The organism is Streptomyces meridianus, assembly GCF_023703325.1.
In the GTDB taxonomy this organism is placed as follows: Bacteria; Actinomycetota; Actinomycetes; order Streptomycetales; family Streptomycetaceae; genus Streptomyces; species Streptomyces meridianus.
Map to the genome: position 1 here is coordinate 1 of NZ_JAMQGM010000051.1, position 55,212 is coordinate 55,212.

Consider the following 55,212-nt stretch of genomic DNA (forward strand, 5'->3'; position numbering starts at 1 on the left):
CCGGAAGAGCACGAGCACCAGCACCACGGCGATCGCCAGGAGCAGCGGCCACTTCAGGGTGTTCCACGCGGTGACGGCAACCGCGTCGGCGCCCAGGAACTGGCCCGTGGCCCGGGCCAGCTCCCCGGTCACGAGCAGGGCCAGCGCGCTGCAGGCGAGCAGTGCCAGCAGGACCGAGGCGGTGAGCACGATGCGCGGGAAGGCGCGCCAGGCGGGCCGGTTGTCCTTCACCCCGTACATGGTGTGCAGCGCGCGGCGGAACACCGCGAGGTAGCTGGAGGAGGACCAGAGCGCAGCGACGAGGCCGCTGAAGACGAGCAGCCAGGCGGCGGAGTGCCGGGCTGACATGTCGGAGAGGGTGTGCCGCATCAGGGGCTGCGAGTCGGTGGGTACGACGGCGCTGAACTCGCTGATCAGTTCCTGGGGCGGGGAGACCCCGGCGATGCCGATCAGCGAGACGGTGACCAGGAGCGTGGGGAAGAACGCCAGCACGGTGTAGTAGGTCAGGGCCGCCGCCCGCTCGGTGGCGTCCTCGTCCCAGGCGGCGAGCGGAACGCGGCGCAGAGCGGTGAGTGAGTCCCGCCAGCGGCTGGGCCGCGGCGGCCCGAGGGCCCGGCCGGGACGCCGGGTGTCTGCGGGCGGTTCAGTGTGCACGGTGCGTCCGGTCCTCGGCGTCGTCGAATCGGCTCGTCTGCGGGGGCTCTGCGGATCCCGGAGGCGGACCCGGGCGGGGTGCCGGCCTCGGACACCCATCCTCACATCGTGTGCCCGCGCTACGGCGTCCTCAGCACGGCACGGACCTGTTCGGCCAGCGTGTCGGTGCTCTGGAAGGTGAGCCCGGCGAGCGCCACGTGCCGCCAGCGGACGGTACCGCGGTCGTCGAGGACGAACACCGAGCGGCGCAGGCCGAGTCCGGGCACGGCTATGCCGTAGGCACGAGCGGCGGCCCGGTCGGTGTCGGCGAGCAGCGGCATGGCGAGTCCGTGCTGCCGGGCGAAGCTCTCATGACTGCCGGTGTCCTGCGGGCTGACGCCCCAGACCGCGGCGCCCAGGTCGCGGAAACGGTCGAGGTCGGTGGTGTACGAGCACAGCTGCCGGGTGCACACGGGCGTGTTGTCGCCGGGGTAGAACACCAGGACCAGCGGATTGCCCCGGGCCCGGTCGAGGGAGAAGTCGCCGTACTGCGACCCGTCCGGGCCGACCGTCACCCCCGGGAGCGAGAAGGGAGGCGCTGGGGAGCCGGCTGCGGGTGGCTTGGCCATGTTTCGTCCCTTCTCGGCCGGGACCCGAGGTCCACGGAGGTGCGGAACCGGATGCTACTCGCGGGTCGTCCCGCCGCTGAGCAGGGGGTGGTTGAGGAGCCGTGCGGTGGCCGGGTGGCTGGTATGCGTCGAGACTGGGCGGTGCGCACCGCCCACCGCACGTCGTCGCAGCGAACAGGAGGCACCCCATGGCCACGGTCCGCACCGCTCGCACCGACTGGACGGGCGATCTCGCCTCGGGCCAGGGCACGATCGCCTTCGAGTCCTCGCACCTGCCGTCCACCGACGTCACCTGGGCGTCGCGGTCCCAGGAGGCGAACGGCAGGACGAGCCCCGAGGAGCTCATCGCGGCGGCCCACTCCTCGTGCTTCTCCATGGCCCTGTCGGCCGACCTCGCGAAGAACGGCACGCCGCCGGAGAGCATCGAGACCCGGGCGGACGTCACGTTCGACGCCGCCGCCGGGGCCGTGTCCGGCATCAGGCTGACGGTCCGCGCGGTCGTCCCGGGCCTGTCCGAGGCGGACTTCGTCTCGGCGGCCGAGGGGGCCAGGACGAACTGCCCGGTGAGCAAGGCCCTGGCCGGGACGGACATCACTTTGGACGCTCGTCTGGGCTGAGGCCCGCGGCACGCTCGGACGGATCCGGGGCTCCGGGACTACATGCACCCGGACGACTGTTGGCACTGAGAGGGGAACGGAACCGACAGCCGTCCGGCCGGAGGAGGACTCCATGCCCGCTGTGACCGTGGAGAGCACCGTGACGCTCCCCCGCCTCGGAGAACCGGATCCTGTGAACGGCGTCCAGCGACCGGTGCGCTCCGTCACCACCGCACCGTCCGGCTTCGAAGGCGAGGGGTTCCCGGTACACCGGGCGTTCGCGGGAGTGGCGCTGCGCGACCTGGACCCGTTCGTGCACATGGACCAGATGGGCGAGGTCGACTACGCGCCCGGTGAGCCGAAGGGCACGCCGTGGCATCCGCACCGGGGTTTCGAGACCGTCACGTACATGATCGACGGGATGATCCGGCATCAGGACTCCAACGGCGGCGGCGGGTTGATCACCGACGGCGGAACCCAGTGGATGACCGCCGGAAGCGGGATCCTGCACATCGAGACGCCGCCGGAGCACCTGGTGCTGTCGGGCGGGGTGTTCCACGGCATCCAGCTGTGGGTGAACCTGCCGAGTGCGAACAAGTGGAACCCTCCGCGCTATCAGGGCATCGAGGGCCGGGAGGCCACGCTGCTGTCCACCCCGGACGGCGGGGCGCTGGTCCGGGTCATCGCGGGCGAAGTGGGAGGCCGGCGCGGGCCGGGCAGCACCTTCACCCCGATCACGCTGATCCACGCAACCCTCAGTCCGGGCGCGCGCATGGTGCTGCCCTGGCGTTCCGATTTCAACGCCCTGGTCTACGCACTGTCCGGGCGCGGTTCCGTGGGGGCCGAGGGGCGGCCGCTGCACGCCGCCCAGCTGGCGCTGTTCGGTCCGGGCGACGCTCTGACGGTGACGGCCGCCGAACACGGCGACAGCCGCTCGGGGGCGTTCGACGTCCTGGTCCTCGGTGGACGCCCGATCGGTGAACCGGTCGCCCACTACGGACCGTTCGTGATGAACACGCAGGACGAGCTGATGCAGGCCGTGGAGGATTTCCGGAGCGGCCGGATGGGCACGGTTCCGGCGACGTCCCTGCCGCACACCGCCCCCCGGGAGAAGCCGCCGCCGCGACCCGAGTAGCCCACCGTGGGCCGGCGCCCCGCTCCGGTGCCGGTCGCGGGAGGCTCTTTACGGCCCGTGACGTGCGTGGAACGATCCGGATCGGCGTCGTCGGCCGGCCCGGCCGGCGGACACCGCTTTCCGGATTCCACCGGGCGACGACGAGGAGTTCGCGCATGCCGCACGGCGCATCGACGACCGCAGCCGAGATCGCCTCGCAGCCCGGGGTGTGGCGCCGGGCGGCCGGCCTCGCCGGCGCAGCCGGGGACGTTCTGCCCCGCCCCGGTGAGCGGGCGGCCGTCGTCGGTTGCGGGACGTCGTGGTTCATTGCCCAGGCCTTCGCCGCCTTGCGTGAGGAGGCCGGGCAGGGCGAGACCGACGCCTTCCCCGCCTCGGAGTTCCCCGCCGGCCGCCGCTACGACCGGGTTCTGGCGATCACCCGGTCCGGCACCACGACCGAGGTCCTCGACCTTCTCGCCCGGCAGCGGGAACGCACCACGACGGTCGCGGTCACGGCCGATCCGCGGACGCCCGTCGCCGACCGGGCCCACCACCTCGTGCCGCTCGAGCACGCCGACGAGCAGTCCGTCGTGCAGACGCGTTTCGCGACCGCCGTGCTCGCTCTGTTGCGCGCCCACCTCGGGGAGGACACCGGCCCGGCAACCGGGGACGCCGAACGGGCCGTCACGGAGGACCTGCCCGGTCGCCTGCTGTCCGCCGACCAGTTCACCTTCCTCGGAACGGGCTGGACGTACGGTCTCGCGCAGGAGGCCGCGCTGAAGATGCGTGAGGCAGCGGGCGCCTGGACGGAGGCGTATCCCGCGATGGAGTACCGGCACGGGCCGGTCAGCATCACCGGCCCGGGCCGCGTCGTCTGGGTGTTCGGTGCGGTGCCCGAGGGGCTCGACGCGGACGTGGCACGGGCCGGGGGCACGCTCGTCGCCGGGTCTCGTCCCGGCGAGGGGCCGGCGCTCGACCCGATGGCGGATCTGATCCGGGCCCAGCGGCTGGCCGTCGCGGTCGCCGAGGCGAAGGGCCTCGACCCGGACCGTCCCCGCCATCTGACCCGTTCCGTCGTCCTCGGCTGACGTCGGCCGCCGCCCGCTGCCGCTCCCCTGCCGCCGTCGATCCGAACGCCGAAGGAGAACCGTGCCGCTCACGGAGACCGCCGCTCTCGTCGACGGTGCACGTGCGTGCGGGCGAGGCCTCGCCGCGCTGAACGTCATCACCCTGGAGCACGCGGAGGCGATCGTGCGGGCCGCGGAGAGCACCGGGCTGCCCGTCGTACTCCAGGTCAGCGAGAACGCGGTGAAGTACCACGGCGGGTCGGCGACGCCGCTGCTGTCCGCCGCGCTGGCACTCGCCCGGACGGCGGGCGTGCCCGTCGGAGTGCATCTGGACCACGTGCGGGACCGCGCCCTGCTGAGCGAGGGCGTGACGGCGGGGGTGTCGTCCGCGATGTTCGACGCCTCCGGCCTGGCGTACGCGTCCAACGTCCGGACCACGGCCGAGGCCGTGCGCTGGGCACATGGCAGGGGTGTGTGGCTGGAGGCCGAGCTGGGCGAGATCGGCGGCAAGGACGGGGCGCACGCGCCGGGGGCGAGGACCGATCCGGCCGAGGCGGCACGGTTCGTCGCGGACACCGGCGTGGACGCGCTCGCCGTGGCCGTGGGTACGTCGCACGCGATGACGGAGCGGACCGCCCGGCTCGATCACGAACTGATCGGGCGGCTGCGCGAGGCCGTGCCGGTGCCCCTCGTGCTGCACGGCTCCTCGGGAGTGCCGGATGCCGAGCTGCGACTGGCCGTGCGGGCCGGGATGGTGAAGATCAACGTGGGGACGGCGCTGAACGTCGCCTTCACCACGGAGCTGCGGCGCTGCCTGACGGAGAACCCGTCCGTGGTGGATCCGCGGACCTTTCTGGCGCCTGCCCGGGCGGCGATGGCCGCGGCGGCTGAGCACGTGCTGCGCGTGGTGGCCGGATCGGACGACGGGGCGGCGCGGGGCGCGGCGGCCCGCGAACGGCAGGAGCGTACGGCCGGAGGGGCTACCCGGATCTGACCGGGGGGCCGGGCAGGTCCGCGGGGCGGATCCGGTAGACCTCGAGTCGCATGTCGTAGTACTTGCCGGTCTCCCCGACCCACTCCATTCCCAACCGGCGGGCCATGGCCGCTGCCCGTTCGTTGCGCGGCCGGGCGACCGCGAAGAGTTCGTCGATCCCCTGCTCGAACGCCCAGCGGATCAGGGCCGCGCCGGCCTCGGTCGCATACCCGTGGCCCCAGGCATCGGGCCGGAGCTGCCAGCCGATCTCGAGGTCCTCCTCGTAGGGCGGCAGCAGGCGGATCACCAGGCCGCCGACGACCTCGGCGTCCGAGCGCCGTTCGATCGCCCAACGGCCGCTGGGTCTGACCAGGTTGGGCTGCGCCTCGTGCCAGGCCTGGAGGACGCCGCGCATCGCCGGTACGTCCGCGACCCGGTTCATGGCGGGCGTCAGCCAGTGCGCCACTTCCTGCGCGCCGTAGATCTGCAGCGCGGCCTCGGCGTCGGTGACTCGCCAGTCCCGCACCTCGAGGCGAGGGGTGTGCAGGGGCATCTGCATGTCTCTCACGCTACCGAGGGGTGCGGCAGGCGGCCTCCCGGCCGGGGCGGGAGGCGTCGTCTCCGTCCCGGCGGCCCGGTGCGGGGTGGGAGCACCGGCCATCGGTACCGCACAGGCCGGGGTGCGGCGGGGCGGCCGGGGTGAGCGCTCCCGGCGGCCCCGGCCGTACGCCCGGCGGTCTCAGATCCGGCTGGTCCCGGCGGTGTCCGAGGACAGCCGCTGGGCCAGGTAGATCGGGAGGACGGACAGCAGGACCAGGACCGCGGCGACCACGTTGACGACCGGGGCCTGCGCCGGCCGCGTCATGTTGGAGAACACCCAGATGGGGAGCGTCTGCACGCCGGGACCGGCGGTGAAGGTGGTCACCACGATCTCGTCGAACGACAGCGCGAACGACAGGAGCGCTCCGGCCACCAGGGCCGACCGCACCAGCGGGAAAGTGATGTCGCGGAAGATCTGGAACGTGTCCGCACCCAGGTCGGCCGCCGCCTCCTCGAACGAGAGGGCCGTCCTGCGGAGCCGGGCGATCACGTTGTTGAAGACCACGACGACACAGAACGTCGCGTGGCCCACCACGACGGTGAACATTCCGAGGCCGACGCCGAACGGCTCCAGCACGGCCCGGAACGCGGTGTTGAGGGCGACGCCGGTGACGATGCCGGGCAGGGCGATGGGCAGCACGACGAGGAACGAGATGCTCTCCCGGCCGAAGAAGCGGTAGCGCTGGACGGCGAAGGCGAGCAGCGTTCCGAGCACGAGGGAGATGCCCGTCGCTCCCAGTGCCGCCTTGACCGAGGTCCACAGGGCAGCTCGTGCGCCGTTGCTGTGCCAGGCCTGCTCCCACCAGTTCAGCGTCAGCCCGGCCGGTGGCCAGCCCGAACTGCGGTCGATGTTGAAGGAGTTGACCAGGACAAGCGTCAGCGGCACGTAGATGACCGCGAAGCCGAGCCCGGCGGCGATGCGCAGGGCGATCCGCGCGGGACGCGAGAGATTCATCGATCGCCTTCCGGTCAGAGGCTGTTGAGGGCCCCACTGCGGCGCACTGCGAGCAGGTAGAGCACGATGACGGCCACGGGAACGGTGCCGAGCGCTGCCGCCAGCGGCAGGTCGAGCGTGATGTTGGAGTACACGAGATTGCCGATGAGCTGCGTCTTCCCGCCCACGATCTGGACGGCGATGTAGTCGCCGAGGCTGAGCGAGAAGGTGAACACCGATCCGGCGGCGATGGAGGGGAAGACCATCGGCATCACGACGGAGGTGAAGGTGCGCCAGGTGCGGGCGCCGAGGTCCGCCGAGGCGTCCAGGAGGTTGCCGGGGAGCTGCTCGAGTCCGGCGTGGATCGGCAGGATCATGTACGGCAGCCACAGGTACGACAGCACCGTGATCACGGCGGCGAGACCGTAGCCCGGTCCTTCGGTCCCGAACGGCCCGAACACCCAGTCGGCGAGGCCGCCTTCGGAGAGGATGAGCCGCCAGGCGTAGGCCTTGACGAGGTAGCTCGCCCAGAGCGGGGTCAGCACCGCGACGACCAGCAGGGGCCGGTGGCGCGGGCGGGCGACCCTCGCGGTGTAGAACGCGATCGGGAAGGCCAGGCAGATGTCTATGAGGGTGACGGCGACGGCCACCCCGACGCTGCGCAGTGCCACGTCGCGGTAGACGGACTCGCTGAGGACGGTGACGAAGTTGTCCAGGTTCCAGGACTTCACCACGTTCGAGGTGAACGCGTCCGTGGTCCAGAAGGCCGACAGGAAGAGCGCGGCCAGGGATCCCAGGTAGGCGACGATCAGCCAGAACAGCGGTGCGGACAGCAGCAGGGACAGCCGCAGCCGCGGGCGGCGGTGCAGGGTCCCGGCGAGCCGCCGGCCGAGGCCGGCGGCAGGCGCGGTGTCGGTCATGTGTGCTCAGCCCTTGATCGAAGTCCAGGCCTGCACCCACTTGGCGTAGGGCACGCACTTCGCGTTCTTGCGGCCGTCGACGCACTGCGGGATCGGGGTGGTCCAGAAGTGGACGCGCTTCCAGTAGTCCTCGTCGGCTGCGTGGTAGGTCGTGCAGTGGCTCTTCTCGGCCGTCTCCTTGCAGGACAGCTCGTTGGCCGGCGCCTCACCGAAGTACTCGGCGACCTGGGCGTTCGTCTTCGGCGAGACGATCCAGTCCAGCCACTTGTAGGCGCAGTTGGGGTTCTTCGCCTTCGAGGAGACCATCCAGGTGTCGGACCAGCCGGTGCTGCCCTCCTTGGGGAGGACGGCCTCGACCGGGGCCTTCTCCGCCTGTGCGGTGTTGGCGATGACCTGCCAGGTGGTGCCGAGCACGGAGTCGCCGCTCTTGAAGGCGGAGATCTCCTTGAGGTAGTCGCTCCAGTACTCGCCGACGTTGGCGTTCTGCTGCTTGAGCAGCGCCACCGCGGCGTCGAACTGTTTCTGGTCGAGCGCGTACGGGTCCTTGATGCCGAGTTCCGGCTTGGTCTTCATCAGGTACAGCGCGGCGTCCGCAATGTAGATCGGGGAGTCGTAGGCGGTGATCTTCCCCTTGTACTTCGAGTCCTTCTCGAAGACCGAGCCCCACGAGTCGGGAGCCGGCTTGACCTTGTCCTTGCGGTACATGAGGAGGTTGGCGCCGCGACCGTGCGGGATGCCGTAGGAGACACCCCCGACGGAGTTCCACTTGCGCTGCTTGAGGCTGTCGAAGATGTTCTTGTAGTTGGGCACCAGGTCGGTGTTGACCGGGGCTGCGTCACCGGAGGCGATGAGGCGCAGCGAGGCGTCGCCCGAGGCCGAGACCGCGTCGTACTCGCCGGTCTTCATCAGGTTGACCATCTCGTCGGACGTGCCGGCCGTCTTGGTGTTCACCTGGCACCCCGTCTTCTTCTCGAACGGGGTGACCCAGTCGGTCTTGGGATCGTTGGAGCCGTCCTCGGCGTAGCCGGCCCAGGCGATCAGGTTGACCTTGCCCTCGGTCTTGCCGAGCTTCTTGGGCGCACTCTGCTTCGGTGGGGTGAAGGTTCCGTCGGAGTTCTTGCCGCCGCTGGAGCCGGTGGAACCGCAGGCCGTGGTCACGGCGAGTGCGGCCACCGCGGCCAGCGCGGTGAGGGAACGGGTCGGGCGCACGAGTTCTCCGTTCGGTGGTGGGGGGACATCATCGGGAGCGGACCGGGGGCCAGGGCGGGGTGCGTCCTGGAGCTCAAGGGGCCTATTCGACAAGGAAGTTGTGGCGCCGGTGCCAGTGGAGGCGGACGCGGGAGCCGCGGAAGGCGTCGACGTCGGCGGACGAGGTGTCGAGGTTCTGCTGGACGGCTGTCAGCCGGCCTCCGGTATCGAGGTCCACCAGGAAGCGGGTGGAGTCGCCGAGGTAGACGACGTCGGCGACAGTGCCCACCGCCGTGGAGTGGTCGCTGCCGACGCCGGCGTCGGCGTCGGCCGGAGCCTGCGCCAGCCGGATCTTCTCGGGCCGGATGCTGTACGTGCCGGGACTGCCGACGACCTTCTCCGCGCTCTCGCCGGTCAGCAGGTTCGAGGTGCCGACGAAACCGGCGACGAAGGGGGTCGCGGGGTGTTCGTACACCTCGGCGGGGGTACCGACCTGTTCGATCCGGCCGCGGTTGAAGACCGCGATCCGGTCGCTCATGGTCAGCGCCTCCTCCTGGTCGTGGGTGACGAACACGAAGGTGATGCCGACATCGCGCTGCAACTCCTTGAGTTCGACCTGCATTTCCTCGCGCAACTTGAGGTCGAGGGCGCCGAGGGGCTCGTCGAGGAGGAGGACCTTGGGACGGTTGACCAGGGCGCGGGCGAGCGCGACGCGCTGCCTCTGCCCGCCGGAGAGCTGGGAGGGGCGCCGGTTTCCGTATCCCTCGAGGCGGACGTCGCGCAGCGCTTCCCGGGCCCGCTCGATCCGCTCCGCCTTGGCCACCTTGCGCACCTTCAGGCCGTAGGCGACGTTCTGCTCGAGGGTCATGTGCGGGAAGAGGGCGTAGTCCTGGAAGACCGTGTTGACGTCTCGCTCGAAGGGAGCGAGACGGGTGACGTCGCGTCCCGCCAGTTCGATCGTTCCGCTCGTCGGGGACTCGAAGCCGGCTATGAGGCGGAGGACGGTCGTCTTGCCCGAGCCGGAGGGCCCCAGCATGGAGAAGAACTCGCCGTCGCGGATCTCCAGGTCGACGCCGGCGACCGCGTCCACCTCGGCGAAGGACTTGCGCAGGCTCTGCAGCCGGATGGCTGTCCCTTCCATGACGGGAACCTTTCTGGTGCTCTGGGCGTTGGCAGAAAACATATGAACCCATAGTTCAAACTGCAATAGCTTCCTGGGGTAAAGTTTCGGTCAAGCGGAAGGTGGTGCACGTGAGTCGAGTGGAGAACGACGCCCGGCATGCGGTTTTCGCTCCCGTGGACACCGTCGCCCGGGTGGACGCCGTGGTGCGGCGCCTCGGTGATGCCATTGAGCTGGGCCTTCTCGCCGACGGTGAGCAACTGCCGGGCGAGAGCGAGCTCTCGACCCGGCTCGGCGTCTCCACCGTGACCCTGCGCGAAGCCCTGATGGCCCTGCGGCAGCAGGGGCTGGTCACCACCCGTCGCGGCCGGGGCGGCGGCAGCTTCGTCGTGAGCCCCGCCAAGCCGCTGAGCGAGCGGCTGTTCCTGCGCCTCGCCGACTGGAGCACCCCTGACCTGCGTGATCTCGCCGACCACTGGGCGGCGATCACCGGGGCCGCCGCGCGCCTGGCCGCGCAGCGCACCGAGCCGGAGGACCTGGCCCCGCTCCACCGCTCCGTGGACGCGCTCGCAGCGGCGACCGAACCCGCGGCCCGCGCCAGGATCCATGCCCGCTTCCACGTCGAACTGGCGGCTGCCGCGCAGTCGGCCCGCCTCACGCGTGAGGAGATCCGTTTTCAGGCGGAGATCGGGACGCTACTCTGTCTCGCACTCACCGAGGAGGAGGACCACACCCGGACCGTGACCCTCCAACGCACCCTCATCGGCGCCGTGCGCGACGGCGCCGGGGACCGGGCAGGAACCCTGGCCGAAGAGTGCGTACAGGACGCAATGGCGCGTCTGATCGGACTGCGCCTCGGCATCGCCGGCTGACCGCCGTCCGCAAGGGCGCACCGAACTCACCGACCCGCGCAGCAAGCCCCGGAGGCAGCACCGTGGTCACCACACACCCGACCGGCTCTCCCGCCCGCACGGGAGCGTCGGACGTGATCGACGAGGTGAGCCGGATCCTCGAAGGTGTTTTCCAGGAGGTCGCGAGAACACGCGACCGGTGCGAGCAACTCGCCGCGCCCGCCGACGCCGAGGACCGGGATCTCACCACGGCCGACTTCGCGGCGCTTCCCGAACTGCTCAGACAACAGCTCGCATCGGGGCGCGACCTGATCTCCGGAGTGGGCTTCATCGCCGAGCCCGGGCTGCTCGGCGACGTACCGGTCTGGCTCGACTGGTGGCAGAACGCCCCGGACGGGTCGTTCCGGCCGTTGCAGCTCGACCTGGACCCGAACACCTCCGCGTACTCGGACTACACGCACTGGGAATGGTTCACCGTGCCCCGCGCCACGGGCGGCCGGGCCGTCTCCGGGCCGTACGTGGACTACCTGTGCTCCGACGAGTACAGCCTCACCCTCGCCCTGCCCGTGTACTCGGCCGGCCGGTTCATCGGGGTCGCCGCGGCCGACGTCTACCTGCGGCACTTCGAGAACGCGGTGATGCCCGCCCTGCAACAGCTGCCCGGACCGGCCTGTCTGGTCAACACCCGGGGCCGGGTGGTGGCCTCCACGGACCCCCGTCACCTGGCCGGGTCGCTGCTGAAGGATCCGCCGCTCGGTGAGACCCGCTCCTCCGCTGCGGCCCCCGCACCCGGCGGTCCCGGCCCCAGCCTGCTGAGCTGCGGGGAGATACCGCTGCACCTGGTCACCGGACACGCCTGACCCGCCGGCAGTCCCCGGTCGCGGGACCGGGGACGGTTCGGCCTGCGGTCCGAGGCGGAGGAGGACGCCTCCGTGCGACAGTGCTCCGGTCCGCTCGCCCCGGGGAAAGGCAACCGCCCATGCCGCCACGACTGTTCGACGACGATGACGTGCGCCGCCTGCTGGACGCACCGACCGCCGTCAGCGCCGTCCGCACGGCGCTGCTGGCCCACGACGCCGGCGAACTGGCCGCCCCGGCACGGGTGCACGCCGCGCTCGGAGGGGGATCCCTGGTCTTCACCGCCGGACGTCTGCGCGAGCGGGGCCTGTTCGGCTTCCGCTCCTACGACACCTTCGCCGGCGCGCAGCAGCTGGTCGCCCTCTGGGACGTACGCAGCGGCGACGTGGTGGCGCTGGTGCACGGACACGAGCTCGGCCCCCGGCGCACCGGGGCCACCGGAGCCGTGGCCGCCGACGTCGCCGCGAACCCCGGGCCGGTGCGCCTGGGCATGGTGGGCGCGGGCGTGCAGGCCTGGGCGCAGCTGTGGGCACTGGCCGCCGTGCGGCCGGTGACGGATGTCGTCGTCACGGCCCGGCGCCGGGAGCGCGCCGTGGCCCTCGCCGAACGTGCACGCCGGGAGCTGGGGTTGCCGGCCGTGGCCGTCGTCCCGGCCGAGGAGGCCGTGCGGGATCGTGACGTGGTGGTCGTGGCGACGAACAGTGCGGCGCCGGTCCTGGATGCCTCCTGGATCTCACCGGGCACCCATGTCACGACGCTCGGCCCGAAGACCGTCTCCCGGCACGAAGTCCCGGCCACCCTGGTCGACGTGGCGGACTGCGTTTTCACCGACTCCGCCGCGCAGAGCTGTGACCTGGGCGAGGAGCACCTCTTCGCCCGCCGCCGCGTTACGGAGCTGGGCGCCGTGGTGGCCGGGTCGGCAACGGCACGCACCGACCGCCGCGCGATCACCGTGTTCAGCTCGGTGGGCCTGGCGGGCACCGAGGTGGCCGTCGCCGCGGCGCTGTACGACGCTGCCGGCGACTGAGGGCCGGTCACCGCCCGCGGACGACCAGCCGCCGCGGCGGAATCCCGTCCGCCGGGACGGGCGGGCGCAGCGGTGCGGCGCCCGGGGTGAGCGAACCGAGGACGCACGCACGGCTCGCGCCGGTGCACGCCGGCACGGTTCCGGGCAGGCCGTGCAGCGTCAGGAACCCGAGCAGCGCGAAGGCCAGGGATTCCTTCGCGGCGGATGGCAGGCCGAGTTCGTCCGAGGTGCGCACCGGCACGCCGGGGAGCTCGGCGGCGAGCATCCGCATGAGCACCGGGTTGGCCACGCCTCCGCCGGAAGCGATGACCTCGGTGCCTCCGTGCGCCCGGACCGCGTCGGCGACGGTGCGGGCGGTCAGTGCGGTGAGCGTGGCGACGACGTCGTCGGCCGGGACGTCCCCGGTCCTTCCGAGGGCCGCCAGCAGGTAGGGCAGGTGGAACAGTTCCTTGCCGGTGGTCTTGGGGGCGGGGCGGGCGTAGTAGGGGTCGGCCAGCAGGTGCCGGAGCAACGGAGCACGGACGGTTCCGCGGGCTGCCATGGCCCCGTCCCGGTCGAACGGCAGCCTGCCGCCGGTGAAGTGCCGGACCGCGGCGTCGATCAGGGCGTTGGCGGGCCCGGTGTCGAACGCCAGGGGCTCCCCGCAGCTGCCGGCGATCGTGATGTTGCCGATGCCGCCCAGGTTGAGCGCGACCGGTGAACCCGGCCGTCCCTGGAGCCACAGGGTGTCGACGATGCTGACCAGCGGGGCGCCCTGGCCGCCCGCGGCGACGTCCCGGGCACGGAAGTCCGAGACCACCGGGAGGCCGGTGGCCTCGGCGATCCAGGCGGGCTGCCCGATCTGAAGGGTGCCGCGGACCGCTCCCCCGTCGACCCAGTGGAAGACCGTCTGGCCGTGCGAGGCGAGCAGGTCCGCGCGGCCGCCGCAGAGCTTCGCGACCGCTTCCCGGGCGGTGGCGGCAAAGGCCCGGCCGATGCCGGTGTCCAGCCGGCACACGGCCTCCATCGTGGTCGGAGCCGGTGGCAGCGCGGCGGCCAACTCGGCTTGCAGATCGGCCGGATAGGGACGGCTGATCATGCCGAGCGGGGTGAGGACAAGTGTGCCGTCCTCCAGGAAGACGTCCGCGGCAGCCGCGTCGATGGCGTCGTAGGACGTGCCCGACATCAGTCCGACGACTCTGAGGGCGCCGGCCGCGGGACGCTCCGGTGGTGCGGTGGTAGTGGCGTCAGTCACGCAGCTCCCGCCGGTGATCGTCGCCGCGCAGGGCGAGCAGCGCGGGCACGCTGATCACGCAGGTCACGACGACGTAGTAGGCGGGAATGTCGACGTTTCCCGTCCGCTTGATGAACTCGGTGATGATCAGGCCCGCGCAGCCGGAGAAGACGGCGTTGGAGAGCGAATAGGCCAGGCCGAGGCCGGTGCAGCGCACGCGGGTGGGGAACATCTCGGCGAGCATGGCGGGACCGGGACCGGCCATCAGCCCGACCACGGCACCGGCGACGAAGACCATGAACGACTTGGCGGCCGTCGAGGACGAGGTGTCCTGGAGCACCGACAGCAGCGGGAAGGCGAGTACGGCGACCAGCGCGGCACCGGCCGCCATGACGGGCCGTCGCCCGATCCGGTCACTGAGCACACCGGCCGGAACGATCGAGCAGGCGAAGCCCAGGTTGGCCAGCACGGTCGCCACCAGAGCCTGCTGGAACGTGGCGTTGAGCGAGTTCTGCAGATATCCGGGCAGGACCACGAGGAAGGTGTATCCGGCGGCGGACCAGCCCATGAGGCGGGCGATGCCCCAGCCGATGGCCCTGGCGACCTCGCCGGCACGCGGCGGGGCGGCCGGTACCGGCTTCGCGTCCGCGGCGGTACCGGTGCCGCCGGCGTGCGCCCGTTGGAAGGAAGGGGTCTCCTCGAGCTTGAGCCGCAGCCACAGGGCGACCAGGCCGAGCGGGAGGGCGACCAGGAACGGTACCCGCCAGCCCCAGTCGTTCATGGCGCTCTCGCTGACGACGCTCGCCAGCCCGGCGGCGAGTCCGGCACCGGCGAGGAGTCCGAGGGCGACGGTGAAGGACTGCCAGGAACCGTAGAGTCCGCGCTTTCCGGTGGGCGCGAACTCGGTCATCACCGAGACGGCGCCGCCGAACTCACCGCCCGCGGAGAGCCCTTGAACGATCCTGAGACCGGTGAGCAGCCAGGGCGCGGCCGCTCCGATCGTGGCGTACGTCGGCAGGAGCCCGATCGCCGTGGTCGCAGCTGTCATCAGCAGCACGACCAGGATGAGGGTGGGGCGCCTGCCGATCCGGTCGGCGGCGCGGCCGAATATCACCGCGCCCAGCGGCCGGAAGAAGAAGGCGAGCGCGAACGACGCATAGGTCTTGACGAGGCTCTCGGTGTCGCTCGCGCCCGCCAGGCTGAAGAAGTTCGCCGCGATGATCGTGGCGAAGTACCCGTAGACGCCGAACTCGTACCACTCGATGAAGTTGCCGACCGAACCGGCGATCAGCGCCCGTCGGGCCCGCGGCCCCTGGACGACATCGGCACGGTCCGTCGTGGATGCAGTCACCGGGCGCTCCTTCTCGGTCGACGACGCGCGGCATGGCGGATGGCAGAGAGGTCTACACCACTTGGCGGGTGGTGTCCACACTTCTGTGCGAGTACGCGCGCGACGACCGGAGCCGGCGGTCTCCGGAGTCGGCGGTCTCCGGAGTCGGCGGACGGCTGTTTCAGGAACCCGGGACGTGGTCCAGCCGTCCGGCCTTCGCCTCGTCGAGCAGGGAACCGAACTGATCCGCACTCATCTGGATCCGCTGGCCGAAGTCGTCTGTGAGCAGAACCCTTTTGTCGGCGCTGGCCCCGGTGTCGACGAACAGTTGCGGGCAGCCGCAGTTGCAGCTGCCGCAGAAGGTGGCGACGGGTTCGAGCGGGGGTTGTCCGGTCATGGCTTTTCGCCTTTCGCCGCAGAGGGGGCAGGAACTGACGCGCGGTCGCACCGGCGCGTCTTGTCCCTACCCTCACCCGATGTCCGGAAAGCGGAGGAAGGGCGGCGAAGTGCAGGCGCGGATGCACGGCGCCCCGGCGGCGTGCGCCGGTATGCGCCCCGGCGGCTCCGTTCAGGCCAGATGCGTGGCGGTCGGGCGGCGCGGGGACTGGTGCCCGCCACTGGCGAGCATCCGCACCTCGCCGCGCGGGCTGATCTCGGCCCGCAGGATGCCGCTGTCGTCGCAGTAGACCGGATTGCCTCCCGGGCCCGTTGCGTCGGTTCGGTGGACGACGACCTCGTCGGTGCCCGCGTCGAGCGCGTGCGCGAAGGTCAGCCGGTACCGGTCTTCGGCAACCATGACCATCTCCCTGACTCGGGCCCCGACACCGGGACCAATGCACCTATGCCGGACTCCCTCCCATGATGCGCACATCAGGCAATATGTCCACCGCGCTCCGAGGAGCTGCCGCATGCCGGGTCAGGGTCCGTACCGCGCGCTCCGGCGGTCACCGGTCACTGCTGCGCACGGCGCAGCACCGGGTCCAGGGCGTCGAGTACCGCTGGGTCCTCGATGGTGGCGGGCACCGGCTCCCGGCGCCCGTCGGCGATGGCGCGCATGGCCTTGCGGAGAATCTTCCCCGACCGGGTCTTGGGCAGCCCGGGAACCACGTCGACCTGCTTGAACGCGGCCACCGGGCCGATCTGCTCCCGGACCGCCGCGACGAGTTCGGCGCTCAGTTTCCCGGGGTCGGGGTCCACCCCGGACTTCAGCACCACCAGACCGCGCGGCACCTGGCCCTTGAGCGGGTCGTGCACGCCGATCACGGCGCACTCGGCGACCGCGGGATGCGCCGCCAGGACGGCCTCCATCGACCCCGTGGAGAGCCGGTGCCCGGCGACGTTGATCACGTCGTCGGTGCGGCCCATGACGAACAGGTAGCCGTCCTCGTCCAGATAGCCGCCGTCGCCGGTCAGGTAGTAGCCCTCGTGGCGCGACAGGTAGGAGTCGATGTACCGCTCGTCGTCACCCCAGAGGGTGGGGAGGGTGCCCGGGGGCAGGGGCAGCCGGATGCAGATGGCGCCCTCGGTGCCGGCCGGGACCTCGGCGCCCGAGCCGTCCAGGATCCGCACGTCGTAGCCGGGCACCGGGACGGTCGGGGACCCGGGCTTGACCGGCATCGGTTCCAGGCCCTGGGGGTTGGCCGCGACCGGCCAACCCGTCTCGGTCTGCCACCAGTGGTCGACGACGGGGACGCCCAGGGTGGCGCTCGCCCACTGGTACGTCTCGGGGTCCAGCCGTTCACCGGCCAGGAAGAGGGTCCGGAAGGCGGACATGTCGTGGCGGGCAAGGTGCTCGGCCTGTGGGTCCGTCTTCTTGATCGCCCGGAGCGCCGTCGGCGCGGTGAACAGTGCCTTCACCCGGTGTTCCGCGGCGACGCGCCAGAAGGCCCCCGCGTCGGGGGTGCCGACCGGCTTGCCCTCGTAGAGCACGGTGGTCGCGCCGACGAGCAGGGGCGCGTAGACGATGTAGGAGTGGCCGACGACCCAGCCGACGTCGGAGGCGGTCCACCAGACGTCCCCGGGCCCGATCCCGTAGATGTTCGCCATGGACCAGGCGAGGGCGACCGCGTGACCGCCGTTGTCCCGGACAACTCCCTTGGGACGTCCGGTGGTTCCCGAGGTGTAGAGCACGTACAGCGGGTCCGTCGCCAGGACCGGGACGCACGCGGCGGGCTCCGCACCGTCGAGGGCGGTGTCCCAGTCGAGTTCGCCCTCGCGCAGCTCGGCGGGCGCCTGCTCGCGCTGCAGGACGATGACGCTCTCCGGCCGGTGCTCGGCCAGGCGCAGTGCCTCGTCGACGATCGGCTTGTACTCCACGACCCGGTTGGGCTCGATGCCGCACGAGGCGGACACCAGCGCTTTCGGCCGCGCGTCGTCGATCCGGGCCGCCAGCTCCCGGGGGGCGAAGCCGCCGAAGACCACCGAGTGCACGGCCCCCAGCCGGGCGCAGGCCAGCATCGCCACGACCGCCTCGGGGACCATGGGCATGTAAACCACCACCCGGTCGCCCGGGCCGACGCCGCGCGCCCGCAGCGCGCCGGCGAACCGGGCCACCCGGTCGCGCAGCCCGGCGTAGCTGTAGGAGGTCCGCTCGCCGGTGTACGCCGAGTCGTGGACGAGCGCGGTCCGCTCACCGTGCCCCGCGGCGATGTGGCGGTCCAGGGCGTTGTGGCAGGTGTTCAGCCTGCCGTCGGGGAACCAGCGGTACAGCGGCGCCCGGGAGGCGTCCAGGGCACGGACAGGAGGCTGCACCCAGTCGACGGCCTCCGCAGCCTCCAGCCAGAACCCCTCCGGGTCCTCGAGGCTCCTGCGGTACTGCTCCTCGTAGCCTGACACGTCGCTTCTCCCGTCCCTGGTGCGTCCGGAAACCCGCGCGGGGCCGCTCGCTCCGCGCGACGGGACGGGCGGCCGACGTTGATCGTAACGAGGGGCCCCTACCCGGCAGAAGGGCGTCACACCGCGGAGTCGATGGCCCGGCGCAGCCGGGCGGCCACGGACTCGGCGTGCTCCGGAGCGGTGTAGTGCGTGCGCGGCCAGAAGAATCCGCGCAGGCCGTCCTTGCGGTGACGCGGGACGACGTGGACGTGGAAGTGCGGTACGGACTGGCTGATCCGGTTGTTGGCGGCGACGAAGGTGCCGTCCGCGTCCAGGCCGCGCTCGACGGCCCGCGCGACCCGCTGGACCTGGGTGAAGAACGGCCCGACCTCGTCCGGCGGGAGGTCGTCCAGCGTCTCGATGTGCCGCGGCGGGACGACCAGGACATGACCGGGGAACAGCGGCCGGGTGTCCAGGAAGGCCACGGCCGCGTGGTCGCGGAGGACGCTGTTCGCCGGGTGCTCGCCGGCGACGATGGCGCAGAAGGGGCAGGTCACCGAACCAGTCAACACCGGCGCGGCCCGTTGTGCGCAACGCACACCCGCCGGGCCGGGCGTCGGGAGCGCGCGCTGCCCGGCGGCGGCGCCTACGATGAATCCGAGTGCCGGAGCCGCCCCGCACGCCTCCCGCACCGCCCGCCCGAACCGTTGGAGTGGGGGCTGCCGTGTCCGTTCTGCGCCATGGCGCGGTCAGGAGGAGGGCGGCGCAGGCCGGGCAGGACCGATGGCTGCTGGGGTGCCTGGTACTGGCCACCGTCATCGCCGCCGTCGACATCGTGTCCGGCGCACGCATCGTCCTGACAGGCCTGCTGGTCGCCGGTCCGCTGCTGGCCTGCGCGCGCATCGGCCCCGGACGCACCGCGTTCGTGGCCGGCTACACGACCGCGCTGGCGTTGGGGCTCGGTTTCCTCAACACCGGATACGGCGAACCGGACAGCATCATCCGTACGCTCGTGGTGCTGGTGGGCGGCGCTTTCGCCGTCTTCATCGCCTGGCAGCGCACGGTGCGCGAGCGGGCCCTTTCCCGGGTCGCGCTGGTGGCCCAGGAAGCGGTACTGGGCCGGGTTCCGCCGGAGATCGGCGGCGTGCACGTGGCGACCCGTTACCGCTGCGCCACCGACGAGGCACTGATCGGCGGTGACCTGTACTGCGTGGCGAACAGCGCCCACGGGGTGCGCGTCCTGCTCGGGGACGTCCGCGGCAAGGGCCTGACCGCCACGCTCACGGCAGCGGCCGCCATCGGGGCCTTCCGGGACGCCGCCTACACCGAACCGGACCTGCCGTGCGTGGTGCGGCGGCTGGACGCCGACCTGTCCGAGCACCTGGGCCCCGAGGACTTCGTCACCGCGGTCCTCGCCGAGTTCACGCCCGGCGAGGTGCGGTTGGCGAACTGCGGGCACCACCCGCCGGCGCTGCTCGGACGGCGGCTGGAACTGATCTCCCCCGGCGAGCCGTCGCTGCCGCTCGGACTCGGCCCGGCCCCGGTACCGCAGACCGTGCGTCTCGCGCCGGGGGACCGGATGCTCTTCTACACCGACGGTCTCGCCGAGGCGCGTGACCCGGCCGGACGGATGTTCCCCCTGGAGGACGATCTGCGCGCACTGCTGGATCTTCCGTCGCTCGAGTCGGTGCTGGACGACCTCCTCAAGCGCCTGGACGCGCACACTCGCGCGACCACGGAGGACGACGTGGCCCTCGTCCTGTGCGAGCCGGCTCCCCCCGGGGCCGGCTCGCAGCGATGACCCGGGGTGACCGGGGGCCGAGGCGGGAGTGGCCGAGCCGGGATTTCCCCCCGTCGTCGCCTGCCGGTCAGCCGTTGTTGTGCGGCGTCATTCCCCGGCCACTACGAAGGGTCCGTATGAGCGATGCGCACCTCACTTCCCGAGCACCTGCCGTACCGACCGCCCCGGTCCGCCCGCCCGGGTCCTTCCACGACGTGCCCGGCTGGTTCTTCCCGACCGACGTGGTCCTCTTCGACCGGATCCTCGGCGCGCAGGCAGGCGAGCAGCGCCGCGGCGACCTGCTGGAGATGGGCGCCTACCTGGGCAAGAGCGCCATCTTCATGGGCGGCCACCTCGCCCCCGGTGAAAGCTTCACCGTCTGCGACCTCTTCGGGTCCGAAGCCCCGGACGGAGACAACGACTCGGAGGTGCGCGGCTCGTACGCGACGCTCAGCCGACGCGCGTTCGAGACGAACTACCTCGCGTTCCGCGACGAGCTGCCCCGGGTGCTCCAGGCCCCGACCTCGGCCGTGCCCGGCACGGTGGCGGACGGCAGCTGCCGCTTCGTCCACATCGATGCCTCCCACCTGTACGAGCACGTGCGTGCGGACATCGCGGCCGCCCGCAGCGCTCTGCAGCCGGACGGCATCGTGGTCCTCGACGACTACCGGTCCGAGCACACGCCGGGGGTCGCCTGCGCGACCTGGCAGGCCGTGCTCGAGGAGGGGCTGCGGCCGGTCTGCGTCAGCCCCAACAAGTTCTACGGGACCTGGGGCGATCCCGAGCCGCTCCGGGAGAAGCTCGTCGCCGCACTCCGGGGCCGGGACGACTGCGGGCTCTCCACGCAGGATGTGGCCGGGCACCGCCTCGTGATCGTCAACGGCCGGAAGGCACAGCCGCCCCGGCTGCCCGCCTCGCGCCACCGCGGGCCGGACCGGCCGGCAGTGGCACGGCCCCGGTCCGGCAACCGGGGCGGGCTGCGGCGTCTGGCGAAGGACTGGCTGCCGCCGGCCGTCCACCGCAGTCTGGGCAGGGGGCTGCGCGCGGCCCGGCGCAGGCGTTCACTCGCCGGGTGAAACCCCGGTCACGACCGCTGCCGCCACGATCACGGCTTGACGGCGATGCGGCCCTCGTCCATCCGCAGCAGGAGCAGGCGCGCGCCGGTCTTCTCCAGGAACTCGTCCACGGCGTCCCGGGACCCCTGCCACCAGCCGTAGTCGTCGATCAGCAGCACGCCGCCGCTGACCAGACGCGGGTAGAGGTGCTCGAGTTCGTGTCGGGTGGAGGCGTACCAGTCGGTGTCGAGGCGCAGGATCGCGATCTGCTCCGGGGCCTGTTCGGGGACGGTGTCCTCGACCCGGCCCCGGACGTAGTGGATGCGCTCCTCGGGGTAGGGGATCCGCCGGAAGCCGTCCTCGACGTCCTCCAGGGAGGCCACCGCCCAGATGGGGCGGTCCTTGGACTGGCGGGCCAGCAGGTCGGCGGCGGATTCGCCGTCGCGGCGGCGGTCCTTCTCGGTGGGCGGAGGCATCCCCTCGAAGGTGTCGAAGAGATAGAGGTCCCGGCTGGGGTCGCCGGCGGCCAGCAGGGTCCGGGCGACGGCCTGCATGCTGCCGCCGCGCCAGACGCCGCATTCGACGACGGCGCCGGGAATGCCGTGCCCGGCGACGTACCGAGTGGCGAGGATGACCGCGTTGAGCCGTTCGGGGGAGGTCATCGTGTAGGGGCGGACCGCGTGGATGCAGGTGCGCGCCTCGTCGTCGTAGTCGGCGGGCAGGGCGGGGGCCGGGCTCGGCGCGGGGGCCGGCTTCGGCTCGCCCTGCGGGGCGGGGCAGGGCGGCACGCGGCGCAGTTCGTAGCCGGTGAGCCGCCGGAACGATACGTGGGCTTTCCGTCTCCAGGCCATGCCTGAAATCTAAGCCGGGTCGCGGTGGGCCGCTCGGCGACCGCTGCGCACCCCGGACGGTGGACGGAACAGCGTTCCCCGGCGCCTCGTGCCCGTCCGGGCAGCCCGGCGGCATGGTCGCTGGTTCCTGCCGGGCCGGCGGTGCCCGCGGATCGACGGGCAGGGAGGTGGCCCGCGGGTTCCGGACCGCGTGGCCGCGGGTGGCCCCGGGCGCCGTGGAGCTTCGTGCCGGATCACCCGCCGATCACAGGACGGGGGCGGCCAAGACGGGACTGCCGCTGCGGTGCGATCCGGTCGGCGTGTTGCCGCAGACTCAGTCCGACAGCTCCCACAGCAGCCGGTAGTACGCGATGCGTTCCGGGTCCGGTTCGACCCCGTAGGCCTCGAGCAGCGGTTCCTCCCATCCGGGCCCGTAGTTCCACTGCGTGCCCCAGGTGGCGACGGCGAGGTCGGCCCAGCGGTCGGCGACACCCAGGGCGCCGAAGTCGACGTGCCCGCTGCACGAACCGTCGTCGCCGATCAGGGTGTTGGGAGCGCAGGCGTCTCCGTGGCAAACGACGATCCGGTCCGCCGGCGGGATGTCGGCGAGGAGGCCGAGAGCATGCTCGACCGTGCCGACGTGACGGTGGTCGGGGACCAGTCCGCCGGGAGGGTCCGGCCGTCCGCGGCGCGGGCCCGTACGGCCTTCAGGCGCTGCTCTGCGGACCAGTCGAACGGACAGTCCGCGACGGGGAGTCGGGTGTGCAGGGCGCGCAGGCCGGTACCGATGGCGTGGACGGCGGTCGCGGGGTCGCGCTTCCAGTGGTCGTCGACGGCCATGCGTCGTCCGGGGAGGCCGTCCGTGACCATCCAGGACCCCGTGTCGTCCGCGCCCGTGCCGACCACGTTCGGCACCGCGGTGCAGTCCGCCGCCCAGCGCAGGCGTGTCGCCTCGGCGCAGGGGCCGATGCCACTGCCGCGCGGCGTCCACTTCAAGAAATGCGGGGTGTCCCCCGAGCCGACGCGGAAGGTCAGGCCGCCGAGTCCGTTCTTCCACACGGCTTTCACCGGCCGTCCCGACGCGAACTCGCTGACGGCGGGCGGGATGTCGACGGGACCCTGCGGTGCCATGGCGATCACCCCGCTATTCTTCCCGGGCCCGCAGCCGGCCCGTCAAGCGGTTCGTCGTGGCCGCGGACACCGGCTGCACCGACGGGGACGACCGGGTTCCGGCAGAAGTCCGATCAGGCCGGCTTGCGGGCCGCTCCCCGGCCGGTTCGATTGCCGCCCCGCCCGGTGACGTGTCACCGGGCGGGGTCGGCGACCGGACCACCGCGTTCCGCGAGCCGGGACTCCTCCGCATCCGCGGTGGTCGCTCCGAGCGGCCGCGCCAGGCCGAGCACTCCTTCGTCCAGCCGCTGGAGGTGACGCAGCACCCGCAGGGTCACCTTGTCCCCGTCGGTGCGCTCCCCACCGCCCGTGCCGCGTTCCACCTCGGCGGCGGCGCTCAGCAGGGAGGCGATGTTCGGCCCGCTCTCGAGGACGGTGTGTGCGCCGGCCCGGGTCTCGACGTGGTCGGTGAGCGCGCGGAGGTTGGCGTCGATCCGCCGCGCCGCCTTCCGCAGCTGCGGGTCGGCCCCGATCCGCAGGCTGTCCGGGACGAGTTCGGCGGTCGCCGCGAGACTGCGTGCGTGGTAGGCGCAGGTCTCCAGGAGTCCCATGATGTAGCGGGCGTTGCGCCGTCGGGTGCGCAGCGGGCTGACGGGGTGCATGAGCGGCTTGACGGAGGCGCGCAGATCGTCGAGCGCGGTGTCGAGTTCGCGGGCCTTGTCCATGAGGTCGGCGGCGGGGTCACCGCTCAGCTGGGCGATGGCCTGATCGAGCATCGCCCGGAGCCGCCGCAGCACTTCGGCCAGTTGCTCATCGGTGCGATGGCGGGTCCGCACCGGCAGCACCAGGAGGGCGGCGACGATGCCGCAGACCGCGCCCAGGGCCGTCTCCTCGATCCGCAGCACGAGCACCTCCGGACTGAAGCTGTGCAGCAGGGTGTAGAGCAGGCCGATCATCGTGGTGACGAAGAACGCCATCAGGGTGTGGGACACCGGCGCGGTGAAGAACATCGCGAACACGCACAGGACGGCGAGGAGGAGGGCCAGCCAGGGCTGGTCCCCGACGAGGGAGGCGAGCCCGAGCCCTGCGGCCACTCCGACGACGGTGCCGACGAGCCGACGGGATCCCTTGACCAGGATCTCCCCGGTGGACGAGGTGTTGATGAAGACGACCCAGCAGGTGAGAACGGCCCAGTACCAGCGCTGTGGGGAGATCAGTTCGCCTCCGATGATGGCCAGCGCGGAGCCGACGGCCACCTGGAAGGCCGCCCGGGTGGAGGGCCGGTCGAGCCCGGTGGGTTCGACCTCGTCCTCGTCGCTCTCGGGGGCGAGGCTGACGTCCTCCGCCCCGATCTCCTCCCGGGAACGGGCGGTCTCCGGGCTGTCGTCCTCGCTGTCGTCCTCCTCCTCCAGGGCGAGTTGCAGACCGAGGATGGCCCGGGCGACGTCGGCGACACCGCGGAAGGCGTCCTGGAGGCCGGGGACGGCGTCCGGGATCCGGGCGTCGTCGCGGTAGCCGAGGAGCCGGTTGCGGACGGCGGCCAGGCCGGTGCCGGGCCGCTTGGCGTCGATGCGGCTCACCAGCACGCGCAGGGCGCGCAGTTCGGAGTGGAGACGGCGCAGGACGGCCGCGTCGGGCCGTTCGGAGACGGGCCGGGAACCGGCCGCGGGACGGTGGCCGGGCAGGTGCAGGGTGAGTGTGTGGTCGCCGGTGTCCTGGTGCAGGGCCCGCAGCAGGTGGATGCCCAGGCGTTCGGCGGCGAGTTCGGCCTCGGCGACGCGGCGCTGCACCAGGGCGGCGACCCGGGCGTCCTCCGTTCCGGCCTCCAGCCGGTTCTGGATCATCAGGGCGCATTCGTGCAGCCGCGCGGTGTGCCGGTGCAGGCCGACGACCTGCTGCTCGCTCGTCCGGCCCGCGATCTCTGCCTCCACGACGTCGGCGAGGGCGTCGACGACCCGCGCCAGGCGCGCCCGGAAGGCGCCGCGCAGCCGCTTCAGGGTCCGTTCCGGGGTGACCCGGACGATGCCGAAGCGCACCACCGCGCTCGAGGCGAGGGCGATGGCCAGCACGAGGTAGAACCGCGGCAGCGTACCGGCGTCGATGCGCAGGAAGACGGTGACGAAGTAGACCTGGAAGGCGATCCAGCCGAGGCTCGTGCCGCGCTTGCCGATCCGCCGGACGTAGACGGCGAGGAAGATGACGACGACGAAGGCGAGGTCGGAGACGAAACGGAAGGGAAGCAGTCCCGCGGCGAGCGTCACCGAGGCGAGGGCCGCCGGGAGGGCCAGTGCGAGCGTGACCGCCTGGTCCCTGGGCTGCGGTTCGTTGATGGCGAAGGTGGAGACCATGGCGGTCAGCCCCCCGGCGACCATGAGCAGCACGGGGGTGTCCAGGAGGGCGAGGACGCCGAGGGTGAGGACGATCGCCCCGACGGTGGTGCTCGCGGCCAGCAGCCGGATGAGACCGGGGTCGGATGCGGCGAATCGGTCCCACAGATCTGCCCAGGCGTGCCGTACCCGTCCCATGCCGCCGACCGCTCTCCTTCATGTCCGGTGGTGTGCCGGGCCGTTCCGCGACCCGGGCGTCACGATCATCATCCCCCGTTCCGGGCCGCTGCACCGGACCGCACGGGTGTGACCTGCGACAATCCTGACGACAGGACGCTGGTGCGCGCCTCCCCGGTTCCCGGACGCCGGCGGGTGTGCCCGTGATCACCAGGAGGAGGTGCCGCCCGCGGCGTCGAGTCGGTTGTCCACCTCGATCACTCCGTCCACGCTGCGGCACAGCCGTTCCAGGACGGAGGCCAGGCCCGGGCGGGTGACGGTACCGCTGAGGACCACGTGCCCGTGGCCGACCTCGACGCCGATGGCGGAGGGCGGTTCCCCGAGCGTCTGCACCACGACGTCCTCGATGATCTCGCTGCGGATGGACTGGTCACTGCGCAGGAAGACGTGCAGCAGGTCGCTGCGGCTGACCACGCCGATCAGCTCGCCCCCGTCGCCGACCACCGGAAGCCGCTTGACCCGGTGCCGTTCCATGGCTGCGGCAGCTTCGACGACCGTCCAGCCGGGCCGCGCGCACACCGCGGGGGCGGTCATCAGGCCCTCGGCGGTGGTCGCTTCCACCTTGGCCCGTTCGGCCTCACCGGGCTCGGGGTGCAGCAGGGCGGAGTGGGAGGACCCTCCGGAGGTCTTGCGCAGCAGATCGGCCTCGGAGACCACGCCCAGCGGACGGCCCGCGTCGTCCACGACGGGTACGGCCGTGATGTCGAACTCCTCGAGCACGGCCACGATCTCCTTGAAAGTGGTACCGCGTTGCACGCTGACGGCCTTGTCGGTCATGAGGTCCTTGACGGTGCGGTGCGTCACAACGGCCGTCCCTTCGCAGGTGGCGGTCCGGCTCCCGGCGCGCCAGGCAGGAATGCGGCATTACGGGTCGGACAGGTGCGTAGTGCCAGATTAGGTCCTGCCCGGCAAATCCCGCCTGGCCGGGGGCGCCTGGCACGCACATCCGCTGCGTCGCCGAAACCTCCGGGCAGCCCACTACGAGGACGTCTCTCCGCCTTGCTCCCCCAGCCTTCGGCCGGGAGGTGCCCCCGGCACGCCCCGGATGCCCCCCGACCCCGCCTCGCGGCGGACAGCGCTACGTGCCGGACCGGGCCTCGGGCGTGTCCGGTGGTCCTTCTGGGGCCACGGGGTCCGGAAGGCGCGGACCCGGGGGCCGGTGCGCGCGGAGCCGGGCCGAGACGGCCGCCGCGGCGCGGACCAGCAGCGGGGCCACCTCGTCGACACGGGACGGGCCCAGGCGGGTGCTCGGTGCGGACACGGTGACCGCGGCGATGCACGCCCCCGCCCGGTCCCGGACCGGAGCTCCGACCCCGTGGACATCCCCGACACTCTCCTCGAGGTTGAGCGCGTAGCCGCGCTGCCGGCACACGAGCAGATCGGTCAGCAGCGCCTCCACGTCGGGAAGGGTCGCGGCAGTGAGCCGTTCGAGGCCGCGCGGATAGCGCATCCGGACGGCCTCCGGGGGCAGTTCGGCCAGCAGCGCCTTTCCTCCGGCAGTGGCGTACGCCGGCACATGGTCCCCGGTGCGGGGAGCCACGCGCAGGGGGTGCGGCCCGTCGACGCCGTCCAGGAAGAACGAGTCGGGCCCGTCGAGGACGAGCAGATTCGTCGTCTCGCCCGCCGCTTCGCGCAGTTCCTCCAGCCAGACGGCGGCCGACCAGCCGCCGGTGCTCTGCCGGCGTTCTGCGCGGCACTCGCCCTCCGGCTGCCGGACCGCAGCGGCTCCCCTCTGCCGACGGTCACGCGGCGCAACCCGCCGGAGCCTCCCCGGGACGGCATGCCGCTGCGCGCCGCGCACGTGCTGGCCGCGCTCGCCGGACGGCTGCCCGCCGAGTCGGTCGTGGTGGAGGAGACGCCGTCGAGCCGTCCTGACCTGCACGCCCTCGTCCCGGCCCGCCGCCCGCTGGGCTTCCTCAGCGCGGCCATGGGCGGGCTGGGGTTCGCGGTGCCCGCCGCCGTCGGTGTGCGGATGGGCGACCCGGCACGGCCGGTGGTGGCTGTGGTCGGCGACGGCTCGTCGCTGTACCAGATCCAGGCGCTGTGGACGGCCGCGCGCTACGGCGTGGGGACGCTCGTCGTCGTCCTGGCCAACGGCCGGTACGCGGTCATGGACCGTCTCGCGGAACAGCACGGGGGCACGCCGCCGTGGCCGGCCTTCGACGATGTGAGCGTGTCCGGGATCGCCCGGTCGCTCGGCTGTCCCGCGCACCGGGTCACCGACCGGGACGGTCTGCTGAGCTCTCTCGACGACCTGGTGCCCTCCCTCGCCGGACGCACCGGTCCGTACCTGCTGGAGGTGGCTGTCGAACCCGACCCCGCCTTCGCCCCCTGAACGTCCTCGTCCCCCAGCGTTCCCGGCCCTCGGGAGCCCGACTGACGGAGCACACGATGAGCTTCCTCGACCCCCGGATCTGGTCCGGCAGCATCCGCATCGACGGCTGGACCCGCGCCCACGGCGGCGACGCGCCCGTGGTCGAACCCGCCACGGGCGAGACCCTGGAACGCGTGGGGCTGGCCGACGGGCAGGACGTCGCGAAGGCCGCCGCACGGGCGCACGAGGCCGGGCGGGCCTGGGCCCGCACCCCGTACACCGAGCGCGCGGCCGTGCTGCGCCGCGCGGGCGACCTGATGGTGCGGCACGCCGAGGAGATCCAGGACTGGATCGTCCGCGAGGATGCGTTTCCTTCCCGAGCTGAAGCACGGGGTATCCACGCAAGGAGTGTGGGATGAAGGGCCTCGAGCTCGCGAGGCACCGGTGCCCTTCGGCGGCATGGGGGCGTCGGGGACGGGGGCACGCTTCGGCGGTCGCCGTCACATGAGGGAGCCGAGCGGGCCCAGGTCGAGGTTCAGATCGTCGAGGGTCAGACCGTAACGGTCGCAGAGCTCTTCCATGCGGTCCTGGAGCGTCATCAGGGTGAGGCCGATGCGCTCCTCCTGTTCCTCCGTCAGGTCGCCGTGGTCGACTCGGTGCAGTGCGGTGCGCTCCATCAGCTGCCGCAGGAGTTCGACGATGGTGAGCACGAGTTTCATCAGGTCGCGTTCGACGGTGTCCGGGTCCGTCCTGAGCCGCTGCGCGGCGCTCTGCCCCGGACGGGACTCCTCCGGGCCGGCGGGCAGCAGGTCGAAGGCCCGTGCTGCGTTCTCCACGACCTGGTCGATGCCGCGCCGGGCGGCGGCCGGGTCGCCCGGACCGCCGGGTCGCGCCGGGTCGTTGTGGTCGCCGGGCCGCGCCGCAGCGTCGACGGCGGGGTCATGCGGGTCGGTCACAGGAGTTCCCCTCTCGTGCGGTCCGGCTGCCGCTCACCACGGTGAGGGCTGGTCGGGGGTGACGGAGTGGATGACGGCCCGCAGGTTGATGCGGACCAGGTCCACGTCGGCCACCGAGAGCACGACGTCGCCGGTCAGCACGGCCCCGCCGTTGAGCAGCCGGTCCAGCAGGTCGATCAGCGCGATCTGCCGTCCGAGGGGGGCGTCGTCGTTCTGCTGCGGCCACCGGGCGGGGTCAGTGCTCAACGGAGGTCCCGGTCACACTCGCGAAGGAGTACGGAGCCCAGGGTCCGGTCACCTCGACCCGGACGCCGCTCGCCCCTCGAGCCGCCTCCTCGACGGCCGTCCGGAATCCCTCGGTGCGTGAACGATGCACCAGATAGGCGCCGTTGGCGATGTTCTCCCCGGGGCCGGCGGCCAGTTCGCCCTGCTGGGGCCGGTGGGCCACCTGGTCCGCGGCGACGGAGGCGGCGGCTTCGGCGACCCGGGCCGACACCTCCTGGGCGGCGCGGTGGGCGTTCTGCCGGGTGTTGCGCTGTGCGCGGCGCCGCTGGAGATAGGCGCGGCCGGGGCTTTCGGAGCCCCCGGACGGCATCACGGCGGGTCCGGGGTCGGCGCTGACCGCGTCCTCCGGGTCCGCGTACACCTTGACGCCCCACTCGACATGGCCGTCGAGGCGGTCCAGCAGTTCGGTGAATCCGGTCCGGGAGGCGTCGAGCACCCGGCCGGTGCTCGCGTCGTCGAGGTGGACGGTCGCCAGCCGCAGCGGAAGGACGGTGGTGCGGGTTGCGAGCGCGTCGACGACCGCGTGGTGGCCGCGGGCCACCACTTCGAGCCGGGCCAGGTCCTCCAATTGGGCCTTGAGGCCGGCTTCGCCGAAGTCCTGGGCCGGAACGGCGGACACCACGGCCGCGAGGCCACCGGAGACGACCGTGCGAACCGGGTCGCCGTAGAGGCCGGTGAGGTCCGCCACGGCGCTGTCCAGAGCCGCGCCGGGCCGCCCGACGGCGTACACGTAGCTCAGGGTGCCGTCACCGGAGTAGGGCAGCGGGTCCATCGGTCAGCCCCCGTCCCTCTTCTCGGTGGCGGCGCGCAACTCGGCTATCTGCGCGCGTAGTTGCTCGTTCTCCTCGGCCAGGGCATCGCGTTCCGGCGCCGCCTGCACCTGCGGACGGTCGTCGGCCGGCCGGACCTGCGTCCGGTCGTCGCGGGCCTTCGAGGAGAGCGACGGGTCGTGCTCCCACCAGTCGATGCCCATTTCCTTCGCCTTGTCGACGGAGGCGACGAGCAGCCGCAACTTGATGGTGAGGAGTTCGATGTCCAGGAGATTGATCTTGATGTCGCCGGCGATGACGACACCCTTGTCGAGGACGCGTTCCAGGATGTCGGCGAGGTTCGCCGACGATCCCTGCTGGCCGTAGGGGGCCATGCTCCGCGAGGGGGAGGACCCCATGCGGCCTGCCAGGGGCTCGGTCACGGTGAATCAGCCTCTTTCCTCGATGGGGGCCCGGCGCGCGGGTGCGCGCCGGGCGGCCCGTCGGTGGTCCCGTTCGGTCGCGCTGCGGCCGCCCGCTCGGTGCGGTGGCATGCCTCAGCCCTGTCCGGATCTGGCGTCGAGTTCGCGTTGCCGTGCCTCGAGCCACTCCAGCCGGTCGAGCAGTTCGTCCTCGCGCCGGTCGAACTCGGCCTCGTCGATCCGTCCGTCGAGCAGGTCCTGTTCCAGTTCCCGCAGCTCCTGCATGACAGGGGCCGGGTCGTAGTACTGCCGCTCGGCGGTGAGGACCACCTGATCGAGGACCCACCAGGTTCCCCGCACGGGAGCGAGCGGGGAGGTGAGGATCTGCGTGATCAGTCCCATGGTTGTGTCTCGTTCAGACGAAGCTGTACGGGGGCAGGGGACCGTTGAGCTTGAGCTCGTAGGCGGCGCCGCGACGGTCCGCCTCGGCCTGGACCACGTCGGTGAAGTCCTTCGCCCGCGTGCGGTCGACGAGGAACGACACGTTGACGAAGTGGCCGTCCACGGGAGCGCCCGGGACGTTGCCGACCGCAGCGGGCGCGAGAGCGTCGACCAGGGCCCCGGCCTCCCGGCCCTCCCGCTGCTCGACCTCACGCGCGATCAGTTCGCCGAGGGCGACCTTGTTGTCCTGGGCCGCGGGGTTCTCCCGGGTCGCCTCGTTCAGCTGCCGCACCTCCTCGGACTCCGCGACGATCTCCCGCAGCAGGTCGTCCTGGTCGCGGGTGGCCTTGAGGTTGTACTCGACCCGGCCGTGGAGCTGCTCGAGGGACTGTGCGTAGCCCTCGGTGTTCTCGTCGAGGGCGGCCACGACTGCCTGCTCGTCCGGTGCCACCAGCCCGAACCGCATCGGGAGCGCGGACCCGTCCTCGAGCAGGCGCTCCAGAACTGCCTGGTGCGCGACGAGGTCGCGCCGCTTGGCCCGCAGTTCGGGCGGCGCGTCGCTGACGACGGCCTTCTGGGAGCGTCCCGCGACGGTGCGCAGACTGCCGGACGCCCCGACGGCCTCGAGACCGTCGAGCCGGGCCGGGTGGTCACCGGCGGTGATGGCGTAGATGTAGGTGCTCATGGCTTACGCCTCCTCCTTCCGACGGGACGTGGTGCGGCGGCTGCTCGTGGACCTGCGGCGCTCGTCGTCGGAGTCGGAATCCCGGCCGGACAGCGAGTCGCTGACGGCCTCGACCGCTCCGCTCAGTGCCCCTTTCGACTTGCCCTTGGCGCCGTTCTCGGTGAGTTCTCCGGCGAGCTCGGTGAGCTTGCTGGGAGCCTTGCGGCCCGCTTCCAGGTCCAGGCGGTTGCATGCCTCGGCGAAGCGCAGGTACGTGTCGACGCTGGCGACGACCACGCGCACGTCGATCTTGAGTATCTCGATGCCGACGAGGGAGACGCGGACGAAGGCGTCGATGACGAGTCCGCGGTCCAGAATGAGTTCCAGGACGTCGTAGAGATTGCCGCCACCTCCGCCGGACGTGGCGGCCGTACCGGACTGCTGCTGCATGACAGTCATGGGCTTTCCCTTCAGTGATCACATGCGCGGGAACCGCGTTGCGGGGTGTCCGATCCGGTGGTCACCGGTCGATCTGCCCCCGCGCGTAGCGGCGTTTGCGTTCGTATCCGAGGAGTCGGCCCTGGGAGTCGAGCGTCACGCGGTACGTCGCCATGACGCTGGAGGTTTCGGGGATCCGTTCGATCTCCACGACCTCGACATCCGCGGTCCAGCCGTCATCGTTCGGCTTGAGAGCGGAAACGGAATCCGGATCCGAGCCGAGGAGTTCGGACAGCTGCCGGGCGGCCTTGCGCATGGCGGCAGGCGCAGAAATGCGGTCTCCGCTGCGGCTTTCTGAACCCTCTTGTTCATCGGTGGACATGCGGCACCCCCTTGCAGGTGGTCGGACTCGGACACAACCGGAATACGGGTTGCTGGTCCGTCCCGTGCCCGGGGAGCCCGGCCGCATGCATGCGCACCGGTCCGATTTCCGGTGGAACGCCCGCGGCTCCCGCCGTCTGCACCGGGGCGCGGTCCTCAACTGGCTTGCCGGAAAGGCGACTCGAGGTCCGGGGCCGGTCCGGGCGGACCCAGACGGAGTGACGCGTGTCACCCGGGGCGACAACCTGGCGTGACCGGCCGGGCACAACACGGCGCGGGGCGGCCGGGAGAACCCGGCCGCCCCGCGCAGGCGGGTTCGGTGTCAGCGACGCGGCAGCTTGACCACCGTGACGAAGAACTCGTCGATCTGCCGGATGGCCGCGATGAACTGGTCCAGGTCCACCGGCTTGGTCACGTAGGCATTCGCGTGGAGCTTGTAGCTGCGCAGGATGTCCTCCTCGGCCGAGGATGTCGTGAGCACCACGACCGGAACGTGGCTCAGGTCGGGGTCGGACTTGATCCGCTCGAGGACCTGCCGGCCGTCGTACTTGGGCAGGTTCAGGTCCAGCAGCACGAGATCGGGCGTGGGGGCCTCGGCGTACTCGCCGCGGCGGTAGAGGAAGTCCAGCGCCTCCATGCCGTCACGGACGACATGGAGGGTGTTACCGATCTTGTTGTCCTCGAAGGCCTCGCGGGTCATCAGCTCGTCACCGGGGTCGTCCTCGACCAGGAGGACCTCGATGGGCCGCGCTTCGGTGTCTGTCATGCGGATATTCCTTCCGGGGCGGGCTCGTCCGCCGGGCCGTCCACGCCGGTCGGTTCGGTGTCCGGGTCCTGAGGTGAGACGAGAGTGAAACGAATGCGCGTGCCCTGGTCGACGTCGGTGTCGAGCCAGATACGGCCACCATGGTGTTCGACGATCTTCTTGCACAGGGCCAGCCCGATGCCGGTGCCACCATAAGCGTCCCGGCCGTGGAGCCTCTGGAAGATCACGAAGACCTTGTCGGCGAACTCGGGCGGGATGCCGATGCCATTGTCGCTGACGGTGAACTCCCACGAGTTGTCGTCCGCGCCGGGCTCGCAGCTGATGCGCACCTCGGGCACCCGGTCGGGGTGGCGGAACTTGACGGCGTTGCCCACCAGGTTCTGCCAGAGCATCGTCAGCAGGGTGGGGTCACCGGTGATCTCGGGCATCGACGCGGGTCGTTCCAGACGCGCCCCGGAGTCCTCCATCGCGGCGCCGATGTTGGACAGCGCCTTGTCCAGGGAGCCGTCCAGGGCCACTCCCTCGCGCGCGTCGTCCAGCCGGCCCACCCGCGAGAACGTGAGCAGGTCGTTGATGAGGACCTGCATGCGCTTGGCCCCGTCGACGGCGAAGGCGATGTACTGCCCACCCCGCTCGTCCAGCTGGTCGCCGTAGCGCTTGTCGATCAGCTGGCAGAAGGAGGCGACCTTGCGCAGCGGCTCCTGGAGGTCGTGGGAGGCGACGTAGGCGAACTGCTCGAGTTCGGCGTTGGACCGGCGCAGCTCGGCGGTCTGGGTGTCGAGCTCGGCGGTCTGGCGGGAGAGCAGGTCCTGCTGGGTGCGGGAGGTGGCGAGCTCGGCCACGATCCGGCAGCGCATCTCCTCCACTGCCTCTGCGACCTCGTGCAGATCACGGGGTCCGTGTGCCGGGATGCGGTGCTCGAACTCCCCCGCGGAGACGCGTCGCGACGCGGTGCGCAGTGCGGCCAGCGGGTTCACGACCGCCGAGCGCAGCAGCAGGGCGAGGGCGACTCCGCAGAGCAGGAAAACCAGGACCAGGCCGCTGAGCATCAGGTCGCGCACGGTGCGGGCCTCGGCCAGCCGTTCGCGGGCGTCGGCGGACGCCTGCTCCAGGTGACGGTTCTGCACGGTGAAGAGCGCGCGCAGGTCGTCGAATGCGCGCCTGCCCTCCTCGACGCGGCGGACGTCCGGCTTCTTCCCGTCCGCGACGGTGGCGACGAGGGGGTCGGCGTACTTCCGCCGCCAGTCGGCGACTGCCGTCCGGACTCGGTCGAGGTCGCCCTCGAGACGGCTGCTGCCGCCGATGAGGGGCTCGATCCGGCGGACGGCACCGCGCTCGGCCCCGGCGCCCTGCCGGTAAGGGCGGAGGAAGTCGGCGTCGCGGGTGATCAGGTAGCCCCGCAGGCCGGTCTCCTGGTCGATCACCGCGGTCTTCAGTCGGAGCGCCTCGACGCGGGCGGGCTCGATCCGGCCGATCAGCCGGTCGGTCTCCTGTGTCGTCCGGTCCAGCAGCACGGCGCCGACACCGGCACTGGTCAGGATGAGCGCGGCCATGGCCAGGATCACGAGGTGGAACCATGCCTGCACCGTCAGCCTGCTGCGGAAACTGCGGCGGGGGCGGGCGGGGGCTTGCGGGGCGCGGTCGTCGGAATCGGCCATGCGTGTCATTTCCATTCCATGTGGACGACGGCGACGTCGTCGGCGAGACCGCCGCCGGCGGCGGCGATCGTCTCGACCTCGTTGATCACCGAGTCGACGAAGTGCGGGCCGGAGAGGTGGGCGTGCCTCCGGGCGAGATCGACCAGTCCGGTCTCGCCCAGCCGCTGGGTACCGGAGGACGTGGTGCGCCCCTCGAACAGCCCGTCGGTGAAGAGCACCAGTGCCCCGGCCGGGGGGAGCTCCAGATCCTCATGCGGCCAGCCGGTGTAGCCGGGAACGAGACCCAGGGCGGGGCCGTAATCGGGCTCGAGCAGGTCCACGCCGGGTTCCGGACTGTCCGGACCCGCCGGCCGTCGCAACAGCATCCCGGGGTGGCCGGCCCGCATGACCCGCATCCGGCGGGCCCGGGGTTCCAGGGCGATGGAAGAGACGGTGGCGAAGAGCTCGGGGCGGGAGCGCTCGGCCGTCATGATCTGCTCCAGGCGGCGGAAGACGACCGGCCCGCTCGTCCCGGACAGCACCAGGGTGCGCCAGGCGATGCGCAGGCACACGCCCAGCGCGGCTTCGTCGGGGCCATGGCCGGAGACGTCCCCGATGAGGGCATGGATGATGCCGTCGGGGGTCTGCACGACGTCGTAGAAATCCCCGCCGAGCAGCGCCTGCGCGCGTCCGGGCTGGTAGCGGGCCACCACTTCGACCTCGGTGCCGGTCAGCAGCGGCGACGGCAGCAGTCCCCGTTCCAGACGGGCGTTCTCCTGAGCTCTCAGCCGTTCGGCCTGCAGCGCCGCCGCGGCCTGCTCGGCCTGCTTGCGCTGGATCGAGTAGCGGACGGTGCGTCCGAACAGTTCGGGGTCGACCCGGCCCTTCACCAGGTAGTCCTGGGCGCCCGCGGCGACGGCGGCCAGGCCGGCGCTCTCCTCGGCGAGGCCGGTCAGCACCACGACGGGGGCGCGGGGGGACACCTCAAGGATGCGGGAGAGCGCGTCCATGCCCTGGGCGTCGGGCAGGTGGAGGTCCAGCAGGATGCAGTGCGGGACGCTCCGCTCGAGCAGGCGGCATGCCTCGCCCAGGGACGGCGCCCAGGTCAGACGGGCGGAGATGCGACTGTCGGCCAGGAGTTCCTCGACGAGCAGGGAGTCGCCCGGGTCGTCCTCGATCAGCAGGACGACCAACTCGTCCTGCTCCCCCCTCGGTTCCGAAACCGCGGCATGCGCCGCGGCTCCCAGAGCCATGTCCATCCCCACCGCCAGAGTTGTAACGGGCCAGGTGCCCAGCTGGGTGTGCGCCCCGGCGAGGAGCACATGACAAGAAGCTGCCGCCGTCAACGGCGACAGCTTGCTGCATGACAAGGATATCGGGCCACCCCGCGGGAGACACTACCCCGGCCACAGGGATGACCAGGGGTGATTCCGGTCACCGGCATCCCCGCGACGACGCACGGGGCGGGGCGCCCGCCGCCTGCGGCGGCCACGTGCGGCGGGGCGGCTTCCCCAAGCCGCCCCGCCGACTTCCGCTACGAATTCACACTCCTTTCCTGGGTCCCGTCTACCCTCCTGCCCGGCCGTCATGGGCCCGGCCGTCATGGCCGCCCATGGGGGCACGGGCACGGGTCCCCTCCCCTGACCGGACCTGCTCACCTCGCGACCCACCCGAAGCCGCATTTAGGTCATGAGTGACAGATGATGCGAAAACCACGGGAGTCGGTCGATGGCGATGCGCAGTGGAATATCCGTCGGTGCGGCTGTGGCCCTGCTGGCCCTGGTGGCGGGATGCTCCTCGCCCCCGGACGGGCAGCGCAGCGGCTCGGCGACGGGGGCTGCCGCGAAACGGGCGGCAGGACGCACGGGGGACTCGGCGGCGGGGAGGTTCACGCTGATCGCATCGGGGGACGTCCTCCCCCACGACTCGGTGATACGCCAGGCGCACCAGGACGCACAGGGAGCGGAACCGGATCACGACTTCCGGCCGATGCTGGCGGGGGTGAAACCGATCGTCTCGAAGGCCGACCTCGCGCTGTGCCACATGGAGACGGTGTACGGACCGGAGGGCGGCCCCTTCACCGGCTATCCGATGTTCGTCTCCCCGCCACAGGTCGCCGAGGCGCTCGCGGACACCGGCTACGACGGCTGCTCCACCGCCTCGAACCACACGCTCGACGCGGGAACCGCCGGAGTGGAACGCACGCTGGGCGCGCTGGACAAAGCGGGGGTACGGCACGCCGGCTCGGCCCGTTCGGCCGACGAGGCCGACCGTCCCGTTCTGCTGCGGGCCGGCCCGGCGACGGTGGGGCATCTCTCCTACACCTACGGCACCAACGGGATCCCTGTCCCCGAGGACCGCCCGTGGACGGTGAATCTCATCGACGAGAAGCGCATCGTCGCCGACGCCCGTGCCGCGCGGAAGGCCGGGGCGGACGTGGTGGTGGTGAGTCTGCACTGGGGCACGGAGTGGCAGCAGGCCCCGGACGAGCAACAGCTTTCCCTGGCCCGGCTCCTGACCGCGGCCAGGAGCGGCGGGGGGCCCGCCATCGACCTCATCCTCGGGACCCACAACCACGTGCCGCAGCCGTACGAGAAGGTCAACGGCACCTGGGTCGTCTACGGGATGGGGGACCAACTGGCCGGGAGCATGATCAACCACGCCGGCGCCCACGACCCGCGGGGCGACCAGGGTTCGCTGGCGCGCTTCACCTTCGCCGGGCCCGAACACGAGGGCGGGCGCTGGACGGTGGAGAAGGCCGAGTTCATTCCCCAAATCGCCGACCAGGGGCCGCCGATCCGGGTGGTTGCTCCCGGCGGAGGGTCCGGGGGACGGAGCAGCGACGTCCGGGCCGTCCGGGAGGCCGTGCTCTCCCGGGGTGCGGACAAGGACGGCCTGGTCATGGGCCGTTGACACCGGGAAGCGCTGTTCCTGTCGACCCGGTATCCGCAGTTCGTCGGTTACGGGCCGCTCGACGTGGCCTTGCGGGCGGCGCCGCCGGGACTCGCTGCCACGGAACGCTCGCCGAGTTCGGCAACGTCCTCGGTGCCGCGGCGGTCGGTGCGGTCCTGGGGTCGCGGTTCACCGCGACCCCAGCCGCCCAGAGCCGGATTCCTGCCGGCGGAGCCGGAAGGACGACGCCGAGCGGGCCGCCGTCATGGACGCCGCCGAGGTGGGGAGCGGTCAACCGGTCTGCTTCGCAGCGGTGTTCCGCGCGGTTGGACGGCCGCTCTGCTGCGGCGCGCGCTGCGCGCGAACCCCGTATGCCCCCTGCCGTGGGCCGTCCTCAGTCGTTCTTCCGGACGGCACACGGCACACCTGACAGGTGCCGGTCCAGTTGCGGGCCGAGAGCGGCCGGCATCGCGGCGGACGGCGGGCGGACCGCGGACTCCCGGATGAGCCCGCGCCGGCGGACGGCCTCCTTCCGGACGGCCAGGCCTATGCGGGCCTGGGCCTCGAAGTTCACCAGCGGCAGATACGGCAGGTAGGCGTCGCGAGCCGCCTCGTAGCCGCCGAGGTTCCATGCCCGGACGCAGGCCAGCAGCCCTTCCGGGCACGAGAATCCGGTCATGGCCCCGGCGGCCCCGGAGGCCAGTTCGTCGAGCAGCCCCAGTCCGCCGAGGCCACCGAAGACGGGAACGTCCAGTTCGGCGGTGAGCGCCGCCACGGCCGCCGGGGTCGGCGGCGCCTCGGCCTTGACGCCGGCCACGCCCGGTGTGTCCCGGACGGCGCGGACCAGATCGGTCGTGCGGATCTGCACCTTCGACGTCCCGGGGTAGTCCTGGACGACGATGGGTGCTCCGGTGGCCTCGCGCACCGCGCACAGGTGGCCCGTGAGGACCTGCGGATCGGGCGAGTTGACCTGCACCATCAACCCGGCGAGCCGGTCGCCGGCCGCCTCCTGGACGACCCGGGCCTCGTCGAGGACGGGTGCGGTGGCCAGCGCGGTGATCCCGGCGACCACCGGCAGCCGGACGGCGGCGGTGACCGTTTCGAGCACGCTGCGCCGCTCGGCGGCGGAGAGGCGGGCCGCTTCGCCGAAGACCCCGAGGACCGTCAGCCCGGTGACGCCGATCCGCTCGTAGTGCTGCACGAGGCGGGTCAGACTCTCTCGGTCGATGTCGTGGGAAGGACCGCTGAAGGGTGTGGCGACGACGCCCCACACTCCGGGCCCGAGCAGCTCGTTCAACGTTCTTTCCTTCCGCTGCCGGATCACCGGGCCGGCACGTTGCCGGACGAAGGTCATCCTGCCGGGGAACCCCGGCCGCGTTGAAGACACCGGACGCCGCGGCTTCCCGGCAGATCCCCCGCACGAACGGGAGCCCCCGGCGGGCATACCGCGGGCCCCGCCGTCCGCAGGGCACCACGACGCCGCGAGACCGCCGTGGTCCCGCCGCGGTTCGCGGACATGTGCCCGCGAACCGCGTGACACGCCGCTGTGAAGATCCTCACCCGATGTTTGAGAGATCGTCCGCATACCGCGGCAATGCGGCGAACAGACGGTCGGCAACACCCCCCATCACGCCACTGCCGCGTGCAGTCGACCGAGGGAGCAGCATGAGCAGCACGAACATCTTCGTCATCGGGATGGACGAAACCAATCTGGACACCCTCAACAACGTTCCGCACGCCGCGGAGTACCGGTTCCATCCCTTGCTGGACGTCGAGGAACTCCAGCACGGCGAGATCGACGTGCCGATGCTGATCGAGAAGGCCGAGAAGGAGCTCGACGCGTTCGACGGGAGCATCGACGCGATCGTGGGTTACTGGGACTTCCCCGTCAGCACCATCGTGCCGATCCTCGCGGGCCGGCGCGGGCTGAGGGCAACCAGCCTGGAGTCGGTCGTCAAGTGCGAGCACAAGTACTGGAGCCGCATCGAGCAGCGGAAGGTCATCGACGAACTCCCGCGGTTCGGCCTGGTGAACCTCGAGGGCGAGCCGCAGGTGCCCGAGGGCATGCGGTTCCCGATGTGGCTCAAGCCGGTGAAGTCGTTCTCCTCGGAACTTGCGTTCGGCGTGAGCAACGAGCAGGAGTTCCGCGAGGCCGTGGCGGAGATCCGCGAGGGCGTCAGCCGGGTGGGCAGGCCCTTCGAGTACATCCTGGACCACGTCGACCTGCCCGAGGAGATCGCCGAGGCGGGAGGTCAGGCATGTCTGGCCGAGGAGTCGCTCCGGGGCGACCAGGTCGCGGTGGAGGGCTATGTCCACGACGGACACGTCCACGTCTACGGCGTGCTCGACTCCATCAACTACCCGCAGAGCTCGACCTTCCTGCGCCACCAGTACCCGTCCGCGCTCCCGGAGGAGGTCTGCAGTCGGCTGCGGGACGTCTCGGAGCGGGTCATCGCGCAGATCGGCATGAACAACGCCACCTTCAGCATCGAGTTCTTCCACGACCCGGAGACCGGTGACGTCAACCTGCTCGAGATCAACCCGCGTCACTCGCAGTCGCACGCCGAGATGTTCGACTTCGTCGACGGTGTGCCCAACCACCACTGCATGATCAGCCTCGCTCTCGGCCGTGACCCGCAGCTCCCCGACGGCAAGGGCCGTTTCGAGGTGGCGGCCAAGTGGTACTACCGCCGCTTCGAGGACGGCGTCGTCACGCGGGTGCCGACGAAGGACGAGATCGAGCGCATCGAGCAGGAGATCCCCGGCGTCAAGATCGACATCGTGCCGGATCAGGGTGTGCGGCTCTCGGACATGCCCGGGCAGGACAGCTACAGCTTCGAGCTCGCCCACATCTTTGCCGGCGCCGACAGCGAGCAGGAGATGAAGAGGAAGTACGACCGCGTCACCGAGGCACTGCGCTTCGAGTTCGACGAGGTGGCGCCCGGAAAGGAGTGACCCGGCATGCGTATCGCGACCGGTCTCCCCTACGAGACCGTGGAGGAGGAGGACGTCCGGATCCCGGTGTCGGACGGCACCCGGCTGGCCGCCCGCATCTGGCGGCCCGCGTCCTCCGACACCGATCCCGTCCCCGGGATCCTCGAGTACATCCCGTACCGTCAGCGCGACCTGACGTCGGTCCGGGACTCCGTTCACCATCCCTACATCGCCGGCCACGGATACGCCTGCGTGCGCGTGGACATCCGCGGAACCGGTGATTCCGAGGGAGTGCTCACCGACGAGTACCTCGAGCAGGAGCAGCAGGACGCCGAGGACGTGCTCGCCTGGCTGGCCGAACAGCCGTGGTGCAACGGCCGGAACGGCATGATGGGCATCTCCTGGGGCGCGTTCGCCGCGCTCCAGGTGGCCGCCCGCCGGCCACCGAGCCTGGAGGCCGTGGTGCTGTCGTCGTTCACCGACGACCGGTACTGGGACGACATGCACTACGGGGGTGGATGCCTGCTGTCCGACAACCTGGGCGAGGCGGGCACCATGTTCGCGTACTCGACCTGCCCGCCCGACCCGGACGTGGTGGGCGAGCGCTGGCGGGAGATGTGGCTGGAGCGGCTGGAGGCCAACGGTCCCTGGGTCGCGGAGTGGCTGCGCCATCAGCGGCGCGACGACTACTGGCGGCATGCCTCGGTGTGCGAGAACTACCAGGACGTGCAGTGCCCGGTGCTCGCCTCCAGCGGCTGGGCCGACGGCTATTCGAACGCCGTGACCCGGCTGCTGGAGAACCTGGACGTCCCCCGCAGGGGCCTGATCGGCCCCTGGTCGCACAAGTACCCGCACCTCGGCGAGCCCGGGCCTGCCATCGGCTACCTGCAGGAGGTCGTGTGCTGGTGGGACCACTGGCTGAAGGACGCGGACAACGGCGCCATGGACGGCCCGATGCTGCGCTCGTGGATGCAGGAGAGCGTTCCGCCGTCCACCTCCTACGAGGAACGGCCCGGTCGCTGGGTCGGGGAACCGACGTGGCCCTCCCCGCGCATCGAACAGGTCGTGCGCCCGCTGGGGGCGCACCGGATCGCGGATCCCGGCGAGACGGTGCCGGAACGTGAGCTGACGGTCCAGTCGCCACTGTCCGTCGGGCAGTTCGCCGGCAAGTGGGCGTCGTACAACGCGCCGCCGGACCTGCCCTACGACCAGCGCGAGGAGGACGGGGGTTCGCTGGTGTTCGACACCGAGGCGCTCCCCGAGCGGGTGGAGATCCTCGGTTCACCGACGGTGGAGCTGGAGTTCACGGTCACCGAGCCGATCGCCATGGTGGCTGCTCGCCTCTCCGACGTGGCTCCGGACGGAAAAGCCACCCGGGTCTGCTACGGCCTGCTGAACCTGACGCACCGTAACGGCCAGGACCATCCCGAGGAGCTGGTGCCCGGTGAGCGCTACCGGGCGACGGTCCGGCTCAACGGCGTGGCCCAGGCGTTCCCGCCGGGGCACCGTATCCGGCTGTCGCTGTCCACGTCGTACTGGCCGCTGGCCTGGCCGCCGCCGAAGCCGGTCCTGCTCGGTGTCGTGGCGGGGTCGAGCACCCTGACGCTGCCGGTTCGGCCGGCGGACATCGAGGAGCCGGAGGCGGAGCCGTTCGGCGAGGCCGAAGGGTGCGAGCCGGTGCCCACCACCCAGGTGAGCCCGAAGGAGCAGAGCTGGAAGGTCACCCGCGACCTCGTCGACTACACCTCCGGGCTGGAGATCGTCAAGGACGCCGGAACGGTGCGCTACGACCGGATCGGCCTCGACGTGAGCCGCCGGGCGTACGAACGCTACGAGGCCGTCGCGGACGAGTTCGACTCGGTGCGCGGCGAATCGGAGTGGACGATGGGCTTCCGGCGGGGTGACTGGGAGGTGCGGACCGTGACCCGGACCGAACTGCGCTCCAACGAGAAGGAGTTCCAGCTCCACGCGACGCTCGACGGGTACGAGGGGTCCCAGCGGGTGTTCTCCCGCGACTGGGACCTGACCTTCCCCCGCGACGGGCTGTGACCCCGCAGGACAACACCGGTCACCCGTGTCTCACCGGGCCCCGGCCGCCGATCGCACCGGCGGCCGGGGCCCGGTGCCGTGTCACCACCGGAACACCGTTCCTCCGCATGCGCACGCCCAAGACGGGCAATGTCACCTCTGACCACCCCATTCATGTCGAGGAGGCCGCCATGAGCGTGACCGACCACCCCACCGCTCCCGCGCCCCGGCCCCCTCACGGGGCGAAGGCCGTCCCGCCGGCGGCCGGGCACGGCATGCAGCAACCCGAGCAGCAACACGAACGCGTCAACCGCAGATGGAACGAGGTCCTGCAGGAGACACGAGTCGCCCAGACCGGCATACAGATCCTGTTCGGTTTCCTCCTCAGCGTGGCCTTCACCCACCGCTTCGAGGACCTGGAAGCCGTCGACCGGGTCATCTACGTCGTCACCGTGATCCTCGCCGCCGCCACCACCGGCTGTCTGATCGCCCCGGTCTCCCTGCACAGGTTTCTGTCGGGGCAGAGCATGAAGGACGAAGTGGTGGCGATCGCAGGGCGGTTGATGATCTGCGGCATGGTGCTGCTGGCGCTGACCGTGGGCTCCACACTGCTGCTCATACTGCACGTCGTCGTCCCCGGACTGCTGGCCGAGGTGCTGGTCGGTGTGGTCATGCTGTGGTTCGCGCTGGCTTGGTACGCGCTGCCGATGTGGCTGCGCCGCCGGGCGGGCCGTTCGGGCGGGGACGACGCCTGACGATCCGCGGCACGCCCGGGAACGACACGCGCCGCAACATGGACACTTTTCTCGGAATCCGGGCTTTGCCGCCAACAGCACGGTCAGTGGGCGTGGTCAGGGTCCCGCCATGACGGAAGCCACGTACTTGCAGACCACCCGCGTCGCGTACGACACGGTGGCTGCCTCCTACGCCGACCTGCTCCGCACCGAGCTGGACGGCAAACCGCTCGACCGGGCGATGCTCGCCATGTTCGCCGAGCACGTCCGCCTCCCCGGAACCGGCCCGGTAGCCGATCTCGGCTGCGGACCGGGCCGGATCACGGCCCATCTGGCCGCGCTCGGCGTGGACGTCTTCGGCATCGACCTGTCGCCGGAGATGGTCGCGGTGGCCCGCCGCGACCACCCCGGGCTGCGCTTCCGGGAAGGTTCGATGACCTCGCTGGACCTGCCGGACGGCGGACTCGGCGGCGTCGTCGCCTGGTACTCGACCGTGCACACCCCGCCGGACCTGCTGCCGGCGGTCTTCGCCGAGTTCCACCGGGTGCTGGAACCGGGCGGCCACGTACTGATCGCCTTCAAAGCCGGCGACGAGCGGCTGCACCGGGACAGTCGTACGGCCACGCGGTGTCGCTCGAGATCTTCTGGATGCCGCCCGAGCGCGTGGAGGAGTCGCTGGCCGGGGCGGGACTCGTCGTGGACGACCGGCTGGTGCGCGAACCCGACGCGAGCGAGCGTCCACGGCAGGGGCGCCAGGCGTTCTTCCTGGCCCGGAAACCGGCGGTTCCTCAGCAGGATTCCTGAAGTTCGCGCCCTCCGGGACCGCGCGCCCGGCGCCGGGGCTCACGGCGCTGTCAGCCGACGACCGCGGCGAACAGGCGCGCGCAGCGGCCGGCCATGTCCTCGGCGGACTCCTCCGGGTGGGCGTTCCACCAGGAGACCAGGGAACTGACCGCCCCCGTCCACAGGTGCTTGAGCGCGTCGGCGTCCACCTCGTCGTCGATGCCGCGCGCCCGGAGGAGTTCGGCGCTTCCGGACGCGGCGAGGCGGTCGATGATGTCGCGGTGGTGGCGGGCGGTGCGGCGCAGTTCGCCGTCGGACGGCAGCGTCCGGTCGAAGAGGACGAACCAGGCGTGGCGGCGGCCCTCGAGGGTGGTGAAGATCGCCTCGAGTACGGCCAGCGGTACGTCGAGTGTCGCGGCGCCGGGGCTCAGTGCCCGGGTGATGGCGGGAGTCAGCAGCCCGGCGACGTGTTCGAGTGCGGCGATGTGCAGCCCGTCCTTGGAACCGAAGTACTGGTAGATCAGCGGTTTGGTGACGCCGACCCGTGCCGCGATCGCGGCCATGGACGCCCCTGCGTAGCCGTGGCGGCCGAACTCCTCGACGGCGGCCGCGATGATCTGTGCTTCGCGCTCGGCGCGCGGCACGCCCTTGGTTCCCGCCGTGACGGCTCTTGCAGTGTCCATCGGAGCATCATACGGTCAGGAACTTACCGCAAGGTAAATTCCTTTGCGGCCGACTCACGTGACGGGAAGGGCCCCATGACTGCGACGCAGACCCCTCCTCCTGCCCCTGTGCGCTCCTGGTGGGGGTGGGGGTGGAGCCAGAGCGCGCTGTCCGACGAGGAGTGCGTGGAGCTCGCCGCCCGACTGCCGGGTCTGCCGGCCCGGCCGCTGCCCGTGCCTAAGGTCTCCGGCCTGGCGCTGCCGGCGGTGCGCATCACGCCGCCGGACAGTCTGGCCGACCGGATCTCCAGCGCACCGCTCGACCGCGCCTCGCACACCTACGGCAAGGCCTACCGGGACGTGGTCCGGGCCCTGCACGGGGACGTGACGGCGGCTCCCGACGCGGTCGCGTTCCCGCGAAGCGAACGCGAGGTGGTGAACGTCCTCGACTGGGCGTCCGGTCACGATGTCGCGGTGATCCCCTACGGCGCCGGGAGTTCGGTGGTCGGCGGAACCGAGTACCGGGACGGCGGTCACGCGGGCGTGCTCTCCCTGGACCTGTCCGCCATGGACGAGGTGCTGGAAGTGGACCGGACGAGCCGGGCGGCGCGGATCCAGGCCGGTTCGCGCGGGCCGGTGCTCGAAGGACAGCTACGGCCGCACGGGCTGACTTTGCGCCACTTCCCGCAGAGCTTCGAGTTCTCCACCCTCGGCGGCTGGCTGGCCACCCGGGCCGGCGGCCACTACGCCACGCTGTACACCCACATCGACGATCTCGTCGAGTCGATGCGGGTGGTCACCCCGGCCGGGACGGGCGAGTCCTGGCGGCTGCCCGGCTCCGGTGCCGGTCCCTCGCCCGACCGGCTCTTCCTCGGATCGGAGGGCACGCTCGGCGTCATCACCGAGGCGTGGATGCGGCTCCAGGACCGTCCCGTGCACAAGGCGTCCGCATCGGTGGACTTCGACGACTTCACGGCGGCCATGGACGCGGTGCGGGCGATCTCCCAGTCCGGTCTTCACCCGGCCAACTGCCGTCTGCTGGATCCGGGCGAGGCCGCGATGGCCGGCGCGGCGCAGCGCGGTGAGAGCGTGCTGGTTCTGGGCGTGGAATCCGCCCACCAACCGGTGGCCGGCCGGCTGGAGGAGCTGGTCGCCATCGCCCGCGACCACGGGGGAACGCCGCGCCCCCGGGAGGGCGGTGCCGGGGATGAGGGTGTCGGCGCCTGGCGTGAGGCGTTCTTGCGCATGCCCTATCTGCGCGACGCCCTGGCGCGCATGAGCGCGGTGGTCGAGACGTTCGAGACGGCCTGCACCTGGGACCGGGTCGCCGGGCTCTACACGGCAGTGCGCGACGACCTCGGTGCGGCGGTGGCGGAGATCACCGGGGCGCCGGGGCTGATCAACTGCCGTTTCACGCACGTCTATCCGGACGGCGCGGCGCCCTACTTCACGGTGATAGCCGCCGGGAAGCGAGGGTCGGAGTCGGCCATGTGGGACGACATCAAGGCTGCCGCGACGGAGATCCTGACCGCGCACCGGGCCACGGTCACCCACCATCACGCCGTCGGCAGGGATCACCGCGTCGGCTACGACCGTCAGCGGCCCGAGCCGTTCGCACTGGCCCTGCGCGCGGCCAAGTCGGCGCTCGATCCCGCGGGAGTGCTGAATCCGGGCGTGCTCGTCGACCCGGTGCGGTGATCCACGGTTCGGCCGGACAGCCGGCCCACCGGTGCGTAGGATCGCGTTGACGACAGAGGCGGGTCCACGGGCGGGGGGATGGGCGTGTTCGGTGTCCTGAGGATGAGCGACCTGGTACTGGGGCTGATCATGATCGTCGCGCCGGTGTGTGCGGTGGTCTTCGGCCTGGTGTGGCTCAGGCGCCGCTGAGCCCCGGGCAGCCGCGCACGATGGCCGAGCGGACCGCCGCACGGGGGCTCATGGTGTCCGCCGGGTCTCCGCCGCGCACAGTTCGCCGACGATGCGGGTCAGGTCGGCCGGGGCGGCCGCGAGGCGGACGGGGGTACCCGCGTCGTCGAGTTCGGCGATGTGCCAGCTTCCCGGGACGGTCTCGCCGTCGCTGCCCCGGGCTCGCCTGATCTCCTTGAGGGTGAGCCGCTCCACCGGTATCCGCTTCGCCGAGAACCGTCCCGGGCCGGAGTGAGGCAGCACCGCGGGCGGGCCGTCCCCGAGGACGATGTGGGTGCCGAAGCGGTGCGGGTTGTAGTCGGTGTGCTCGAGGAAGCGGGCGGCCAGGAACACCTCCCCCTTCCCCGTCCCGGCGGACTTCCCGGTCGCTGCTCCCTCTCCGGGCGTGCGGACGCGGGTGGCACGCCAGGCCGCGACGACCAGGCCCAGGGTGGCCGCCGAGCCCGCGGCGGCCCAGGCGATTGCCGCGGGCGAGGCGAACGGATCAGTGGGGTGGAAGTAGCAGAACGGCAGCAGCCACAGGGCAGTTCCGGCGAGAGCGCCCGCGAACGGCAGGGCCGAGGGAAGGACCTCGTCGTCGGCCAGTCGACGCCCCCGCAGACGGAGCAGCATCGTGGCGGCGGGGTAGCCCGCGACGAGGAGGCACAGGGCCGCGACGACGGCCTGGCTCCCGGCGGTGGCCACGTGTTCGTGCCAGACGTGCCGCTCTCCGGCCACTCTCATCACCGTGCCGCGCCAGACGGCCAGTTCGACGCCGTCCCCGGCCCGGAACTCCCGGGCGGCCTCCTGCGAGACCGACAGCCGCTCCAGTGGCCGGCTGTCGGCGAAATACAACCAACCCCTCTTCCCGGGCCGCTCCGTCCGCGCGATCACTGCCCGCAGGGTGGTCACGCACTCCGCGCGCTGCGGGGCGGGCGTATCAGCGGTGCACGGTGCGGCCGACGCCCACGCCTGCTTGTACGCGGCTACGCTCGGGACGAACGACGCGGCGGCCCCCGAACATGCGAGCAGCAGCACACAGAGGAGCACCGAACCGGCCCGGCCCCGTCCGGCGGTGCGGTGCGAGACGACGGGAAGATGGTCCGACGCCGGGGTTCCGTGACGGCGGTGCAGGGCGCGCAGCGCGTCCAGCTTCGCGTCGAACTCCGGGTCGTCGGGGGTCCAGCTCCGCACGAGCGGCAGGAGCCGCCTTCGTCCGTCGCGCAGCACCACGCCGACGCGACGGGCCTCCGGGCTCCGGTGGTTCCACTCGTGCACCAGACGGATGTACAGGCCGGCGATGTCGCTCCACGGCATGCTCCGGCTGCGCAGGAGCCGCCTGACGTGCACGCCGTACGCGTCGGCGCTCACCCGCACGGTGACCGCTCGGAGCGCGGTGATGCCCATCAGGGCGAGCAGCAGACCGGCGCCCAGCACCACGTCCGGGCCCGCGTACACCGTGTGCACCGCGGCGAGCAGGGCTCCGGCCGCCCCGAGTCCGGCAAAGAACCACAGGGTGCGCTTTCCGGAAGGATGAAAGGTCAGGTCCCGGGTGTCGGTCATGTGCGGAATCCTGCCATCCCCCGGGGCTGCGCGTCGTACGTGGGTTCCCGGCGGGAGCCCACCAACGAGGGTGCGGTGAACGGCAGTTCGCCAATGCTGCGGGCTCCGGTGTCGCTTCATCGGTCCGAGCAGGCATCCTGGGGAAACACACCTCTGCCGCAGCGGGCGGGGCCGCGGGGCTCGGACAGATCCCCCGCGGGACACGCACGTCAGGTCGAGATGCCACCGATCCCGGGAGACGACTCGTGACCGCCCGCCGCAGCATCCTCTACGTCAGCGATCTCGCCTACCCGGCGCGGGGGCGGCGCTACTGCGACGAGGACATCTTCCTGTCCTCCCGGCTGCGCGAGGACTTCGACCTCGCTCTGTGCCACCCCCTGGACGCCGCCGCACTGGCCGACACGTTCGACGCCGTCGTGGTCCGCAACAGCGGCCCCGTCCTGCACTACCGGCAGCAGTGGGACGCCTTCCGCGACCACGCGACCCAGCGGGGCACACGCGTCTACAACCCGCTGTCGGGGCGGGGAGACATGGCGGGCAAGCAGTACCTGCCGGATCTGACCGGGGCGGGTTTCCCGGTCATCCCGACCGTCGACCGCCGCGAGGACATCGACCGGCTTCCCGCGACAGACGTCTATGCGGTGAAACCCAAGGCCGGCGCGGACTCCATCGGACTCGAGTTCCTGCCCCGCGAGCGGCTCAACGGCGTGGCCGGACTCGACGACGGAAGCCTCCTGGTCCAGCCCCGGATCGACTTCCGCTACGAGGTGTCGTTCTACTTCGTCGACGACGCGTTCCAGTACGCGCTGTATGCCCCCGACACCGGCCGGCGCTGGGTCCTGGAGGCCTACCGGCCCACCGACGCCGACCTCGCCTTTGCCCGCCGCTTCATCGACTGGAACACCCTCGGCTCCGGTATCCAGCGCGTCGACGCCTGCCGAACACAGGCGGGCGATCTCCTCCTGGTCGAGCTGGAGGACCTCAACCCCTACCTGTCGCTGGATCTCGTTCCCGAGCGGACGCGCGAGGGCTTCGTCTCCGCGATGACGACGTCCCTGCACCGCTTCCTGGACTCCGGAACGGCTGCCTGACCACGGCGGCCGGAGGCCGTGCGGGCCTCGGGCCGCCGTGGATAAGTCGGGCCTACTTCTCGGCGCGGACCTCGTCGCGGATCTTGGCGGTGGTGCCCGCGAACTCGGCCGGGGAGGGCTCGGCGTACCCCTCTCCGTCCCAGAGGACGTTGCCCAAGGTGCCGCCGTCGCCCCAGATTGTTTGTGACAGGTTGCAGTGGCCCCACTCCGGCAAGTTCTTTTGGCTCCACCTTGATCGACATTGGATTTGGACCCATCTGTCCGGCTAGGCGACGACATGTCCTCGTCCGAGTGAATGGTGTGAGCCGCCTGCCCGATCCCGACAGGGTGTGTCCGTCGTTCACGGTCATGTCGGAGGCCGTGCCGTTGGTCGTGGCCGTGTCGGGAGGCCAGGGTGGGCTTGTCGCGTGTCGAGCTGTTCGAACACATCCGCCGGGACGTACGTCTTAATCCGTCGCTCTCGCAGCGGGCTTTGGCGAAGAAGTACGGGGGCCACCGGCGGACGGTGAGGCAGGCGATCGCGTCGGCGGTCCCGCCGCCGCGGAAGGTGCCTCGCAGGAAGTCCGCATCCTGGATCCGGCGGTGGGCTGGATCGACGCGATACTGCGGGAGGACCTGAGGGCCCCGCGCAAGCAGAAGCACACCGTCGAGCGGATCGTGCAGCGGCTGGCGAAGGAGCACGACTTCGACCAGGCGTCGTACTCGTCGGTGCGGAACTACGTGCGCCCGCATGACCAGCTGCTGACCCGCCAACCGAGAGGTTCCGCATGACCGACAGCACCGCCCTCTTCGACGTCGGGGTCCCGCAGCCCCGCAAGGACGCGGCTGCGGCGTGATCGACGAAGCCTGCCGGACCCTGCACCTGCCCACGATCCGCTCCCGCTGGGAGGAACTGGCCGCCACCGCGCTCAAGGAGCGGGCCACCTTCAAGGACTGCCGACCTGCTGGAAGCCGAGTGCCTCCAGCGCGAGGAGCGCAAGAAGGCCCGGTTGGTCAGGGAGGCGAACTTCCCGCGGCCGAAGCGGCTGGAGGACTTCGAGTTCGACAAGAACCCCAACATCGTGCAGGAGCAGGTCAACACCCTTCGCCGACCCTGCCTGGGCGAAGGCCGGCCTGCCGCTCTGCCTGATCGGGGACTCCGGCACCGGCAAGTCCCACCTGCTGATCGGGATCGGCACCGCGATCGCCGAGGCGGGCCTGCGGGTCCGCTACACCACCACGGCAAACCTCGTGAACGAGCTCGCCGAGGCCGCGGACGAGAAGAAGCTCGGCAGGACTCTGGCCCGCTACGGGCGCGTTGACCTGCTCTTTCTGGACGATTTCGGCTACCTCGACCTGGACAAGACCGGAGCGAAGCTGCTGTTCCAGGTGTTCACCGACGCGAGGAACGACGGGCGATCGCCGTCGCGTCCAATGCTCCGTTCTCGGAGTGGAAGCAGACCTTCACCGACCCACGGCTCTGCGCGGCGATCGTCGACCGGGTCACCTTCAACGCGCACATCATCGAGACCGGCACCGACAGCTTCCGCCTGGCCCAGACCCAGGAGAAGCGCCGCCGCAAATCCTGACCTGCGTCTGCCGGCGGGTCCGGACCGTTCACCGGTGCCCCGGCTCGCTGGCCACCGGCCGGTTGGCGGCCATCACCAGAGCTTGTCGATCTCCCCCGGATACAGCTCGATGCGGGAGTGATGGAACGACGCCTGCGCCTGACGGCCCGCGGCCGAGAAGAAGTCCGACATCGTGACCTTGTCGAAGCCAGGCTGATCGCTGGGGAAGGGAGCCTGCGGTGTTCCTCCGATGAGTACGGCTCCGGGAAGCACACGCCAGCCAGCGCTCTCATAGAACGCCTGCAGCGGGCGATCACACGTGAACAGGCCCAGGTCCAGGCTCTGGGCGATCATCCTCTCCCGCGCCGCTGTCACCAGCTGCCGGCCATACCCACGGCCACGTGCCTGCTTGCTCGTCACCACCGTGCTCAGCCCACCAGCAGAAAAGCACCGGCCGGCATGGACGATCTCTTTGAACAGGATGTCCAGCGCGGCCGGCACGGTCCCCTCGTCCACAAGCAGCATGGACAACGGGCGCAGTGCAGGATCGTGGGTCGGGGTGTCGACAGGAGCGTCCGGCCCGAACTCGGACGGCCATGCCTGCTCTTGGATCTCTCTCACCTGGACACGCAAGTCGGCGGGAGTGGCTGCTTCTGGGAACGACAAGATCTGCACGCGCCGATTGTGCTCACGCCCCGCGCAAGCGCAAGCGACTTAAACGATGGTGATCACGCTCGGCTACAAGATCAGTACAGGAAGGACCGAGGCTGGACCCCACAGGGGCCCAGCCTCGGCCACGTCGGGCCCTGCCGTTCTCCGCCGACCGAGCCAATGCCCCTGCCCGTCGTCCACCGCGAATCGGAGAATCCGACGGTCCCGGATCGAACACGGGTCGAGATCCTGCGGTCCGGTCAAGCCTGTCGGGGGCTCGCCGTCCGGTTCGGATCCGATGCATCACGCTACCGTCCCGCCCCCCACTGCCGCCAGACAACCCACCCGAACGGGGTGGGGCCAAAACAACTTGTCGGAGCGAAGTTGACGCCCCTCACCCGGGCGCCATCACACCCCAAGTGGAGCCAGTTCCAGTGTCGAAGTGGAGCCAAAACAACCTGTCACAAACACCCCAGATGCAGACGAATGCCGACTCGCTCCCTGTGGCCACCCTGCCGCACTTCATGACGTCACCGTCGAACCCCTCCGGCTCCTGAGTGGCCACGGGCCCGTCACCCAGCTGGGAACTCAGGTTTCGGCGAACGTGTCGACCGCTTCCTCCGGATCCTCCATCGTGCCGTGGACACCGGAGAAGGTCAGCTGCTTCCGTCCGGAGTGGTACTTGCCCTGCACGCTCATGTCCAGCAACCGGTTCTCCCCGCACGGGCGTTCGGCAAATGGCGCCGGCCGCTTCCATCCGGCGCCGGCAGTCCCTCAGCTCTTGCACTTGGCGACGTTGTCCGCCGTCCCGGGCACCGCCGCGCTGCGCACGGCGCCGAAGTTGTTCCGGTAGGCCAGGTACGTGGCGTCGTCGTCGACCTTCAGCACGGTCTCGTCGTTGGCCCGCAGCCCGGACGTCGAGTAGTTCTGGCTGCCGGTCCAGACCGCCTTGTTGCGCTTGCCCGCGCACCAGCCGTCGATGATCATGTACTTGGAGTGGACGACCATCAGCGGCGTGGAGGAGTCGCCGTCGTGGTCGTGCTCGTAGCACCGCATCTGCGGGCCCCCGCTGAAGTGCAGGGCCTTCCAGGTGCCCGCATCGGTGTTGCTGTAGACGATGTCCACGGTGCAGCCCGCTCGGCGCAGCGAGGCCAGTTTGTCCGCAACACCCTGGCGGGTCAGTGTGAACATGGCCAGCCGCAGCGCCGTCCGGTGGCTGCCGGTGCTGTCGGACCAGGTGCAGTCCACGTTCTCGAGGACACCCACGATGGTGTCCGAGGCATTGGTCGACCCGGCCCGGGGGAAGAAATAGGCGGTATGGGCGCCGGCCGGCGTTCGCGAATACTTCCAGGTCGACCAGCTCTTGGCTTTGAGTTTCTGAAAATAGCTCACATAGGCGTTGTAGAGGGTTCCGTTTCCGGTCACCGTGGTCGCGCTGTTCCAATAGACGTCGTAACTGGACGGGGTGAGATTGGACGACGTCTGCACCACCACGTTGCGGGTGAGGCCGGCATCGGCACTGGACACCAGGACGAACTTGTTGTGACTGACCGAACTCCCCTTGTCCGGGTTGCCCAGACAGGACCTGCCGGTCGGGCAGAGCGTCACGAACGAGCTGCGGCCGGTGTCCGTTCCGAGGGACGCCTTGAGGGTGGCGTACGTGCCGTCGGCCACGGGGCTGGTGGCGGAGACGCGGTCGAGAACGACCTGCACCTTCACCGCTCGTGACGGGTCCTCATGGGCGTCGTGACGGCCCTGGCAACCGTGGCACTCCACAGCTGGAACATGGTGATCCTGATCGTCGAGTTCGGATCCGCCCTCCGTATCAGGTCGACGACCCGGTCACGGATGACCGTCTGCTCCGAACGAACGCTGCTCAGCGGGTCGTTGAAGGCCGAGCTGTTCGAGGCCGCATGTGCGGTCGCCGGATTGGCCATCACCACGGCAAGAGCCAGGAAGCAGGCGATCAGCGCCGAAGCGGATCTTCCGGGCACGACTCTTCCCCATGAGCTGCGCAAGCGGTTCCCTCCCGGATCACGTCCCCGACCGACCACGGCAACGCCGTGGCGGGATGATGACATGACGGAGCGGCAGCACGGAACAGGTCATCAGACACTGGACGCCGGGCTCACGAATAAACATCGGACAGGTTCCGTTTCCGACACCGTTGGCCACCCCAACTACCATCCGATTCACCATTGTCCGAACGCCGGTCGGCTTATCGAATGGCGGTCCCGCAACTCTTTGCACCCAAGGCGGGCGAATGTGATGAGAGTTCGGCTGACCGGCAAGCCCGGCACAAGCATCCGGAACGAATGGGTCCGGAAATTACGGAAGATCACCCTCCGCAAAAACCCGTAAACAGTCCCATCCAGGACGCAACCATCGAAGCATCCCGAAAGTCTCGTCAAGTGGCTCCGGTTCACACGTTCCGGGGCCCGGACTCAACGGATGAGGGTGCACATGAAGCGTTCGAAGCGTGCTCTGACGGCTGCTCTCGCCGCCACCGGAATGGCCTGCGCCGGCCTGGTCGCCACCGCGCCCGCCGCGTCCGCGGCGACGAGCGGGGCGACCGCCGCGTACAACGGCGTCTGCGGTTCCGGCTACAAGGTGGTGAACTCGGCTCCGGTCGGAAGCGTGGGCACGGTCTACCTGACCTACAACTCCACGTCGGGCAAGAACTGTGTGGTCACCATCCGCAACACCGCGGGGTCGCCCACGTACATGTTCGCCTACCTCAACACGCTCGACGACCCGTCGGACCCGGCCTACGACGAGGGCGAGTACCGCTCCTACGCCGGCCCCGTGTACAAGTACGCGCGCGGCATGTGCGTCGAATGGGGCGGGATCATCGGCACCTGGGAGGCCTTCAACACGGGCTCCAACTGCGGCTCCCTGGCCGCCCGCGCCACCTTCGCCGGCAAGGACTGACACCCGGCCGGCTCGCTTGCCGCCGGCGGCACCACGGGAGCCCCTGCCTCCGGGCGGGGGCTCCCTCCGTCTGCGTCTCCGGCTGCGGGAAGCTCACCTGCCGCCCGAGACCGAGCGGGATCAGCGCCGCTCGTCAGTCCCCGGGGCGGCGCACCTGCACCGCCCCGTCCACGACGCGCACCTCGAAGACCGGCTGGTCGGCCGTGGCCGGACCGCTCACCCGGACGCCGTCCGACAGGCGGAACGTGCTGCCGTGCCACGGACACGTCACGCATCCCTCGTGGACCTCCCCCTCCGACAGCGGGCCCCTGAGATGGCTGCAGCGGTCGGCCAGCGCCCGCAGTCCCTCGGCGCTCTCGCCCTCCCTGACCAGCAGCACCGCCACGTCGCCGATCAGCTTGCGGACCGGGCGGCCGGGCGGGAACTCCTCGAGCGCCCCGACCGTGTGCCAGCCCGCAGGGACGAGGTGCCCGATCACATCCGCATGATTGACCCCGGCACCCTGACGGTAGGCCAGGTGACCGCCCAGAAAGCCGCCGACGCCCACCGCGGTCAGCCCGGCGAACCCCAGCAGACGGCCGTCGCGCCCCCGGCAGCGGGCGACAAGGGACAGGCTGTAGAGCACGACGCCCGTCGCAACGGCGGCATCGTGCACCGCCCCGACCCGTTGCTGCTCGGGGAGCTGCTCGGCGAAGTCCACGGCGCCGGACAGGGCGGCCGGCGCCGCCCCGGCGAGCCCGATCGCGACCAGCAGGCGGGCCGCGCGCCGGTGTCTGCCCGTCAGGTCGAGCACGGCGGCCCCGAACCAGCTGCCGACGGGGATCTGCACCAGGGTCGGATGCAGCGCGTGTCCCACGGGACGGCCGTGCAGGACGTCCCGGGCGGCACCGAGCGGCAGAGCACGGACGGCGGCCGCCAGCGGGCCGGCCACCCGGTCCAGCACTTCGGCCCGCTCCAGCCGGGACAGCAATGTCAAGGGAAGAGGCATGGACATCGGGTAACCCGGCGGGCACCGAGACAAACGACGGAACACACCACCGGACCAACGACCGCGTCCGCGAACCGGCACGTCCTCGCCTGCCCGCGCAGGCCCGAGCGCGTGCGGGCAGACTTTACGGGTGAGCGGTCGCTGGGAGACGATTCAGGCATTCTCCGCCCGCAGCGCCCTGCCGCGCGGTCTGCGGACACCTCTGCGGGGCTTCCTCCGTACGGAGACCGGCAGCGCGAGCGTG

Annotated in this window: 58 protein-coding genes and 2 pseudogenes (1 of these 60 only partly in view); 22 read left to right on the forward strand and 38 right to left on the reverse strand. The window is 71.2% G+C overall.

What is annotated here, in order from left to right; translation table 11 throughout:
* The coding region (locus M1E25_RS22480) for a YihY/virulence factor BrkB family protein (RefSeq protein WP_251418575.1) at nucleotides 1-654 on the reverse strand (654 nt) is incomplete at its 3' end.
* A gap of 119 nt (nucleotides 655-773) precedes the next feature.
* Entirely contained in the window at nucleotides 774-1,262 is a 489-nt protein-coding gene (locus M1E25_RS22485) for a peroxiredoxin (RefSeq protein ID WP_251418577.1), read from the reverse strand.
* Between the two features lie 188 nt (nucleotides 1,263-1,450).
* Here M1E25_RS22485 and M1E25_RS22490 point away from each other — a divergent pair, with 188 nt between their 5' ends.
* The 4 genes from M1E25_RS22490 (at nucleotide 1,451) to M1E25_RS22505 (ending at nucleotide 5,033) form a co-directional block, all read left to right on the forward strand.
* On the forward strand, nucleotides 1,451-1,879 hold the full coding sequence (locus M1E25_RS22490; protein ID WP_251418579.1) for an OsmC family protein: 429 nt from the start codon (nucleotides 1,451-1,453) through the stop codon (nucleotides 1,877-1,879).
* A 112-nt stretch (nucleotides 1,880-1,991) separates the two neighbouring features.
* Entirely contained in the window at nucleotides 1,992-2,993 is a 1,002-nt protein-coding gene (locus M1E25_RS22495) for a pirin family protein (protein ID WP_251418581.1), read from the forward strand.
* Between the two features lie 155 nt (nucleotides 2,994-3,148).
* A complete protein-coding gene (locus tag M1E25_RS22500) occupies nucleotides 3,149-4,060 on the forward strand; it encodes an SIS domain-containing protein (protein WP_251418583.1) in 912 nt (303 codons plus the stop codon).
* 61 nt (nucleotides 4,061-4,121) lie between these two features.
* Nucleotides 4,122-5,033 (forward strand): class II fructose-bisphosphate aldolase, encoded by a 912-nt coding sequence (locus tag M1E25_RS22505; protein WP_251418585.1) that lies wholly within the window; start codon nucleotides 4,122-4,124, stop codon nucleotides 5,031-5,033.
* On the opposite strand, the gene M1E25_RS22510 is transcribed toward M1E25_RS22505, so the two are convergent.
* From M1E25_RS22510 to M1E25_RS22530, 5 genes are all read right to left on the reverse strand, one after another.
* Complete coding sequence (locus M1E25_RS22510) at nucleotides 5,020-5,571, reverse strand: GNAT family N-acetyltransferase (RefSeq protein WP_251418587.1); 552 nt, start codon at nucleotides 5,569-5,571, stop codon at nucleotides 5,020-5,022. The genes M1E25_RS22505 and M1E25_RS22510 overlap by 14 nt on opposite strands.
* A 180-nt stretch (nucleotides 5,572-5,751) precedes the next feature.
* The gene (locus M1E25_RS22515) at nucleotides 5,752-6,567 is read right to left on the reverse strand and encodes an ABC transporter permease (RefSeq protein ID WP_251418589.1); all 816 of its coding nucleotides are present in this window, start codon (nucleotides 6,565-6,567) and stop codon (nucleotides 5,752-5,754) included.
* Between the two features lie 14 nt (nucleotides 6,568-6,581).
* A complete protein-coding gene (locus M1E25_RS22520; protein WP_251418590.1) occupies nucleotides 6,582-7,466 on the reverse strand; it encodes an ABC transporter permease in 885 nt (294 codons plus the stop codon).
* A gap of 6 nt (nucleotides 7,467-7,472) precedes the next feature.
* Nucleotides 7,473-8,675, reverse strand: coding sequence for an ABC transporter substrate-binding protein (locus M1E25_RS22525; protein ID WP_251418592.1), 1,203 nt, complete (start codon nucleotides 8,673-8,675; stop codon nucleotides 7,473-7,475).
* Nucleotides 8,676-8,757: 82 nt separating this feature from the next.
* Nucleotides 8,758-9,795 carry an ABC transporter ATP-binding protein gene (locus M1E25_RS22530; RefSeq protein ID WP_251418594.1) on the reverse strand — a complete coding sequence of 346 codons (1,038 nt, stop codon included), beginning with the start codon at nucleotides 9,793-9,795 and terminating at the stop codon, nucleotides 8,758-8,760.
* Between the two features lie 104 nt (nucleotides 9,796-9,899).
* Here M1E25_RS22530 and M1E25_RS22535 point away from each other — a divergent pair, with 104 nt between their 5' ends.
* The 3 genes from M1E25_RS22535 to M1E25_RS22545 all read left to right on the forward strand — a co-directional run bounded on the left by M1E25_RS22535 (nucleotide 9,900) and on the right by M1E25_RS22545 (nucleotide 12,510).
* Nucleotides 9,900-10,646 carry a FadR/GntR family transcriptional regulator gene (locus M1E25_RS22535; RefSeq protein ID WP_372501314.1) on the forward strand — a complete coding sequence of 249 codons (747 nt, stop codon included), beginning with the start codon at nucleotides 9,900-9,902 and terminating at the stop codon, nucleotides 10,644-10,646.
* 113 nt (nucleotides 10,647-10,759) lie between these two features.
* Nucleotides 10,760-11,485, forward strand: coding sequence for a cache domain-containing protein (locus M1E25_RS22540; RefSeq protein WP_308290466.1), 726 nt, complete (start codon nucleotides 10,760-10,762; stop codon nucleotides 11,483-11,485).
* A 119-nt stretch (nucleotides 11,486-11,604) separates the two neighbouring features.
* Nucleotides 11,605-12,510: an NAD(P)-binding domain-containing protein gene (locus M1E25_RS22545; RefSeq protein WP_251418600.1), complete on the forward strand. Its 906-nt coding sequence runs from the start codon at nucleotides 11,605-11,607 to the stop codon at nucleotides 12,508-12,510.
* 7 nt (nucleotides 12,511-12,517) lie between these two features.
* Here the strand turns inward: M1E25_RS22545 and M1E25_RS22550 are convergent, their stop codons facing one another.
* The 6 genes from M1E25_RS22550 to M1E25_RS22575 form a co-directional block, all read right to left on the reverse strand.
* Nucleotides 12,518-13,744, reverse strand: a complete 1,227-nt coding sequence (locus tag M1E25_RS22550) for an anhydro-N-acetylmuramic acid kinase (protein ID WP_308290467.1) — start codon at nucleotides 13,742-13,744, stop codon at nucleotides 12,518-12,520.
* Nucleotides 13,737-15,074 (reverse strand): MFS transporter, encoded by a 1,338-nt coding sequence (locus M1E25_RS22555; protein ID WP_251418602.1) that lies wholly within the window; start codon nucleotides 15,072-15,074, stop codon nucleotides 13,737-13,739. Before M1E25_RS22555 ends, M1E25_RS22550 begins: the two co-directional genes overlap by 8 nt.
* 160 nt (nucleotides 15,075-15,234) lie before the next feature.
* Nucleotides 15,235-15,450 carry a hypothetical protein gene (locus M1E25_RS22560; RefSeq protein WP_251418604.1) on the reverse strand — a complete coding sequence of 72 codons (216 nt, stop codon included), beginning with the start codon at nucleotides 15,448-15,450 and terminating at the stop codon, nucleotides 15,235-15,237.
* Nucleotides 15,451-15,621: 171 nt separating this feature from the next.
* The gene (locus M1E25_RS22565; protein WP_251418606.1) at nucleotides 15,622-15,849 is read right to left on the reverse strand and encodes a DUF6296 family protein; all 228 of its coding nucleotides are present in this window, start codon (nucleotides 15,847-15,849) and stop codon (nucleotides 15,622-15,624) included.
* A 155-nt stretch (nucleotides 15,850-16,004) separates the two neighbouring features.
* Nucleotides 16,005-17,888 carry a propionyl-CoA synthetase gene (locus M1E25_RS22570; protein ID WP_251418608.1) on the reverse strand — a complete coding sequence of 628 codons (1,884 nt, stop codon included), beginning with the start codon at nucleotides 17,886-17,888 and terminating at the stop codon, nucleotides 16,005-16,007.
* 116 nt (nucleotides 17,889-18,004) lie between these two features.
* Nucleotides 18,005-18,424, reverse strand: a complete 420-nt coding sequence (locus M1E25_RS22575; RefSeq protein WP_251418610.1) for an HIT family protein — start codon at nucleotides 18,422-18,424, stop codon at nucleotides 18,005-18,007.
* Between the two features lie 167 nt (nucleotides 18,425-18,591).
* On the opposite strand from M1E25_RS22575, the gene M1E25_RS22580 reads away from it, so the two are divergent.
* Nucleotides 18,592-19,668 (forward strand): PP2C family protein-serine/threonine phosphatase, encoded by a 1,077-nt coding sequence (locus M1E25_RS22580; protein WP_251418612.1) that lies wholly within the window; start codon nucleotides 18,592-18,594, stop codon nucleotides 19,666-19,668.
* A 116-nt stretch (nucleotides 19,669-19,784) separates the two neighbouring features.
* Nucleotides 19,785-20,723, forward strand: a complete 939-nt coding sequence (locus M1E25_RS22585; protein WP_251418614.1) for a class I SAM-dependent methyltransferase — start codon at nucleotides 19,785-19,787, stop codon at nucleotides 20,721-20,723.
* Nucleotides 20,724-20,752: 29 nt separating this feature from the next.
* Here M1E25_RS22585 and M1E25_RS22590 read toward each other — a convergent pair whose 3' ends face one another.
* From M1E25_RS22590 to M1E25_RS22610, 6 genes are all read right to left on the reverse strand, one after another.
* On the reverse strand, nucleotides 20,753-21,553 hold the full coding sequence (locus M1E25_RS22590; protein ID WP_251418616.1) for a TylF/MycF/NovP-related O-methyltransferase: 801 nt from the start codon (nucleotides 21,551-21,553) through the stop codon (nucleotides 20,753-20,755).
* 313 nt (nucleotides 21,554-21,866) lie between these two features.
* Nucleotides 21,867-22,133, reverse strand: a complete 267-nt coding sequence (locus M1E25_RS25960) for a phosphotransferase (protein ID WP_372501323.1) — start codon at nucleotides 22,131-22,133, stop codon at nucleotides 21,867-21,869.
* Nucleotides 22,073-22,663: a phosphotransferase gene (locus M1E25_RS22595; RefSeq protein ID WP_372501324.1), complete on the reverse strand. Its 591-nt coding sequence runs from the start codon at nucleotides 22,661-22,663 to the stop codon at nucleotides 22,073-22,075. Before M1E25_RS22595 ends, M1E25_RS25960 begins: the two co-directional genes overlap by 61 nt.
* A 173-nt stretch (nucleotides 22,664-22,836) precedes the next feature.
* Nucleotides 22,837-25,167: an FUSC family protein gene (locus M1E25_RS22600; RefSeq protein ID WP_251418620.1), complete on the reverse strand. Its 2,331-nt coding sequence runs from the start codon at nucleotides 25,165-25,167 to the stop codon at nucleotides 22,837-22,839.
* A 186-nt stretch (nucleotides 25,168-25,353) separates the two neighbouring features.
* Nucleotides 25,354-26,010 (reverse strand): CBS domain-containing protein, encoded by a 657-nt coding sequence (locus M1E25_RS22605; RefSeq protein ID WP_251418622.1) that lies wholly within the window; start codon nucleotides 26,008-26,010, stop codon nucleotides 25,354-25,356.
* A 274-nt stretch (nucleotides 26,011-26,284) separates the two neighbouring features.
* Entirely contained in the window at nucleotides 26,285-27,007 is a 723-nt protein-coding gene (locus tag M1E25_RS22610) for an IclR family transcriptional regulator (protein ID WP_251418624.1), read from the reverse strand.
* Here M1E25_RS22610 and M1E25_RS22615 point away from each other — a divergent pair.
* Nucleotides 26,987-27,541 (forward strand): thiamine pyrophosphate-dependent enzyme, encoded by a 555-nt coding sequence (locus M1E25_RS22615; RefSeq protein WP_251418626.1) that lies wholly within the window; start codon nucleotides 26,987-26,989, stop codon nucleotides 27,539-27,541. The two genes, M1E25_RS22610 and M1E25_RS22615, sit on opposite strands and share 21 nt — an antisense overlap.
* 56 nt (nucleotides 27,542-27,597) lie before the next feature.
* Complete coding sequence (locus M1E25_RS22620) at nucleotides 27,598-27,939, forward strand: aldehyde dehydrogenase family protein (protein ID WP_251418628.1); 342 nt, start codon at nucleotides 27,598-27,600, stop codon at nucleotides 27,937-27,939.
* Between the two features lie 81 nt (nucleotides 27,940-28,020).
* Here the strand turns inward: M1E25_RS22620 and M1E25_RS22625 are convergent, their stop codons facing one another.
* The 11 genes from M1E25_RS22625 to M1E25_RS22675 form a co-directional block, all read right to left on the reverse strand.
* Nucleotides 28,021-28,368, reverse strand: coding sequence for a gas vesicle protein K (locus M1E25_RS22625; protein ID WP_251418694.1), 348 nt, complete (start codon nucleotides 28,366-28,368; stop codon nucleotides 28,021-28,023).
* A gap of 141 nt (nucleotides 28,369-28,509) precedes the next feature.
* Nucleotides 28,510-28,722 (reverse strand): gas vesicle protein, encoded by a 213-nt coding sequence (locus M1E25_RS22630; protein ID WP_251418630.1) that lies wholly within the window; start codon nucleotides 28,720-28,722, stop codon nucleotides 28,510-28,512.
* Nucleotides 28,712-29,533, reverse strand: coding sequence for a GvpL/GvpF family gas vesicle protein (locus M1E25_RS22635; RefSeq protein WP_251418632.1), 822 nt, complete (start codon nucleotides 29,531-29,533; stop codon nucleotides 28,712-28,714). Before M1E25_RS22635 ends, M1E25_RS22630 begins: the two co-directional genes overlap by 11 nt.
* A gap of 3 nt (nucleotides 29,534-29,536) precedes the next feature.
* Nucleotides 29,537-29,929 (reverse strand): gas vesicle protein, encoded by a 393-nt coding sequence (locus M1E25_RS22640; RefSeq protein ID WP_285831106.1) that lies wholly within the window; start codon nucleotides 29,927-29,929, stop codon nucleotides 29,537-29,539.
* Nucleotides 29,930-30,067: 138 nt separating this feature from the next.
* Nucleotides 30,068-30,334 (reverse strand): gas vesicle protein GvpG, encoded by a 267-nt coding sequence (locus tag M1E25_RS22645; protein ID WP_251418636.1) that lies wholly within the window; start codon nucleotides 30,332-30,334, stop codon nucleotides 30,068-30,070.
* 13 nt (nucleotides 30,335-30,347) lie between these two features.
* Nucleotides 30,348-31,058: a GvpL/GvpF family gas vesicle protein gene (locus M1E25_RS22650; protein ID WP_251418638.1), complete on the reverse strand. Its 711-nt coding sequence runs from the start codon at nucleotides 31,056-31,058 to the stop codon at nucleotides 30,348-30,350.
* 3 nt (nucleotides 31,059-31,061) lie between these two features.
* Nucleotides 31,062-31,496 (reverse strand): gas vesicle structural protein GvpA, encoded by a 435-nt coding sequence (locus tag M1E25_RS22655; protein WP_251418640.1) that lies wholly within the window; start codon nucleotides 31,494-31,496, stop codon nucleotides 31,062-31,064.
* Nucleotides 31,497-31,557: 61 nt separating this feature from the next.
* On the reverse strand, nucleotides 31,558-31,857 hold the full coding sequence (locus tag M1E25_RS22660; protein ID WP_251418642.1) for a gas vesicle protein GvpO: 300 nt from the start codon (nucleotides 31,855-31,857) through the stop codon (nucleotides 31,558-31,560).
* Nucleotides 31,858-32,178: 321 nt separating this feature from the next.
* Nucleotides 32,179-32,622: a response regulator gene (locus M1E25_RS22665; RefSeq protein WP_251418644.1), complete on the reverse strand. Its 444-nt coding sequence runs from the start codon at nucleotides 32,620-32,622 to the stop codon at nucleotides 32,179-32,181.
* On the reverse strand, nucleotides 32,619-34,280 hold the full coding sequence (locus tag M1E25_RS22670; protein ID WP_251418646.1) for a sensor histidine kinase: 1,662 nt from the start codon (nucleotides 34,278-34,280) through the stop codon (nucleotides 32,619-32,621). Before M1E25_RS22670 ends, M1E25_RS22665 begins: the two co-directional genes overlap by 4 nt.
* 5 nt (nucleotides 34,281-34,285) lie before the next feature.
* Nucleotides 34,286-35,512, reverse strand: a complete 1,227-nt coding sequence (locus tag M1E25_RS22675; protein WP_251418648.1) for a PP2C family protein-serine/threonine phosphatase — start codon at nucleotides 35,510-35,512, stop codon at nucleotides 34,286-34,288.
* Nucleotides 35,513-35,987: 475 nt separating this feature from the next.
* Here M1E25_RS22675 and M1E25_RS22680 point away from each other — a divergent pair, with 475 nt between their 5' ends.
* Complete coding sequence (locus M1E25_RS22680) at nucleotides 35,988-37,172, forward strand: CapA family protein (RefSeq protein WP_251418650.1); 1,185 nt, start codon at nucleotides 35,988-35,990, stop codon at nucleotides 37,170-37,172.
* Nucleotides 37,173-37,545: 373 nt separating this feature from the next.
* Here the strand turns inward: M1E25_RS22680 and M1E25_RS22685 are convergent, their stop codons facing one another.
* On the reverse strand, nucleotides 37,546-38,448 hold the full coding sequence (locus tag M1E25_RS22685; RefSeq protein ID WP_251418652.1) for a dihydrodipicolinate synthase family protein: 903 nt from the start codon (nucleotides 38,446-38,448) through the stop codon (nucleotides 37,546-37,548).
* 368 nt (nucleotides 38,449-38,816) lie between these two features.
* Here M1E25_RS22685 and M1E25_RS22690 point away from each other — a divergent pair, with 368 nt between their 5' ends.
* From M1E25_RS22690 to M1E25_RS22705, 4 genes and pseudogenes are all read left to right on the forward strand, one after another.
* Nucleotides 38,817-40,106 carry an ATP-grasp domain-containing protein gene (locus M1E25_RS22690; protein WP_251418653.1) on the forward strand — a complete coding sequence of 430 codons (1,290 nt, stop codon included), beginning with the start codon at nucleotides 38,817-38,819 and terminating at the stop codon, nucleotides 40,104-40,106.
* 6 nt (nucleotides 40,107-40,112) lie between these two features.
* The gene (locus M1E25_RS22695) at nucleotides 40,113-42,134 is read left to right on the forward strand and encodes a CocE/NonD family hydrolase (protein ID WP_251418655.1); all 2,022 of its coding nucleotides are present in this window, start codon (nucleotides 40,113-40,115) and stop codon (nucleotides 42,132-42,134) included.
* 170 nt (nucleotides 42,135-42,304) lie between these two features.
* Nucleotides 42,305-42,868: a DUF6328 family protein gene (locus M1E25_RS22700; RefSeq protein WP_251418657.1), complete on the forward strand. Its 564-nt coding sequence runs from the start codon at nucleotides 42,305-42,307 to the stop codon at nucleotides 42,866-42,868.
* 109 nt (nucleotides 42,869-42,977) lie between these two features.
* A pseudogene (locus M1E25_RS22705) lies at nucleotides 42,978-43,651 on the forward strand (class I SAM-dependent DNA methyltransferase).
* Between the two features lie 50 nt (nucleotides 43,652-43,701).
* On the opposite strand, the gene M1E25_RS22710 reads toward M1E25_RS22705, so the two are convergent.
* Nucleotides 43,702-44,313, reverse strand: coding sequence for a TetR/AcrR family transcriptional regulator (locus tag M1E25_RS22710; RefSeq protein ID WP_251418659.1), 612 nt, complete (start codon nucleotides 44,311-44,313; stop codon nucleotides 43,702-43,704).
* Nucleotides 44,314-44,388: 75 nt separating this feature from the next.
* On the opposite strand from M1E25_RS22710, the gene M1E25_RS22715 reads away from it, so the two are divergent.
* Entirely contained in the window at nucleotides 44,389-45,990 is a 1,602-nt protein-coding gene (locus tag M1E25_RS22715; protein ID WP_251418661.1) for an FAD-binding oxidoreductase, read from the forward strand.
* 237 nt (nucleotides 45,991-46,227) lie between these two features.
* Here M1E25_RS22715 and M1E25_RS22720 read toward each other — a convergent pair whose 3' ends face one another.
* Nucleotides 46,228-47,760, reverse strand: coding sequence for a PH domain-containing protein (locus M1E25_RS22720; protein ID WP_251418663.1), 1,533 nt, complete (start codon nucleotides 47,758-47,760; stop codon nucleotides 46,228-46,230).
* Nucleotides 47,761-48,005: 245 nt separating this feature from the next.
* Between M1E25_RS22720 and M1E25_RS22725 the strand changes: the two genes are divergently transcribed.
* On the forward strand, nucleotides 48,006-48,851 hold the full coding sequence (locus M1E25_RS22725) for an ATP-grasp domain-containing protein (RefSeq protein WP_251418665.1): 846 nt from the start codon (nucleotides 48,006-48,008) through the stop codon (nucleotides 48,849-48,851).
* 52 nt (nucleotides 48,852-48,903) lie between these two features.
* Here M1E25_RS22725 and M1E25_RS22730 read toward each other — a convergent pair whose 3' ends face one another.
* The gene (locus M1E25_RS22730; protein WP_251418667.1) at nucleotides 48,904-49,065 is read right to left on the reverse strand and encodes a hypothetical protein; all 162 of its coding nucleotides are present in this window, start codon (nucleotides 49,063-49,065) and stop codon (nucleotides 48,904-48,906) included.
* A 368-nt stretch (nucleotides 49,066-49,433) separates the two neighbouring features.
* Between M1E25_RS22730 and M1E25_RS22735 the strand changes: the two genes are divergently transcribed.
* Both M1E25_RS22735 and istB read left to right on the forward strand, forming a co-directional pair.
* Nucleotides 49,434-49,622, forward strand: a complete 189-nt coding sequence (locus M1E25_RS22735) for a hypothetical protein (protein ID WP_251418669.1) — start codon at nucleotides 49,434-49,436, stop codon at nucleotides 49,620-49,622.
* A gap of 61 nt (nucleotides 49,623-49,683) precedes the next feature.
* Nucleotides 49,684-50,419: pseudogene (gene istB / locus M1E25_RS22740) on the forward strand (IS21-like element helper ATPase IstB).
* Nucleotides 50,420-50,491: 72 nt separating this feature from the next.
* Here istB and M1E25_RS22745 read toward each other — a convergent pair.
* The 3 genes from M1E25_RS22745 to M1E25_RS22755 all read right to left on the reverse strand — a co-directional run bounded on the left by M1E25_RS22745 (nucleotide 50,492) and on the right by M1E25_RS22755 (nucleotide 53,043).
* Nucleotides 50,492-51,073: a GNAT family N-acetyltransferase gene (locus M1E25_RS22745; RefSeq protein ID WP_251418671.1), complete on the reverse strand. Its 582-nt coding sequence runs from the start codon at nucleotides 51,071-51,073 to the stop codon at nucleotides 50,492-50,494.
* Nucleotides 51,074-51,823: 750 nt separating this feature from the next.
* Entirely contained in the window at nucleotides 51,824-52,768 is a 945-nt protein-coding gene (locus tag M1E25_RS25845; protein ID WP_251418673.1) for a phospholipase D-like domain-containing protein, read from the reverse strand.
* On the reverse strand, nucleotides 52,765-53,043 hold the full coding sequence (locus M1E25_RS22755; RefSeq protein WP_251418675.1) for a hypothetical protein: 279 nt from the start codon (nucleotides 53,041-53,043) through the stop codon (nucleotides 52,765-52,767). The genes M1E25_RS25845 and M1E25_RS22755 overlap by 4 nt, the downstream gene beginning before the upstream one ends.
* A gap of 469 nt (nucleotides 53,044-53,512) precedes the next feature.
* Between M1E25_RS22755 and M1E25_RS22760 the strand changes: the two genes are divergently transcribed.
* Entirely contained in the window at nucleotides 53,513-53,980 is a 468-nt protein-coding gene (locus tag M1E25_RS22760) for a spore-associated protein A (protein WP_251418677.1), read from the forward strand.
* Nucleotides 53,981-54,113: 133 nt separating this feature from the next.
* Here the strand turns inward: M1E25_RS22760 and M1E25_RS22765 are convergent, their stop codons facing one another.
* Nucleotides 54,114-54,968, reverse strand: coding sequence for a Rieske (2Fe-2S) protein (locus tag M1E25_RS22765; RefSeq protein WP_251418679.1), 855 nt, complete (start codon nucleotides 54,966-54,968; stop codon nucleotides 54,114-54,116).
* Nucleotides 54,969-55,119: 151 nt separating this feature from the next.
* Here M1E25_RS22765 and nhaA point away from each other — a divergent pair, with 151 nt between their 5' ends.
* Nucleotides 55,120-55,212, forward strand: partial view of a Na+/H+ antiporter NhaA gene (nhaA, locus tag M1E25_RS22770; protein ID WP_251418696.1) — the start only. It continues 1,779 nt past the right edge of the window; the window shows 93 of its 1,872 coding nt (coding positions 1-93); it begins with the start codon at nucleotides 55,120-55,122; its stop codon lies off the right edge, out of view.

Bases quoted from the DNA above. Each gene is read 5' to 3' on its own strand.
- M1E25_RS22565 (WP_251418606.1), bottom strand. From the start codon at position 15,849: ATGGTTGCCGAAGACCGGTACCGGCTGACCTTCGCGCACGCGCTCGAC.
- M1E25_RS22485 (WP_251418577.1), bottom strand. From the start codon at position 1,262: ATGGCCAAGCCACCCGCAGCCGGCTCCCCAGCGCCTCCCTTCTCGCTC.
- M1E25_RS22660 (WP_251418642.1), bottom strand. From the start codon at position 31,857: ATGTCCACCGATGAACAAGAGGGTTCAGAAAGCCGCAGCGGAGACCGC.
- M1E25_RS22665 (WP_251418644.1), bottom strand. From the start codon at position 32,622: ATGACAGACACCGAAGCGCGGCCCATCGAGGTCCTCCTGGTCGAGGAC.
- M1E25_RS22680 (WP_251418650.1), top strand. From the start codon at position 35,988: ATGGCGATGCGCAGTGGAATATCCGTCGGTGCGGCTGTGGCCCTGCTG.
- M1E25_RS22650 (WP_251418638.1), bottom strand. From the start codon at position 31,058: ATGAGCACCTACATCTACGCCATCACCGCCGGTGACCACCCGGCCCGG.
- M1E25_RS22530 (WP_251418594.1), bottom strand. From the start codon at position 9,795: ATGGAAGGGACAGCCATCCGGCTGCAGAGCCTGCGCAAGTCCTTCGCC.
- M1E25_RS22640 (WP_285831106.1), bottom strand. From the start codon at position 29,929: ATGGGGTCCTCCCCCTCGCGGAGCATGGCCCCCTACGGCCAGCAGGGA.
- M1E25_RS22560 (WP_251418604.1), bottom strand. From the start codon at position 15,450: ATGACCGGACAACCCCCGCTCGAACCCGTCGCCACCTTCTGCGGCAGC.
- M1E25_RS22510 (WP_251418587.1), bottom strand. From the start codon at position 5,571: ATGCAGATGCCCCTGCACACCCCTCGCCTCGAGGTGCGGGACTGGCGA.
- M1E25_RS22590 (WP_251418616.1), bottom strand. From the start codon at position 21,553: ATGGCCTGGAGACGGAAAGCCCACGTATCGTTCCGGCGGCTCACCGGC.
- M1E25_RS22490 (WP_251418579.1), top strand. From the start codon at position 1,451: ATGGCCACGGTCCGCACCGCTCGCACCGACTGGACGGGCGATCTCGCC.
- M1E25_RS22700 (WP_251418657.1), top strand. From the start codon at position 42,305: ATGAGCGTGACCGACCACCCCACCGCTCCCGCGCCCCGGCCCCCTCAC.
- M1E25_RS22515 (WP_251418589.1), bottom strand. From the start codon at position 6,567: ATGAATCTCTCGCGTCCCGCGCGGATCGCCCTGCGCATCGCCGCCGGG.
- M1E25_RS22655 (WP_251418640.1), bottom strand. From the start codon at position 31,496: ATGACTGTCATGCAGCAGCAGTCCGGTACGGCCGCCACGTCCGGCGGA.
- M1E25_RS22720 (WP_251418663.1), bottom strand. From the start codon at position 47,760: ATGACCGACACCCGGGACCTGACCTTTCATCCTTCCGGAAAGCGCACC.
- M1E25_RS22760 (WP_251418677.1), top strand. From the start codon at position 53,513: ATGAAGCGTTCGAAGCGTGCTCTGACGGCTGCTCTCGCCGCCACCGGA.
- M1E25_RS22600 (WP_251418620.1), bottom strand. From the start codon at position 25,167: ATGGGACGGGTACGGCACGCCTGGGCAGATCTGTGGGACCGATTCGCC.
- M1E25_RS22670 (WP_251418646.1), bottom strand. From the start codon at position 34,280: ATGGCCGATTCCGACGACCGCGCCCCGCAAGCCCCCGCCCGCCCCCGC.
- M1E25_RS22595 (WP_372501324.1), bottom strand. From the start codon at position 22,663: ATGGCACCGCAGGGTCCCGTCGACATCCCGCCCGCCGTCAGCGAGTTC.
- M1E25_RS22645 (WP_251418636.1), bottom strand. From the start codon at position 30,334: ATGGGACTGATCACGCAGATCCTCACCTCCCCGCTCGCTCCCGTGCGG.
- M1E25_RS22500 (WP_251418583.1), top strand. From the start codon at position 3,149: ATGCCGCACGGCGCATCGACGACCGCAGCCGAGATCGCCTCGCAGCCC.
- M1E25_RS22585 (WP_251418614.1), top strand. From the start codon at position 19,785: ATGAGCGATGCGCACCTCACTTCCCGAGCACCTGCCGTACCGACCGCC.
- M1E25_RS22615 (WP_251418626.1), top strand. From the start codon at position 26,987: ATGCCGCTGCGCGCCGCGCACGTGCTGGCCGCGCTCGCCGGACGGCTG.
- M1E25_RS22495 (WP_251418581.1), top strand. From the start codon at position 1,992: ATGCCCGCTGTGACCGTGGAGAGCACCGTGACGCTCCCCCGCCTCGGA.
- M1E25_RS22765 (WP_251418679.1), bottom strand. From the start codon at position 54,968: ATGCCTCTTCCCTTGACATTGCTGTCCCGGCTGGAGCGGGCCGAAGTG.
- M1E25_RS22710 (WP_251418659.1), bottom strand. From the start codon at position 44,313: ATGGACACTGCAAGAGCCGTCACGGCGGGAACCAAGGGCGTGCCGCGC.
- M1E25_RS22690 (WP_251418653.1), top strand. From the start codon at position 38,817: ATGAGCAGCACGAACATCTTCGTCATCGGGATGGACGAAACCAATCTG.
- M1E25_RS22635 (WP_251418632.1), bottom strand. From the start codon at position 29,533: ATGGACCCGCTGCCCTACTCCGGTGACGGCACCCTGAGCTACGTGTAC.
- M1E25_RS22545 (WP_251418600.1), top strand. From the start codon at position 11,605: ATGCCGCCACGACTGTTCGACGACGATGACGTGCGCCGCCTGCTGGAC.
- M1E25_RS22695 (WP_251418655.1), top strand. From the start codon at position 40,113: ATGCGTATCGCGACCGGTCTCCCCTACGAGACCGTGGAGGAGGAGGAC.
- M1E25_RS22675 (WP_251418648.1), bottom strand. From the start codon at position 35,512: ATGGCTCTGGGAGCCGCGGCGCATGCCGCGGTTTCGGAACCGAGGGGG.
- M1E25_RS22620 (WP_251418628.1), top strand. From the start codon at position 27,598: ATGAGCTTCCTCGACCCCCGGATCTGGTCCGGCAGCATCCGCATCGAC.
- M1E25_RS22715 (WP_251418661.1), top strand. From the start codon at position 44,389: ATGACTGCGACGCAGACCCCTCCTCCTGCCCCTGTGCGCTCCTGGTGG.
- M1E25_RS22520 (WP_251418590.1), bottom strand. From the start codon at position 7,466: ATGACCGACACCGCGCCTGCCGCCGGCCTCGGCCGGCGGCTCGCCGGG.